Source organism: Streptomyces sp. NPDC002092 (assembly GCF_053593775.1).
In genome coordinates, this window is the sequence record NZ_JBSFDG010000014.1 from 215,913 (window position 1) to 272,462 (window position 56,550).

Below are 56,550 nucleotides of genomic sequence, written 5' to 3' on the forward strand. Positions count from 1 at the left end.
ACGGCGAAATGGCCGGGGATGTCCTCGGCAGCGCACGAGTGCTGCCGAAACGACTCCTGGAGTCCGGCTTCACCTTCACGTTCCCGGACATCGAAGGAGCACTCAAAGCGGCACTCACGGAGCCGTAGGCTGCGGCCGACACCGATCCCCGCACCCGCGCCCGCACTGCGAGCCGCCCTCGGCGAAATGGCCGGGGATGTCCTCGGCAGCGCACGAGTGCTGCCGAAACGACTCCTGGAGTCCGGCTTCACCTTCACGTTCCCGGACATCGAAGGGGCACTCGCGGCCGCGCCTGCGGAGCCGTAGGGCTCAGGCGGTCCGGAGGCGTAAGAAAGAAGGCGTGACCGTATGCGACCGTTGTGCGACCGTGCTCTGTTCATGCGCGACTGCACTTGACCGATCGCGGCCCTAACCTCGACCCGAACTCGGGTATCCCTGGAGCCAGTTGGGGGCATGACGTCTCCACCGGCCGCGCAACCTCGAGGAGGGGCACGTGCTTGAGCCCGCGTACCAGGCGGACGTCGTGATCGTGGGAGCCGGGGTTGCCGGACTCTCCGCCGCGCATCGGCTGACCAGCGCAGGAGTGACGACCGCGGTCCTGGAGGCCGCCCCTTGTGTGGGGGGCCGCATGTCGACGGAGAAGGTCGACGGATTCCGGCTCGACCGGATCGGCCAGCTGCTTTCCACGGCATATCCCGAGCTACGGCTCACCCCCGGGCTGGACGCGCTCGCGCTGCGCCCGTTCGCGCCCGGCGTCCTGCTGCACAGCGACGGACGCCACCATCGCGCGGGCGCCCCGGCGGCCGCGGGGGGCGCAAGGGGCGCACTCCATGCGGTACGCGCCCTGGCGAGCGCCCCCACCAAGAGCGCCCCGCGGACCACCGCCCCGCTCGGCACCGCCGTGGACCAGGCCCGCCTGGGCAGCGCCCTGTCCCGGCTCGCCACGATCCCCATCGAACGCCTGCTGTCCCGCCCGGAGTTGCCCGCCGCCCAGGCCCTCACGGCCCGCGGTCTCCCCGCCCGCACGATCGACGGCTTCCTGCGCCCACTGCTGGCCGCCCTGCTCTGCGACCCGGATCTGACCACCTCCAGCCGGTGCGCCGACCTCGCGCTGCGCGCCTTCGCCTGCGGGCGCCTGTGCCTGCCGGAGGGCGGCGCCGAGATGCTCCCGGAACTGCTCGCCCGAGCCCTGCCGCCGGGCACGGTCCACACGGGCGTCCGCGTGACCTCGGTCTCGACCAGCGCCGTCACGACCGCCGAGCACGGCGAGATCCGCTGCCGGGCCGTACTCCTCGCGACCGACGCCCGCGCCGCCGCCGACCTGCTCCCCGGCCTGCGCATACCGGACTTCCACCCGCTGACGGTCCTTCACCACACCACGGACGAGCCCCCGACCACCGGTGACTCCCTCCTCCTGGACGCCGACCGCAGCGGCCCGGTCGCCCACACCGCGGTCGTCAGCGCGGTGGACCCCAGCCGCGCCCCCGCGGGCCGCGCCCTCATCTCCTCCACGGTCCTCGGCCCACCCCCACCGGAACTGGACACCGCCGTACGCATGCACCTCTCCCGCCTCTACGGCAGCTCGACCGCACGCTGGGAGACGCTGGCCGTCCACCACACCCCAGAGGCCGTCCCCGCCATGCGCCCACCACACGATCTCCGGCGCCCCGTAAGGCTGTTGGCGGGCCTGTACGTCTGCGGCGACCACCGCGACACCAGCACGGTCCAGGGCGCCCTCCACTCCGCCCACAGGGCCTCAGCAGCCATCCTCACGGACCTGGGAGCAGCAGGCTCAATACACAGGGCAGACCCACCCAGCAGCACAGTCAAGCAGGCGGCCTGAGCACGCGCCCCAAAGGGGCGCGGGGCTGTATCGATTTGCGGCTCCGCCGCGTGGGCGCGAGCAACCCCAACGAACGCACGCACGGCATCCAACAGTCGGAGCTACGGCGATACACCGCCTAGCCCAGCGCAGCGACCTTGTCGCGATACCCCCGTACAGGCGCAGCATCCTTATAGGGCTCCAACCGCCGCTCGAACTCCCGCACATACTCAACCGCCCGCACGGACCGCATCTCCGCCGCAGCACTCGCCGCCTCCGCCCCCAACGCACAGGCCTGATCGAGCTCCCCCAGGCCCAGGCGGGCGGAGGCCAGCACCACCCGGCAGAACAGCCGACTCCGCGCATACGCGGGCGCACGCAACTGCAGCGACCGCTCGGCATGCTGCGCAGCCGCACGGAACTGCTGCAGATCCCGATGCGCATGCCCGAACTCGTCCGCAAGCTGCGCCTCGTCGAAGAACCGCGCCCAGTAGGGCACCTCGTCACCGGATCGCGCGGCCTCCAGGGCCCGCTCCGCCCGCACCAGCGAGGCCGTGCAGTTGCGCACCTCGCCGAGCACCCCGTGCCCGCGCGCCTCGGCCGAGTGCAGCAGCGCCTGCACCACCGGCGGGGCGTTGGTCCCGACGCCCTGCTGGGCGACCCGCGCCAGCTGCACGGCCTCCCGCCCGTGGCCGAGATAGACGGCCTGCCGGCTCATGGTGACGAGCACGTACGAGCCGTACGCCCGGTCCCCGGCCGCCTGGGAGAGCCGCAGCGCCTGCACGAAGTACCGCTGTGCGAGGCCGTGCGCCGCGATGTCGTACGACGTCCAGCCCGCGAGCCGGGTCAGGTCGGCGGCCGCGCCGAACAGCCGGCGGCCCGTCTGCTCGCCGTAGGTGCCGCGCAGCATCGGCTCGCACTCGTGCTCCAGGTAGCGCACCAGGGCCTGGCGGGCGTGGCCGCCGCCGTACTTGTCGTCGAGGGTGCGGAACAGTTCGCCGACCGAGCGGAGTGCGGCGATGTCGCCGGCGGAGACCTTCTGGCCGGGGCCGCGTTCGGCCTGGCCGCGCTGGCGGGGCACCACCGGGCGGCCCTGGGCGGGGACCCGGCCCGGCTGTTCGCCCCGGGCGACCTTGTCGTCGGCGCGGCCGATCAGCCAGTCCCGGCTGGGCACGACCAGACCGGCGGGCGTGAACGCGATCTTGCGGAGCTCGGCGTGCGAACCGGAGTCCTTGCGCCACAGGCCGCCGACGATGTCGACGGCCTCCTCCGGAGCCGCGGCGAACTCGAGCCCGGCGTACACCGGCGCGCAGGCGTCGAGGCCGAGGTCCTGGGCGGTGAGGCGGCGGCCGAGGCGGCGGGTGAAGACCTCGGCGATCAGGGCGGGAGTGGTGCCACGGGGCTGCTGCCCGCGCAGCCAGCGGGTGACCGACGTCTTGTCGTATCTGAGATCAAGCCCGTGTTCGAGGCCGAGCTGGTCGACTCGGCGGGCGAGACCCGCGTTGGAGAACCCGGCTTCTGCGATGAGCGCGGCGAGCTGGCGGTTGGGAGTGCGCTGCGCGGGTCGTTCCGTCATCTGCGGTGCGGTCTCCTGCCTTTCGGGCCCACGGGACCTCTGGCGGCCCTGTGTGCCCGGATTGCCTGTGAGCAGCCCTTATGGCCTCTGTGAACGGCGCGAATGTAGCGGAGAGTGAGCGGGCGGTCGCACATTTCGACCCTCGTTCATCCGATCGTGTGAGGATTGCCCGCGGGGCTGACGCAAGACCGTCGGTCGTACAGTGGCGTAGGCGCGTTTCGTGCCTTACGACCTTCTAGGCCTTTCTAGGGAGGCGCTTGCCGTGAGTGAGCTGCGGTTCGTCCGCATGGGATTCGGTGCCGAGGCCGTCGAGTACCAGACGGCGTGGGACGAGCAACGCCGGGTGCACGCGGCGCGCTTCGCCGACGAGATCCCCGACACCGTGCTGCTCCTGGAGCACCCGCCGGTGTACACGGCGGGCCGCCGCACGGCGGACAGCGAACGCCCCCTGGACGGCACCCCCGTCATCGACGTGGACCGCGGCGGCAAGATCACCTGGCACGGTCCGGGCCAGCTGGTGGGCTACCCCATCCAGAAGCTCCCGCGCCCGGTGGACGTGGTGGCCCATGTACGGCGCCTGGAGGAGGCCCTGATCCGCACCTGCGCCGAGTTCGGGGTGGAGACCACACGGGTCGAGGGCCGCAGCGGGGTGTGGGTCCTCGGCGATCCGGTCGAGCAGCGCCCGTCGCTCGGCGGGCTGTCCCTGGACTTCGACCCCCGTCTGCACGACGAGGAGTTCGACCCGCGGATGAACGGTCCGGAGTACGCCCCGTCCAACGCCGGCCAGCGCCGCGAGGACCGCAAGATCGCGGCGATCGGCATCCGCGTGGCCAAGGGCGTCACCATGCACGGCTTCGCGCTGAACGTGAACCCGGACAACCGGTGGTTCGACCGCATCATCCCGTGCGGCATCCGCGACGCGGGCGTCGCCTCCCTGGCCGGCGAGCTGGGCCGCGACGTGACGATCGCGGAAGTGCTGCCGGTCGTGGAGCGGCACCTGAGGGACGTACTGGAGAACGCGGACCTCAGGCCGAGGGTGATCGAGAAGACACCGGCAGCCTGAACACCGCCGAAAGCTTTCAAATCAACGGGCGTACCCTTGAGCACGCCGAAGAATCAATCGCTAGGGAGCCGGTCGTGTCCGCAGTCGCACCCGACGGACGCAAGATGCTGCGCCTGGAGGTCCGCAACAGCCAGACCCCCATCGAGCGCAAGCCCGAGTGGATCAAGACCCGGGCGAAAATGGGCCCCGAGTACACGAAGATGCAGAACCTCGTGAAGAGCGAGGGCCTGCACACGGTCTGCCAGGAAGCCGGCTGCCCGAACATCTACGAGTGCTGGGAGGACCGCGAGGCGACCTTCCTCATCGGCGGCGACCAGTGCACCCGGCGCTGCGACTTCTGCCAGATCGACACCGGCAAGCCCGAGGCCCTCGACCGTGACGAGCCGCGCCGCGTCGGCGAGTCCGTGGTGACGATGGACCTGAACTACGCCACCATCACCGGCGTCGCCCGCGACGACCTGGAGGACGGCGGCGCCTGGCTGTACGCCGAGACGGTCCGCCAGATCCACCAGCAGACCGCGGGCCGCGAGGACGGGCGGACGAAGGTCGAACTGCTCGCCCCGGACTTCAACGCCGTGCCGGAGCAGCTCGAAGAGGTCTTCTCCTCCCGCCCCGAGGTCTTCGCGCACAACGTCGAGACGGTCCCCCGGATCTTCAAGCGCATCCGCCCCGGCTTCCGCTACGACCGCTCACTGAAGGTCATCACGGCCGCCCGCGACTACGGCCTCGTCACCAAGTCGAACCTGATCCTCGGCATGGGCGAGACCCGCGAGGAGGTCAGCGACGCGCTGCGGCAGCTGCACGAGGCCGGGTGCGAGCTGGTCACCATCACGCAGTACCTGCGCCCGTCCGTGCGCCACCACCCCGTCGAGCGCTGGGTCAAGCCGCACGAGTTCGTGGAACTGAAGGAGGAGGCCGAGCAGATCGGCTTCTCCGGGGTGATGTCCGGCCCGCTGGTCCGGTCGTCCTACCGGGCCGGGCGGCTGTACCAGATGGCCATCGAGAAGCGAGGCGCGTACGTCGCTTCGCAGGCCGTCTGACGCTCGGACGAACCGCCGCCCGATGGCACGGAGTGCCACCACTCTGTGTGAATCTGGGCACAAGAAACTACCCACCGGTAACGGCCGATTCGACGCGGCCCTGACAGTCCTCGCAGATGAGGGCCCATGTCAGGGCCGCGTCGGTGTTTGCGCTCGTCGCATCAAGGCTTCATGGGTGTTTGACCGGTCGGTCACGCCCTGGTAACACCAATCAGTGACGCTGGACTCACGCCACGTACACCAACTCCCAGTGCCCGTATCCCGAGGGGGGACCTCCACCATGCAGGCCGCGCCGGTTCGCGCCACCGCCATCCCGTCGTTCACCACTGCACTGCGTGCAGTCGAGTCGCTGCTCATGAGCAGCGGTCAGCGCACCGCCCGCCGCAACGCCTGGACCTCCGTCCTGGAGGACCGCCGCCGCGCCAAGGACCGGGTCGAGGCCCAGCGCGTCATGGAACAGACCACTCTCGTCCGCCCCTGAATCCCACCCTCCGGACAGTGCCGTCGTACGGCGCTCCCGGGGCCACGTAGACTTCGTGGCATGGCGAGGAAGGAACCTGCAGCGGACGCTGCGAACCCCGGGCGACTGAAGCAGATCGCTCTGACCTACAAGATGACCCGCAAGGCCGACAAGAAGATCGGTCTTGTACTCGCGGCTGTCGGCATCGGCATCTTCGGTGTTTTCCTCGCGATCGGTTTCTTGATCGGTCACCCCATCTATCTCGGCATCCTGGGCCTGCTGCTCGCCTTCCTCGGAACGGCGATCGTGTTCGGGCGCCGGGCCGAGCGGGCGGCCTTCGGGCAGATGGAGGGCCAGCCGGGCGCGGCCGCGGCGGTCCTGGACAACATCGGCCGGGGCTGGACGACGACGCCCGCGGTGGCGATGAACCGCAGCCAGGACGTGGTGCACCGGGCCGTCGGCAAGGCCGGCATCGTCCTGGTCGCCGAGGGCAACCCGAACCGGGTGAAGAGCCTGCTGGCCGCCGAGAAGAAGAAGATGAACCGCATCGTCGCGGACGTGCCGGTGCACGACGTCATCGTCGGCACGGGCGACGGGCAGGTCGCGCTGAAGAAGCTGCGGACCACGATGCTGAAGCTGCCGCGCGTGCTTACCGGGCCGCAGGTGACGGCCACCAATGACCGGCTGCGCGCGATGGGTGACCTGATGAGCAACATGCCGTTGCCGAAGGGGCCTATGCCGAAGGGCATGAAGCTGCCGAAGGGTGGGCCGAAGGCCCGCTGATTTCGGTGCTACGAGGAAGGGGGCGCCCGATTGCTTCGGGCGCCCCCTTCGTCGTAGCAGAACCCGATTTCGCCTGCGGCTTCGTCGTGGCTGGTCGCGCAGTTCCCCGCACCCCTACGGGGCGCGCGCCCCTAGCCGCGGACTTCGACCGTGCGGGCCAGGCGGTCGTGGAGGCCCCTGCCGTCTCGGTCCCAGATCAGGGCCGGGATCGCGAGGCACAGCAGGGCCGTGCGGAAGGTGGCGCGGAGGGGGCTGGGGCGGCCGGTGTCCAGGGCGACCACGCGGAGGCCGAAGAGGCGCTTACCGGGAGTGAAGCCGATCGTGCCGACGGTCAGGACGCCGAGCAGGAAGAAGATGAGCAGGGCCCAGTTGCCGGTCGCCTGGTCGTAGCCGTGCGTGATCAGACCGTATGCGATCAAGAGGCACAGACCCCAGTCGACGACGAGGGCGCCGAACCGGCGGCCCGGGCGGGCGATGGAGCCCGGCCCCTCCTCCGGCAGACCGAGCTGTTCGCCGCGGTATCCGAAGTCGACACCGGCTTCCTCTGCGGCCGCGCGGGGGCCCGAGAGCCATGAGCCGATTGCATCCCTGTTGTCCACGCGTCCACGGTACTGCGCCCGTTTCGCGATACGGACAGGTGGGGGTAGAGCGGACCGGCTCCGGTTAACTTGTGCGAAACAAATGGGTCACGCCCGAGAAATCACCCGTCCCTAGTGTCGGGGACAGCGTGTGCCACCGCACTGGCCGCACGAACGAACTACCACCCCGGCGAGGCGGTCGGGAGTAGGAGGAGCTGGATGTTCCAGAACGCCGACGAGGCCAAGAAGTTCATCGCGGACGAGGACGTCAAGTTCATCGACGTCCGCTTCTGCGACCTGCCCGGTGTGATGCAGCACTTCACGGTGCCGGCAGAGGCCTTCGACCCGGCCGAGGAGCTGGCCTTCGACGGCTCCTCGATCCGCGGCTTCCAGGCCATCCACGAGTCCGACATGGCGCTCCGCGCCGACCTGTCCACCGCGCGTGTCGACCCCTTCCGCCGCGACAAGACGGTCAACATCAACTTCTTCATCCACGACCCGATCACGGGCGAGCAGTACTCCCGTGACCCGCGCAACGTGGCGAAGAAGGCGGAGGCCTACCTGGCGTCCACCGGTATCGCCGACACCGCGTACTTCGGCCCCGAGGCCGAGTTCTACGTCTTCGACAGCGTGCGCTTCCAGACCTCCGCGAACGAGGCCTTCTACCACATCGACTCCGAGGCCGGCGCCTGGAACACCGGTGCCCTCGAGGACAACCGTGGTTACAAGGTCCGTTACAAGGGCGGCTACTTCCCGACCCCGCCGGTCGACCACTTCGCCGACCTGCGTGCCGAGATCTCCCTGGAGCTGGCCAACTCCGGCCTCCAGGTCGAGCGCCAGCACCACGAGGTGGGCACCGCCGGCCAGGCCGAGATCAACTACAAGTTCAACACGCTGCTCGCCGCTGCCGACGACCTGCAGCTCTTCAAGTACATCGTGAAGAACGTGGCCTGGCGCAACGGCAAGACCGCGACCTTCATGCCGAAGCCGATCTTCGGTGACAACGGCTCGGGCATGCACGTCCACCAGTCGCTGTGGGCCAACGGCGACCCGCTGTTCTACGACGAGGCCGGTTACGCGGGCCTGTCGGACACAGCCCGCTACTACATCGGCGGCATCCTCAAGCACGCCCCGTCGCTGCTGGCCTTCACCAACCCGACGGTGAACTCCTACCACCGTCTGGTGCCGGGCTTCGAGGCGCCGGTCAACCTGGTGTACTCGCAGCGCAACCGCTCCGCGGCCATGCGTATCCCGATCACGGGCTCCAACCCGAAGGCCAAGCGCGTCGAGTTCCGTGCGCCCGACTCCTCCGGCAACCCGTACCTGGCCTTCTCGGCCCTGCTGCTGGCGGGTCTGGACGGCATCAAGAACAAGATCGAGCCGGCCGAGCCGATCGACAAGGACCTCTACGAGCTGGCCCCCGAGGAGCACGCGGGCGTCGCTCAGGTCCCGACCTCGCTCCCCGCCGTCCTCGACCGCCTCGAGGCCGACCACGAGTTCCTGCTCGCCGGCGACGTCTTCACGTCCGACCTGATCGAGACGTGGATCGACTACAAGCGCGCGAACGAGATCGCTCCGCTGCAGCTGCGTCCGCACCCGCACGAGTTCGAGCTCTACTTCGACGTGTGATCGACGCCTGTCCCAGGCACTGCGCCCGCGCCCCCGCTGTCGTACCGACAGCGGGGGCGCGGGCGTATGTTCTATTCTGCCGGTGACACGACACGGGGGTGGACAGGATGCCGGAGCGCGAACACGAGGACCAGGAGCGCGAGTTCGACCTGAGGTGGGCGGATTCGGCCGAGCACAAGGAGCCCTCCGCGCGGGCCCGGATGCTGGCCGCGCGGTGGAAGGAGAACCCGCCGGAGCCGCAGCCGTTCCGAGCGGATCCGGAGCCGGTGGCGCCGCGCCGGTCCTCGTGGGTGTCGACGGCGATCGTGCTGGGCAGTGTGGCGGCGATCATCGTGCTGCTCGGGTGGGCGCGGTTCCGGGCGCCGTACTAGAGGCCTCTCACAGGGACCTTTTGCGGCTCCTAGAGCCGTTCGGGACCACCTCATGGCAGTGGCTGGGTGCACACTGGCAGTGGGACGAGTGCCTGACTGCGGGGTGATGGCAGATGCAGAGCCGCTTCCGGAGCGACCGGCGGTTGACCGTGCGGATGACGGTCACGATGTTCCTGCTCGGGTTGCTGTACGTGGCGTTCGTCGCCGCGTTGATCGTGTTGCTGAAATCGTGGCTGCTGGTCGTGGTGCTGGTGGCGGCGATGTTCGTCGCGCAGTTCTGGTTCTCCGACCGGATCGCGATGTTCGCCATGCACGGGCGGGTCGTGGAGCGCGAGGAGTATCCCGAGCTGCACGCCGTGATCGACCGGCTGTGTGCGATCGCCGACATGCCCAAGCCGGTGGTGGCGGTGTCCGAGATGGACATGCCGAACGCCTTCGCGACCGGGCGCAACGCCGACCATGCGGTGGTGTGTGTGACGACCGGGCTGCTGCGGCGGCTGGAGCCCGCGGAGCTGGAGGGCGTGCTCGCGCACGAGCTGTCACACGTGGCGCACAAGGACGTCGCCGTGATCACGATCGCGTCGTTCCTCGGCGTGATCGCGGGCCTGATCGTCCGGTTCGCCTTCTACTCGCAGCTGTTCGGCGGTGGGCGCCGGGACCAGAACACCGCGGCCGTCTTCGCCGCGGTGATGGGTGTGTCGGCGGCCGTGTACGCGATCAGTTTCCTGCTGATCAGGGCGCTGTCGAGGTACCGGGAGCTGGCCGCGGACCGGGCGGCGGCGCTGCTCACCGGGCGGCCCTCGGCACTGGCCTCCGCGCTGACCAAGGTCTCCGGCGACATCGCGCGGATCCCGACCAAGGACCTGCGGACGGCGCAGGCCTTCAACGCCTTCTACTTCACCCCGGCGACCGGCAAGGAGCCCGGCATCGAGCGGTTCTTCTCCACGCACCCGAGCCTGGAGCAGCGGCTCGACCAACTGGGGCGGATCTCCGCCGAGTTGGGTGAGGCGGCAACACCCGGAAAGGGGTGACATGGGGCTCCTGGACATTCTGCTCGGCCGTACGAAACCGGTCCTGCCCGATCTCGACCAGCTCTTCGCGCTGCCGTCGGCGGCCGTGACCCTCGAGGCCGCGGCCGGTTTCACACCGACCGGCACGGGCGCGGTGTGCTTCGCGACGGTCGAGGGCGGGGCCTTCGAGCAGACTCACCGGGAGGTCCAGGCCCTCCTTGACGCGGACGCCGACCGGGAAGGACCCCCGGTGGAGCTCAGCCAGGACGGGTACGGCTACTCCTGGCTGGTCTCGCGCCGCTCCCCCGGCCAACTGTCCGAGCTGGTCAACGATCTGCACGCGGTGAACAGCTCGATGGAGGTCAACGGCTTCGGGCCGCAACTGCTGTGCTCCCTGGCCGGTTTCCAGGGCGAGGGGGGCCGACGGCTCGCGCTGGTCTATCTCTACAAGCGCGGCACGTTCTACCCGTTCGCACCGCTGCCCGACGGTGGGCAGCGGCGCGACAACGCGCTGGAACTGCAGGTGAAGGCGGCGCTCGCCGACGACCTGCGGATGGAGCAGGACCTGAGCCGCTGGTTCCCGGTGTGGGGCGCGCCGGGACTGTGACCGGCGCCCATCAGCGGTTCGGTTCGTCTCACTTGCTCTTCTCGCGCTGCTGGCGGCGCGACTCCAGGGGGCGCTCGCGAGCGTAGCGGCGCTCCCACTTGGCCTGCATGTCACGGCGCTTGCGGTAGGCCTGGTACGTGGCCGGCATCGACCCCGACGAGGATCCCCCCGACAACGGCGAGGACTGCGAGGCGGAGCCGCCCTTGGTGCCGCTGCGCCCGTACTGCGTGTACAGGAAGAGCACGGCGACCGCGGCCAGCCACCAGACGTGGTTTCCGAATCCCAGGAGCACCAGGACGGCGGTCCCGGCTATGACGATGGTGCCCATGACGGGCCTCCGTGTGGGCGTGGATGAGTTGAGCGGTGATGGTTTTCTCGTCCGAGGGGGCGCTGGGGGACGGGCGCCCGTCCGTCGGTGCGTAGAGAGTAGCCCCGAGTCCGCAGGGTGATGCCTGTCCTGCGGCAAGCGGTGGTGGGCAGCTCCGCGACGCATGTCCAGCGTAGGGAGACGGTCACCGGGCGTGCATCCTGTTTTCCGGCTGCCCCGGCGCTCAGTCCGTCTGCAGGTCCAGCTTCCGTTCCACCACCTCGCGGGCCACCTCCGTCAGGCGGCGGCGGTGCGAGCGGGCGTGGGAGCGCAGGACGCGGAAGGCCTCGTCGACCGTGATGGAGTGCCGGGCGGCGAGCGTGCCCTTGGCCTGTTCGATGACGATACGGCTGGTCAGCGCCTGGCCCAGCTGGTCGGCCAGCGCCCGGCTCTCGCGCAGCCGGCGCTCCCGTTGCAGGGTCCAGCCGGCGGCATCGGCGAGGGCCTGGCCCAGCGCCAGGAGGTCGGGGTGCAGCGGCGTGCTGCCGCGGCCCAGCAGCACCAGGGCGCCCAGGGTGTCCTCGCCGGCACGCAGGGGCAGCGCGGCGACCCTGCCGTAGCCCAGCGCCCGGGCCCGGTCCACATAGCGCGGCCAGTCCCGGCGGGCCCGGTCGCCGTCGAGGGCGGTGTCCGGCACCGGACGGCCGGTGCGGCAGGCTTCCGGCCCCGGTCCCTCGCCCCAGGTGACGGCGTCACGGACCAGGCGCAGCCGCTCCTCGCCGGTGCCGGCCACCTCGGCGTGGACGGGGTCGTCCGGGGCGTACAGCACGACCGCGGCGCAGCCGCCGAGCAGTTCGGTTCCATGTGCCGCCAGGGCCGCGAGGAGCCCGCTCGGATCGGAGGCCTCCGTGACCGGGCTGGCGGCCAGGTCGACGAACGCCTGTGCCAACCGCTGCTGCGACGGGGACATCGTGCTCATCAGCTCGCTTTCCCTTCGGCCTCTCATCGATTCGCTTCCCGGATCATCGGTCGCGAACCGTGTCCGCAGTCTTCCCTGTCCGCGCCCCGGCGTCTCCCCCTAGCCGAGGCGCAGCTCGCCCCGCAGGATGCGCTCCGCCACAAGGTGCGCGGAGACGCCCTCGGCAAAGGCATGTGCCTTGATCAGTTCCAGTGCGTCGGTCACCGGGCAGTCGAGGTGCACGGAGACCATCCCGGCGGCCTGGTGCACCTTGGCGCGCAGGTCGGTGGCGCCGTACATACCGGGATCGCCGTCCGCGCCGAGGAACATCGAGCGGGTCAGTGCCTCGGCGACCTCGGCGAAGGTGTCCGGGTCGGTGACGCCCTGTACGGGGTCGAAGACCGTGAGGGCGCCGACGCAGGCGCCGGACAGGCTGAGCGGTACGGCGGCCACCGCGCCGATGCCCAGTTCGGCAACGGCTGGCCCGTATCCGGCCCAGCGGTCGAGCAGCGCCGAGCCGTCCGCGGTCACGGGGCGGACCTCGCTGGTGGCGTCCCGGGCCGGCCCCTCGCCGAGCAGGAACTCCAGCTCCTGGGCGGCGCGGGACAGTTCGTCGGAGGCGGCCAGGCCGAGTTGGTCGGGGGTGGCTCCGACCAGGGTGACGGCGGCGCTGCCGGTGCCGCAGGCCGCCGCCACCCCCGACATGAACAGGGGCTGCGGGGCACTGCGCTCATGCGACCAGCTGGTGAGCCGGGACACGTAGTCGTCCTGCAGCCGTGCCGCGGTCAGATGGCGGTCCGCTGTCGACCGGTGGATCGCAGCGATCCGCAGACGGGCCTCTCTCACCACCTCGGTGGGAGCCTGCCCGGCACGCAGCTCGTGCAGCTCGGCATGGCTGCTCTCGCGCTCCGAACCCACCCGCGCCGCAGAGGCCTTCCGCTCGGCGGAAGCAATGAGGTCCGAGACCTCACCTCCGGTGGCCATACCGGAATCGTACGCTTCGCTTCTCACTCGGAGTCGTTCGTCCGGCCTTCCTCCATGAGCAGGACGACCCCGCCGTTGTGTCCGTCGAAGGGGCTGCACCGCACCACGCAGGTGATCGCCCGGCTCAGACGGTTGACGGCGGCCCGGGCAACGGCTCGCCCCGCCTGCCGGTCTCGACGCAGCGCTCGACCGTCTCGCGCGGCTTCACGGTGGGCAGTCCGAAGTCGAGACCGTAGAAGGGCTGGTCGAGGACCTCGTCGGGGCAATGGACCTCGGCGAGCTTCACATCCAGTTCCGTACGGCGGTTCAGGACCTCCGCGATCACGGTGCGGTGGCGGGGTCGAGGTGCTGCACGACCGGGATCGGCGAGGCAGGTTACGGGTGTGATCACGCCTCGGGGGCCGCCGCGACCACGCCTGCGGCGACGGCCGCGCCCAGAGCCGCGTGGTCCGCGGCGGTCTGGTCGGCGTAGGCGAGGGCGAAGTCGGCGACGGCCTGCTCGAAGGTGTCGGCGCCGCCGAGATACGCGGCTATGGCGATGCGGTCGCCGGAGCGGGCGTGGGCGCGGGCCAGGGCGGTGCCGCACAGGCTGGCGTATCCGAGCAGATCGGCCGGGCTCATGCCGGCCACGTCCGCGGAGCCCTTCATGTCGCGCAGCTGCCGCCAGTAGAAGGCGCGCCCCTGCGGCCCGCTCATCCACCCCAGGAAGATGTCACTCCCCGCCTGCAGCAGCCGCTGACCTGCGACGACGCGATGCCCGGGATGGACGTACGGCCCATGCGGCAGATGTGTCTCCCATACGGACTTCCGGGCCTCCTTGATCTGCAGGAAGAGGGGGTCGCTGTGATCGCGTCCCGTGAGGAGGACGACGAAGCAGCGCAGGCCGACGCTGCCGACGCCGACGACCTTGCGGGCGGCGTCCACGAAGCGGTAGCGGTCCAGGAGCAGGCGGCGCTCCTCGGAGAGGGTGGAACGGTAGTCGCTGAAGATCTTGCGCAGGGAGGCCATGTCGGAGGCGCCGGCGGGTTCGAGGAGCGGTGGGTCGTGGATGATCCGGCGGCGCCCGTCGACCACCTCCGTCAGCTTCCCGAGGGCCTGCAGGCTGGTGCGGCGGCGGGCCCAGGTGAGGCTGGAGGCGACCTGTCTGCGGCGGCCGGCGGAGCGGACGAGGGGCAGCAGGCTGTCGGCGTCGATGCGCTCGTACCAGACGGCGAGCTCGCCCCGGCCGGCCAGCCGCCGGATGGCGGTCCGATAGGCGGCCACCGCCTCCAGGGTCGCGCGCCGCACCTTGGCCTCGGCGTGTCCGTTCGCCCGCGCGGCCACGGCGACGGAGGCGGCCAGCCGCTCGACGTCCCACTCGAAGGGGCCGGGAAACGTCTCGTCGAAGTCGTTGAGATCGAAGACAAGCGCCCGCTCCGCAGAAGCGTACAGACCGAAGTTCAGCAGGTGGGCGTCGCCGCACAGCTGCACGGTCAGGCCGGTGTGCGGCCGGGACGCGAGGTCGGCGGCCATCACGGCGGCCGAACCGCGCAGAAACGCGAACGGCGAGGCGGCCATCCGGCCGTACCGGATCGGCAGCAGCTCCGGCAGCCGGTCACGTCCCTGCCGCTCCAGTACGGCAACGGGGTCGGCCCGGTCGACGGGCGGAACCCACCCGGCGTGCGCCGACCGTGCCACCCGCCGACGGGCGGCCTTTCCCCGTTCGGCACGAACGGCGAAGGTGCTCACGCCACCCACCGCGATACACCGCGCCTGCCCATCACGCCTCCGGTGCGGTCGCCCGCCGTCGCCTCCTGATCGCAGTGAAGGCGGGGGCGGGGGCGTGCGCATGCGGAGGGCGGCGATCGGGTGACGGGGGTTCGCGGCTTTCTCGCCGCCGCCCCTACCCGTCCCGTCCCTGGGGGCTGCGCCCCCGGCCCCCCGCTTTTTCGGCCTGAACGGCCTCGTCCTCAAACGCCGGACGGGCTGAGAGAGCGAACGCCCTGCAGGGCGGGGCCCGGTTGTCAGTGGCGTGTTGCAGGATGAGGGCACGGATGGTGTGGCGGGGAGGCTGGGATGGGTGGCGGTGGGCGGTACGTCGGGGTGGCGGAGCGGCGGGCGCGGCTTGCGTTGCGGCAGCGGCTGGCTCCGGGGGCGCGGGCGGGCAGTCCGGAGGAGGTCGCCCACACGCTGGTGGCGCTGCACGGGTCGGACCCGGCCACGGTGCATCTGGCCGTGGGCGCGCGGCTGGCGGACGCGGCGCGGACCGTGGCGGAGACCGAGCGGGCGCTGTACACGGACCGCTCACTGGTGCGGATGCACGGCATGCGGCACACCGTGTTCGTGTTCCCGACCGACCTCACCGCCGTCGTGCACGCCTCGACCGGACTCACGGTCGCCGCGCGGGAGCGGGCCTCGCTGCTCAAGGACATGGCGAAGGCCGGGGCTCCGGACGCGGCCTGGCTGAAGGACGTCGAGGAGTCGGCGCTGGCGGCCCTGGCGCGGCGCGGGCAGGCGACCGCGGCCGAACTCGCCGAGGACGAGCCGCGGTTGAGAGAGCAGTTCGTGTATTCGGCCGGCAAGAGCTACGAGGGCGTGCACACCGTTTCGACCCGGCTGCTGAGAGTGCTGGGCGTGGAGGGCAAGGTCGTCCGGGGGCGCCCGCTCGGCTCGTGGACGTCCAGCCAGTTCCGCTGGGCCGTGGCCCCGCCGCACCCCGAACTCGACGTGGCCGAGGCGCAGTCGGTGCTGCTCGGCCGCTGGCTCGTGGCATGCGGGCCCGCCACGGAGGCCGACCTGAAGTGGTGGACGGGCTGGAAGGTCACGGACGTCCGGCGTGCCCTGGCGGCGATCGGCGCGCAGGAGGTGTCTGTGGACGAGGGTGTGGGATACGTCGTCGACGGTGACGTCGAGCCGGTGGCCGGCCCGGACCTGCCGTGGGCGGCACTGCTGCCCGCGCTGGATCCGACGGCGATGGGGTGGCGGGAGCGGGACTGGTATCTGGCGCCTGAGCTGCGGCCGTCGTTGTTCGACTACAGCGGCAATGTGGGGCCGACGGTGTGGTGGAACGGCCGAGTGGTGGGCGGATGGGCTCAGCGTCCCGACGGTGAGATCGTCTGGCGGCTGCTGGACAAGGACGGCGTGGGACGCGAGGCCGAGGCGGCTGTCGCGGCAGAGGCGGAGCGGTTGCAGGGATGGCTGGGGACCACCAAGGTGACGCCTCGGTTCCGGACCCCGGTGGAGAAGGAACTGGCGGGGCAGCTCTGAGCGCCGGTCGCGCATTTTCAGCCCGTCCGGCGTTCGAGGACGAGGCCTCTCAAGGGCCGAACGGGGGTCTGGGGGGGGCGGAGCCCCCGGCGCTACGGCCACGCATGTGCCGGGCACCCCACAAGCACGGGGCACCCGGCACCACGCCTACCGCGAGTACCGCATCAGCGCCCGCACCATGTGGCACGTCGTGTCCGACGGCGGGTGGACGCCGATCAGTTCGGCCGTGCTCCGAATCGTCTCGTTGCGGGCCTGGTTCGGTACGTAGACCCCCTTGTCGAGCAGGGCGATGGCGAGCCTCATCGCCTTGAGGCGTCGGTTGTGCGTGACGTACCACTCGCGCGGACGGCCCGGCGGCAGCGGGCGCTTCTCCACGGGGGCGTAGGGCAGGTCGAGCAGGACGGGGTGCTTGGCGGTGGACTGGGTCGGCTTCGGCTTCAGTGCGGCAGCGGGCACAGGCATCCTCCTGTCGCGGTGAGGGTGCGGGAATGAACGGGGGTTTCGGCACCCCCCACACCCTCGAACACTTCTTCTAGTGTACCGCCCGGCACTGACAAAAGGCCCTGGCCACAGCGGCTTTGAGGGGACCTCAGGGGTACCTTTGACCCCATGGAGATCTGGATCAACCCGGCCTGTTCCAAGTGCCGCAGCGCCATCAGCCTGCTCGACGCCGAGGGCGCCGACTACACCGTCCGCCGCTACCTGGAGGACGTACCGAGCGAGGACGAGATCAGGGACGTACTCGACCGTCTCGGCCTCGAACCGTGGGACATCACCCGCACCCAGGAAGCCGAAGCCAAGGAGCTCGGACTGAAGGAGTGGCCGCGGGACGACTCGTCGCGCGCGCGGTGGATCACGGCGCTCGCCGAGCACCCCAAGCTGATCCAGCGCCCGATCATCACCGCCGACGACGGCAGCGCGGTGGTGGGCCGCACCGACGAGGCCGTACGGGACGCCCTGTCCCGATAGGACCGAGGACAGAGAGCGGGGCCGGCTCTGTGAGCCGGCTTCAACTTTCCTGTGACGTACGTTACTTCAGTGACTCCTGTAACCACTGAGTAACTTCGTTCGGTATCTCGTACATAGCGGCGTACGCTCCCCTACCTCGCAGGAGGCGCGCATGTCGCGTAGGAGAAGTCTCGGTACGAAGAAGAAGATCGCGCTGCTGGTGAGCGCGGCGGCGGTGGCGGGAGGCGGCGCCTTCGTCATGGCGAGCACCTCGAACGCCGCACAGAGCCCCCAGGCCAAGACCCTGTCGGCCGCGGACTCGAACGTCTGCCAGGGGCTCGCCACTGCCCTCGGCAACAACCAGAAGTTCATCGACGGGCAGAAGGCCAGTCCCGACGCCCAGTCCGCGGCCCGGATCGCGAACCGCGAGGCGGTCATCGCGCAGATCAAGGTCCAGCAGAAGGCGTCCGGTTGCACCGTTGGGGAGTCGGCTCAGGGCTCCCAGGCGACGCAGCCGGCGCAGAGCGGTGCGGGACAGCAGGCGGGCGGTGCACAGCAGTCCGCGCAGCCCTCGCAGACGGCCTCGGCGCCCGCGGGAAACGCGAACGGGAACGCGGGTGGTGGCGCTGCCGCCTCGGGTCAGCAGGTGTGCAACGGCTCCACCGTCACCCTCTCCGGCGAGGGCGGCGCACCTGCGGCCTCCAGCAACCAGTTCCCGGCGGGGACGACGCTGAAGGTCACCAACCTGGACAACAACAAGTCCACGACGGTGAAGGTCACCTCCGTCTCCGGCAGTTGTGCCCTGCTCAACAACGCGGCCTTCGAACAGGTCCGGGAGCCCGGCAAGTTCCTGATCCGCCATGCACTGATCGAGAAGGTGGGGTGAGGCTCAAGGACACAGGAACTCCGTGAGGCGGCGGCCGAGTCCGGCGGGTGCGGACTGCGGCAGCGCGATGGGGGTCCCCCCGCTCGAGCGAAGTCGAGAGTGGGGGAGGGAGACGTCCGGGACCACGACCGTCTCCTCGCGCGGCAGCAGCGCAACCGCCTTCGCCGCCACCCCGTACGTGTCATGTGTCCTGCTGTTCCCGGCCAGGAGCAGCAGGACCGGCATGTCCAGCCCGCCCAGCGCGTCCGGCGCCGGGCGGGGACCGGTCACCGGCTTCGCGACGGAGGGGAAGCCGGCGGCCGCCTCCTGGAGACGGAGCCCGTCGGGGTCGAGGGCCACTCCCCCGGTCTCCCACTCCAGCAGGGCGCGGACCCGGCGGGGCGAGGGACGCAGCACCAGCGGCAGGGCGTGCAGGAGATACGCGGGCCGGTATCCGGTGAAGCACTGGGTGGGGTCCAGGAGGAAGAGGCGGCGCACGCGTGCGCGTGCGTGCAGCGCGTGGTGCAGGGCGATCCAGCCGCCGTACGAGGGCCCGCCCAGGTCCGTCTCCTCCAGGCCGAGGCCGTCCACGACCGCGTCCAGCCAGGCCACCAGGTCGGCGACCGTACGGGGGTGACGGTCGCCGGCCTCGGTACCGCGGCCCGCGCAGCCGGGGAGGTCGACGGCGAACACGCGGTGGGTACGGGCCAGGTCGGCGGCCTGGGCGTACCAAGCCGCTGCGCTTGGCTTGAGCACGGAGTGGCTGCGGCAGCCTGTGCGGGTGTGTGAGCGGGCATTGCGCCGGCGGTTCTGCTGGATCGGGGGCACAACTGGGGGTGTCTGTCCTCGGTCTGCTGTTACGGATCTGCCTCTTGCCGCAGTGTCGCTGTCGACCTGTCTGCCGCCGCGGGTGGACACGACCCGGCATCTCCCCTTCCCGCCGCGGGCGGTAGCGGCGCCGCCTCACACTCCGCACATGCCGCGCAGCGCCTCCCGCCCGTTTCGCGTCCCGCAACGGCATGCACCCCCCGGACGTACGCGCCCTGATCGCCCTGATGGACGCCTCCCGCGCGGGCGAGGAGATGACGGCGGGGCGGCTCGGCACCGCGCTCGGACTGAACTCGGCGGGGACCACCGCCCTGGTCGACCGGCTGGAGCGGGCCGGGCATGTGCGGCGACTCCGTGACCCGCGGGACCGGCGCAAGGTCGTGATCGAGGTGGACGAACGGGCGGTGGAGCTCGGGTGGTCCTTCTTCGGGCCGCTGATCGAGCAGACGGTGGAACTGCTGCGGGGATACGACGACCGGGAGGTGGCCGCGATCAAGGGGTTCCTGGCCGGAGTGCGGGACGCGGCCGCGGCAGAAGGCTGACCGTCCGGCCTCATGCGCAGAACCCCATCGCATACGAGCCGCCGTACGACAGCCCGTCCGCGCCCGCCGACCGCATCGACCTGTCGACTTGCTGTGCCCCACCCGCCCTCACACCGTGAATCGCGCCACACCACCGCCAGGTAACACGGGGTTCACACTCGAGCAATGGCCGGGAAATCGCCTGTTGACAGGCTCGCGGACATCCACCGCGGCGCCTCAGTGCCGCAGCGCCGCAGCACCCGCAAGTGCGTAGACACATCCCCGAAGGAAGTGGCCCGTGACCTTCAAGGCTGAGTACATCTGGATCGACGGCACCCAGCCGACCGCCAAGCTCCGTTCCAAGACGAAGATCATCGCGGGTGAGCCCGCCGGTCTGGACGCGCTGCCGATCTGGGGCTTCGACGGGTCCTCCACGAACCAGGCCGAGGGCCACTCCTCGGACCGTGTCCTCAAGCCGGTCTTCACCTGCCCGGACCCGATCCGCGGCGGCGACGACGTCCTCGTCCTGTGCGAGGTCCTCAACATCGACTTCACGCCGCACGAGTCGAACACCCGCGCCGCGCTGGCCGAGGTCGCCGAGAAGTTCGCCGCGCAGGAGCCGATCTTCGGCATCGAGCAGGAGTACACCTTCTTCCAGGACGGCTACCCGCTGGGCTTCCCCAAGGGCGGCTTCCCGGCCCCGCAGGGCGGCTACTACTGCGGTGTCGGCGCCGACGAGATCTTCGGCCGTGACATCGTCGAGGCCCACCTGGAGAACTGCCTCGCGGCCGGCCTCGCCATCTCCGGCATCAACGCCGAGGTCATGCCCGGCCAGTGGGAGTTCCAGGTCGGCCCGGTCTCCCCGCTGGAGGTCTCCGACCACCTGTGGGTGGCCCGCTGGCTGCTCTACCGCACCGCCGAGGACTTCGGCGTCGCCGCGACGCTGGACCCGAAGCCGGTGAAGGGCGACTGGAACGGCGCCGGCGCGCACACCAACTTCTCCACCAAGGCGATGCGCGAGAGCTACGACGCGATCATCACCGCCGCCGAGTCGCTGGGCGAGGGCTCCAAGCCGCTCGACCACGTCAAGAACTACGGCGCCGGCATCGACGACCGCCTGACCGGTCTGCACGAGACCGCCCCGTGGAACGAGTACTCCTACGGCGTCTCCAACCGCGGCGCCTCGGTCCGTATCCCGTGGCAGGTCGAGAAGGACGGCAAGGGCTACATCGAGGACCGCCGTCCCAACGCCAACGTCGACCCGTACGTGGTGACGCGGCTGCTCGTCGACACGTGCTGCTCCGCGCTGGAGAAGGCCGGCCAGGTCTGATCCCCGGTTTTCGGCAAAAGGGGCGTCCACCGTTCGCGGTGGGCGCCCCTTTTGCCGTCCAAGTAGTGAGAGAAGGGTCCTCGTCGGGGCCGGTGTCTGCTTCAATGAGGTCATGGCCAGCTTCAAGAACCACACCGCGACGGGTCGCCATGACCTCGAGCCGTTCTGGCCTTCCCGTCAGCACCACGACTTCGACCGGGTGTGTTGCCGCGCGATGAACGCGCCGGCCCTCTAAAGCCGTACACCCCGGCCTTCGGCCAGCGCGACACGTCGTACGTCCCCGACGAACCTCTCGCGCGAAAGAGCTGACCTCTCATGGCAACCATTCGTTCTCTGCCCGCCGCCACGCTCGACACCCCCGCCGCCTCCGCGAACGGCTCACGTCATCGGCTGCGCGCCGTGGGCCGGGACGAGGTACTCGACGTCTCGGAGTTCCTGCCGCCGGGCGCCACTTGGCTGCCCGCGCCCCAGCACACCCTGCCCACACTGCCGGGACAGCCGCCGATGGTCGGATACCTCGTCCTCATCCCGGCCGACCGCCCGCACCTCGCCGAGGCCGACGTCCCCGAAGCAGCTGGCAACCCCCTCGTCCGCATCGACTCCGCGCAGCGCACCGCCGAGGTGAACGGGCGCGAACTCGACCTCACCTACCTGGAGTTCGAGCTGCTCGCGCATCTCGTGGCGCATCCGCACCGGGTGCATACCCGCGACCAGCTGGTCACCACGGTGTGGGGGTACGGCCATGTGGGCGACGGCCGCACCGTCGACGTCCACATCGCGCGTCTGCGCCGCAAGCTGGGCGCCGAGCACCGCGGGACGATCCAGACGGTGCGGCGGGTCGGGTACAAGTACACGCCCCCGACCGGCCGTTGACCGTCCACCGCGCGTTCGTTCTCTGCTGACGGCAGATTGCCGTTCCGTCCCGCGGGCCGACCGGGCAGGCTCACCGGCATGAGACTTCTGGTGCTGGGTGGAACGGAGTTCGCGGGACGGGCCGTCGTGGAGGCGGCCCTGGGGCGCGGCTGGGAGGTGACCGTCCTCAACCGGGGACGGCACCAGGTCCCGGCCGGGGTACGAGCGTTGGTCGGCGACCGCACCGCGGCGGACGGGCTCGCCGCCCTTGCGGAGGGCGAGTGGGACGCCGTCGTCGACACCTGGTCGGCGGCGCCCCGGGCGGTACACAGCGCGGCACGGCTGCTGCGGGGTCGTGCCGGGCGGTATGTGTATGTGTCGAGTTGCTCGGTGTACGCATGGCCCGCACCGGCCGGGCACGACGAGAGTGCCCCGCTGGTCGAGGGGGCCGAGCCCGACGCGGACATGACGGACTACGCACGGGACAAGCGGGGTGCGGAAATCGCCGCCGTCGAGGCGTTCGGGGCGGAGCGCTCCGTTCTCGTACGGGCCGGGTTGATCCTCGGCCCGTACGAGAACATCGGGCGGCTGCCGTGGTGGCTGGGGCGGATCGCGCGGGGCGGCCCGGTACTCGCCCCGGGGCCGCGGGAGCTGCCGCTCCAATACGTCGACGTGCGGGACATGGCCGAGTGGATCCTCGGCTCGGTCGAGCGGGAGTTGAGCGGGCCGTACAACATGGTCAGCGAGCAGGGTCATGCCACCATGGGCAGCCTGCTGGACGCGTGCGTGGCCGTCACCGGGTCGGATGCGGAGCTGCGGTGGGTCGACCCCGGGGTCATCCTCGAAGCGGGGATCGAGCCGTGGACCCAGCTGCCGGTGTGGGTGCCGCCGGGCACCGACATGCATGACTCGATGCACAGCGGGGACGTTTCGCGTGCGCTTGCCACGGGACTGCGGTGCCGGCCCGTGGAGGAGACGGTCGCCGATACCTGGCGTTGGCTCCAGGGGATCGGCGGCACCGCGCCCGCACGGCCGGGGCGGCCGCCGGTGGGGCTGGATCCGGTGGTGGAGGCGAAGGTACTGGGGGAGTGATCAAAGTGCGGGTCGCTGGGGGCTTGTCGCGCCCACGCGGCGGAGCCGCATGTCGACACGGCCCCGCGCCCCTGAAGGCAGGGCGGTGTCCTCCCGGGGGTGTAGCTGGTACCACCCTCCAGCCGGGGGCCCGGCCCCGTGACCCCCGGTCCCCGCTCGGCCAGACTTCTGCCATGAACACCAACACGAAAAGCGGCACCCTCTCCGCGAGGGTGCGGGCCGTTGCTGTGGCGGCCGGGCGGGGGTTCGTGCTGGCCCTGGTGAGCCTGCCCGGAGCGGTTCTGTGGTTCACGCTGGCCCTTGTGTCGATCTCGCTCGTCCCGATCGGCCTCGGGCTCGTCACGACGCCGTGGGTGCTGGCGAGGGTGCGGGCGTTCGCCGACCGGCGGCGGGTGCTCGCGGCGCGGTGGTGCGGAATGCGGATCCCGTCGGCGTACCGGCCGATACCCGAGGGCGCCAACCCCTGGACGCGGACGTACGCCCTCCTCCGTGACCCGGCGGTCTGGCGCGATCTGCGGTGGCTGCAGGTCGACATGACGGCGGGGTACATCACCGCACTGCTGCCGGCCGTCCTTGTCCTGTACCCCCTGGAGGGCTTCGCGGTCGCCGCCGGGCTGTGGCGGCCGCTCTCCGCGTACGGCGGGTACTGGTACGGCTTCGTGCACGTCACCGACCAGGCCTCCGCGTTCGGCGCCGGTGCCCTGGCCCTGGTGATTCTGGCCTTCGCCTTCCCGCTCGCCCCGCGGCTGCTGACCGCCCACTTCCGGCTCACCCGGGCGGTGCTCGGCGCGAGCCAGGCCGAACTGGCCGAGCGGGTGCAGGTGTTGACCGAGACCCGGAAGGACGCCGTCGACACCTCCGCCGCCGAACTGCGCCGTATCGAGCGGGATCTGCACGACGGGGCGCAGGCGCGGCTGGTGGCCATGGGCATGGATCTGGGCACCATCGAGATGCTCCTCGACAAGGACCCGGCGAAGGCCAGGCAGCTCCTCGCGCAGACCCGGCAGTCCTCCGTGGACGCGCTCGCCGAGCTGCGCGACCTGGTGCGCGGCATCCACCCGCCGGTGCTGGCCGAACGCGGACTCGGCGATGCCGTAAGGGCGTTGGCGCTGCGGCTGCCGCTGCCCACCGAGGTGAACGTCGAGCTGCCGGGCCGCGCGGACGCGCCGGTGGAGTCGGCTGCGTACTTCGCGGTCAGCGAGGTGCTCACCAACGCGGTCAAGCACTCCGGTGCCGACCGCCTCTGGATCGACCTGCATCACGGCGAGGACAAGCTGCGCATCAGCGTCACCGACAACGGCAAGGGCGGCGCGGTGATCGGAGCCGGTTCGGGCCTCGCCGGAGTCGAGCGGCGCCTGGGTACATTCGACGGCGTCCTGGCCGTCAGCTCTCCCGCGGGCGGTCCCACCATGGTCACCATGGAGATCCCTTGCGCGTTGTCCTAGCCGAAGACCTCTTCCTGCTGCGCGACGGTCTGGTACGGCTTCTGGAGGCCTACGACTTCGAGATCGCCGCGGCCGTCGAGTCCGGCCCCGAGCTCGCCCGGGCGCTGGCCGAGCTGGAACCGGACGTCGCCGTGGTCGACGTACGCCTGCCGCCCACGCACACCGACGAGGGGCTGCAGTGCGCACTGCAGGCCCGCCGGGACAGACCCGGGCTTCCGGTGCTGGTGCTGTCCCAGCACGTGGAGCAGCTGTACGCGCGCGAGCTGCTCGCCGACGGCAGCGGTGGGGTCGGGTATCTGCTGAAGGACCGGGTGTTCGACGCGGACCAGTTCGTGGACGCCGTACGGCGGGTCGCGGCCGGTGGTACGGCCATGGACCCGCAGGTGATCCAGCAGCTGCTCTCGCGGCGGGCCGCCGACGACCGGCCGCTCGCGCGGCTGACGCCCCGTGAGCGGGAGGTGCTGGAACTGATGGCGCAGGGCCGCTCCAACGCGGCGATCGCCGGGCAGCTGGTGGTGACAGAACGGGCCATTGCCAAACACACCTCCAACATCTTCACCAAACTGGACCTGGAGGTCTCGGACGACGACAACCGTCGCGTCCTTGCGGTTCTCGCCTATCTGGACCGGGGCCAGTAAGCGGTTGCTGATTTTCCGTAACTTCCGCTGCTCAGGCGGCGGTTGGGTCGCAAAGGCCCGGTAAACCTCTGATTTGTTTGTGAGGCTGCTGAACACCCCTGGGACCACACGCGTATGAGTGGGAGCCGCTTCACTCCTGTCGGGCGCCTCGATGCCCCGCCAAGCCCGCAAGGAAGTCAGAGGAGTTCCATGGGACGCAACACACGCAAACGCCGTACGCCGCTGGCCACCAAGGCCATAGCCGCATCGGCGGCCCTAGCGCTCGGTGGGGGCGGGCTGATCTGGGCGAACTTCTACGCCTCGGCGCACGAGTCGAACAACTCGGGGATGAACCAGACCAAGGCCGCCGCCGGTCAGGTCGCCACGATCGCCTGCCCCGACGTCCAGCAGAAGCTGACGAACGTGCCGGCCAGGGCCCAGCAGGGTGTGGCCACGGAGCTGGCGAACCTCGACAAGCAGGTCACCGAGGCCTACACCCGGCTCGCCTCCACCCGGCAGGCGCAGGCGGGCGACGCGAGCTTCGTGCAGAACGCGATCGTCGGCCCTCTCAAGGAGAAGCGCGCCGCGACGCTCGACCGCATCCGCATCGACATCCAGCGGGTGGGCGGCCAGGTCGACGCGGCCGGGCTGAGCGCGCTCGCCGCCTGCACCACGCAGACCGCCAACCAGACCACGGCCGGCGGTCAGAACAACCAGAACGGCGGCCAGCAGCAGAACGGCGGTCAGCAGCAGAACGGCGGTCAGCAGCAGAACGGTGGCCAGCAGCAAAATGGCGGCCAGCAGCAGGGCAACGGGCAGGCCGGGGCCGGTCAGAACATCGGCGGTCAGGCCGGCAACGGCCCGGTCGCGGCCGACTTCGTGGACATCACCAAGGTCCAGCCGAACGTCGCCCAGAAGCCGCAGGCCAACGGCAACGCCTCGAAGGGCGTCTTCGTCACCAAGTGCGGTGTGAACGCCAACAAGAACCACAACACGGACAACGTGATCGTGGCTCCCGGCGTGACCAACGGCGCGCACCACCTGCACGACTACGTCGGCAACCAGAAGGTCAACGCGTTCGCGAACAACAACACGCTGATCGCGGACCAGACCAGCTGCCAGAACCAGGGCGACCTGTCGGCCTACTACTGGCCGGTGGTGCGTATCCAGAACGGCACGCAGGACTTCGACCAGAACGCCGACGGCGGTGGCAAGGAAGGCAACGTCGGCAAGATCCTGACGCCGATCCAGGCACAGATCAAGTACGTCGGCAGCCCGACCAGCAAGGTCACGGCGATGCCGCAGTTCCTGCGCATCATCACCGGTGACGCCAAGACCACGACCAACGGTCTGGCGAACGCCAACGCGCACTGGAGCTGCACCGGCTTCGAGAACAAGGTCCAGCTGACGACGCAGTACCCGATCTGCCCGCAGGGCAGCAACGTGGTGCGCACCTTCGCCTTCCAGTCCTGCTGGGACGGCAAGAACATCGACAGCGCCAACCACCGCACGCACGTCGCCTTCGCCGACGCCAACGGCAACTGCCAGAACGGCTTCAAGGCGATCCCGCAGCTGACGATGCGTCTGGTGTACAAGATCAACCCGCCGGTCCTGCAGAACGGCCAGGTGAAGAACGCCTACGCGGTGGACGGCTTCCCCGAGCAGCTGCACAAGGCGGCAACCGACCACGACGACTTCATCGCGGTCTTCAAGAACAACCTGGCGAACAAGATCGCCAACTGCATCAACAGCGGGCAGCGTTGCCAGTGACGAGGCCCTAGGGAAGCGGGCGGTGGGAATCTCCCACCGCCCGCTTTTCGTATGTGGCGCGAAGCTCAGCCGTTGTGGCCGGTGTGCGCGCTGTGGTTGGTGCCGATCTCCTCGTCGCCGCCGAGCGTGTGCTGCAGCGCCTTGACCACCTTGTCCTCGCCGACGGCGACCCACTTGCGGCCGACGAGGTAGAAACCGCCGTAGTCCTTCGCGTCGTTGATCCACTCGCGCTGGCCGCGGTCGGTGGCGAAGGTGGCGAAGACGTACTTGCCGTCGGAGGTCGTGCAGATCGCCTGGCGGACCTCGTCGGAGTCGATCTGCATGTCCGGCTTGCACTTCACCTTGGCGGCCAGGCTCTCCAGAGAGCCGGTGGCGGCGGTCGGCACCTTGGCCGCCGCGTCGCTGTTTCCGGTTCCACAGCCCGCCAGCGCCAGGACGCCCACGGCTCCGGCCACGGCGAGCATCGGTCGGGTCAACCTCATCTGTTCCTCCGGGTCGCTCTGCTGGCCCTGAGGGCCCGTCCCCTTCGATACGGGCGTGACAGCCGTCGCGCTCAAAAATACGACTGTCTGCTGTGCACGTGTGTGCGAAGCTGCTCCGGTGAATCAAGACTGGGAAGACCGCGTGACCGCCGCCTGGGCCACTTTCGACGACTATCCGGAGGAGCGGGCTGCCGACTTCCGGGCCGTTGTCGACGCCCTCGCCGCCGAGGTGCCCGACGGCAGCCCGCTCGGTCTCTTCGAGCAGGCCTGCGCCTGGGACTCCACCGGGCACTCGGACAAGGCCGTACTCCTGTACCGGGAGGCGCTGGCGCGCGGGCTGGGCGAGGTCAGCCAGTACAAGGGCCGCAGGGCCAAGATCCAGTTGTCCAGTTCGCTCAGGAACACCGGGCAGGCGGAGGAAGGTGTCAAGCTGCTGACACCGGAACTGGACGCGCCCTCCGACGAGTTGGACGACGCGGTACGGGCGTGTCTGGCACTGTGCCTGTCCAGTCTCGACCGGGACCGCGAAGGGCTCTCCCTGGTGCTCGGCGCCCTGGCGCCGCATCTCCCCCGCTACCAGCGCTCGATGGCGAACTACGCACGGGCGCTCGTCGAGCCCGAGGGCTGAGTCACCCGCGCGGCGGTGACTATCCCACGATTCGCTCGTTTTGCTGAACGTGCAGTCACAGGATGTCGCCCCGCGCCCCGCACCGTCCCCTTCCGACTCGGCCGTCGACGTCGAACAGGCCGAGGCCGCGCTCGTCGAGCACTACCCGCGGCTGGTCCGGCTCGCCTACCTGGTGCTGCCGCCGAGTCTCGGCCGCAACCGGCGCGTGGTGACCGCGCACGCCCTCACCCAGCGCGCCCTGCCCCGCGGCCGGGCGCAGGCGCCCGCCGTCCCGGACCGCTCGACCGGGCGCAACGGCGACCCCGGGTACGCCTTCGTCCGCCTCCAGGTGCTGCGCACGGCACTGGAGGCGGGCCTGCCGCTGAAGCGCACGGCGCTCCCCAAGCGGTCCCAGCTGCCGCCGCTGCTCCCCCAGGTGTGGGGCCTGCGCCTCTTCCCGCGTTCGGGCGGCGCCGACGAACTCGCCCTGGACCAGCGGCTGTCCGCCCTGTCCGGACCGGCCCGCGCCGCCTACGTCCTGCGCGGCCTGGAGCAACTCCCCGACGGCGACGTGGTCAGGGTGCTGACCGCCGCCGGCTGCGAGACCCCGCAGGACGCGCTCCAAGAGGCCGACGAGGTCCCGGAGCAGTACGCCCTGCTCGACTCCCCCGAGTTCGACCCCTGCTCACTGCATGCCCGGCCCACCGATCTGATGCGCCGCAGACAGCACACCAGGGCCGCGCTCGCCGCCGCGGCGGCCGTCGCCGTGTGCGGGGTGCTGTTCGGTCTGCCCGGGGACGGCTGGGCCCCCGACGGCGCCGCCGCCCCCGTGTACGCACAGAACCCGGCGGCCGAGGCCGCCCTGGACCCGGCCAGGCTGCTGCGGGTCGCCCCCACCGCCTGGACGACCTCCGCGCGCACCGACTTCTCCGTCTGGCCCGCCCGCGGCGACCTCACCGGCGACAAGGCCCTGCTGCGCCGCGCCCTCACCGTCTGGGCCCGCCCCGGCGAGAGCGTCCAGGTCTCCGCGACCCCCGGCACCCCGTCCGGCGGCCCCTCCGGCCCGCCCCAGCTGCTGTACGCCGGAACCGTCGACAGCGCACGGGTGGTGATGCTCTACGACGGTCTGCGCATCGCCCGGTACGCCGAGCCGAAGAGCGACGCGAAGGGCGCCGCTCTCGACTTCGCACGGGTGGACGGCGCCGACCGCTCCGAGGCGAACGCCCTGGTCCTGGACCGGGCGGACGGCAACGTCCGCTATCTGACGGCCCCCTGGGTGAAGGAGGCCGCCGAGCGGGACCTCCTCAAGCCGGCCACCGGCACGACGGCCCTCGCCCTGACCGGCGGCGTCACGGCACCGCTGGCAAGCCCCGCCGCCGGGAGCGGCGACTGCACGTCGTGGAAGGTGCTCCAGCTCACCGACGCCACCGGCACCCGCCTCAGCACCGACCTCGGCGAGCTCGTGCCCGCCCATCTCACCACCGGACGGCCCGGCGCCACCCACGAGGTCACCGGCGCCCTGGCCCTGCACTCCTGGGCGCCGTACGCATGCTCGCTGGCCTCGATGCGCTCGGCGGGGGTGCGTACGGTCAACGCCTGGGCGTACGGCCGTCAGCCGCTGCCCGACGCGAGCGGCGTGGCGGACTGGGTGTGCACCCGGGCCGAGACCTGGCGGGGCGGCGGGACGCGCGTGCTGGCGCAGTTCCACACGCCGGGCGGCGCGTACGGGGCGGTCGCCGCGAAGGCGGAGAACGTACCGGCGTGCGGGGCGAAGGACCCGCAGGTGCTCGCCGGGGTGCTGTGGAAGTCGGAGGCGAAGAACTGGTACCTCCTCGCGGCCGGCAGCCCGGGAACGTCGTCGATCAGTACGACGGGAGGGGTCAGCGCCTCCGCCCCGGGCAGCCTGCTGGCCGTACGGGCCAAGCAGGGCGTGCGGGCCGAGCTGGCGGGGACCCTGGCGGACGGGCGGCAGATCAGCGGACTGCACTGAGCGCTCCGCGGGATGTGCGGCGCTGGGCCGTCGACCGTCCGCGGCATAGTCGTGGCTGGTCGCGCCCCGCGGCGGAGCCGCAAATGGATACAGCCCCGCGCCCCTTTGGGGCGCTGCCGAACCGCAGCGGACTTTACCGAGGCCGCTCAGCGCCACTCGCCCCCCCCTTGCTGACACCGGCGTCAACAAGTCCCCGCCGAAGGGTTCCACTCGGACTTACCCATCAGTACATTGACGCCATGTCTAACACGCAGGCCTCGGAGCGGGTCGTCCTCAAGGCGCGGAAGGTGTCCTTCTCCTGGGAGGAGACCCCGCTGCACTGGGTGCCTGGGGATCCCTTCACCACGCACACCATCAATGTGCTGCATCTGCTGCTGCCCGCCGGTGAGCGGTGGTTCGTGCACGTCTACAAGCAGGTGCTTCCGTACATCCGGGACGAGCGGCTGCGCGAGGACGTCATCGGGTTCATCGGGCAGGAGGCGATGCACTCGCAGGCCCACGACGAGGTCCTGCCGCATCTGAAGGAGCTCGGGCTCGATCCGACGCCGTACACCGCGCAGGTCGACTGGTTCTTCGAGAAGCTGCTCGGCGACCGGACGCTGCCGCCGGGCAGGGCCCGCAAGTGGTGGCTGATGGAGCGGGTCGCGATCATCGCGGCGATCGAGCACTACACCGCGTTCCTCGGCAACTGGGTCCTCAACGCCGAGGAGCTGGACCGGCGGGGCGCCGACCCCACGATGCTGGATCTGCTGCGCTGGCACGGCGCGGAGGAGGTCGAGCACCGGTCCGTCGCGTTCGACCTGTTCCTGCACGTCGACGGCGGCTACCGGCGCCGTGTGCGCACCTGGGCCACCGCGTTCGCGGCGATCGTGTTCCTGTGGCAGCGCGGGGCGCGCTTCTTCATGGAGAACGACCCGACGCTGATCGACGGCCGCGCGAGCTTCAAGGAGTTCTACGTGCGCGGCAGGCGAGGCACCCTGCCCGCGACCGGCGACATGCTCAGGTCCATCCCGCGATACCTCAGCCGCGCCTACCACCCCTCCCAGGAGGGCTCCACCGAGCAGGCCGTCGCCTATCTCGCGTCCTCCCCCGCGGCGGTCGCGGCCCTCGCGGCGGAGAAGGGAGCCCTGTGATGCCGAAGCTGCGCACGGTCGTGGTCGCCGCGGGCACGGCCGTGCTGGTCAGACGGGCGATGCGGCGCCGCATCCGGACCTCGCCGCTGTGGCCGATGCCCGCCCTGGAGAACCCGACCTCCGGGCGGCCGCGATCGCGGGCGCTGAAGCTGCTGGTCGCCTCGCGCGAGACCGTCGCCGACGGCGTCGTACAACTGCGCCTGGAAGGAAGGGACCTGCCGCGCTGGGAGCCCGGCGCGCATCTCGACCTCGTACTGCCTTCGGGTCTTGTGCGGCAGTACTCGCTGTGCGGCGACCCCGAGGACACCTCCTCGTACACCGTCGCCACCCGGCTCATCGAGGACGGGCGGGGCGGCTCGCGCGAGGTGCACGAGCAGGTCACCGAGGGGATGGAGCTGGAGGTGCGCGGGCCGCGGAACCGCTTCCCGCTCGTCGAGGCCCCGTCGTACGTCTTCGTCGTCGGCGGCATCGGGATCACGCCCGTGCTGCCGATGCTGCGGGCGCTCGGGGACGGCGCGCGGTGGCGGCTGGTGTACGGCGGGCGGACGCGGGCGTCGATGCCCTTTCTGGAGGAGCTCGGGAAGCTGGGCGGTGACCGGGTGACCGTCGTCGCCGAGGACGAGGACGGACTGCCCGATCTCGACGGCCTGTTGGCGGGTACGGCCGAGGACGCCGCCGTGTACTGCTGCGGCCCGGAGGGGCTCATCGCCGCGGTCGAGGAGCGGTTCCCGCAGGTCCGCCTCGAACGCTTCACACCCCGTACGCCGGCCGACGGCAACGGCGCCTTCGAGGTCGAACTCCGGCGCAGCGGACGGACGTTGACCGTGCCGGCCGACTCGACCGTACTGGGCGCCGTGCGCGCCGCGCTGCCGAACACCGCCTACTCCTGCGAGCAGGGCTTCTGCGGAACCTGCCAACAGCGGGTGCTGGAGGGCGAGGTGGAGCACCGGGACGAACTGCTGACGGACGCCGAGCGTGCCGACTCGATGCTGATCTGCGTTTCGCGGGCACGAAGTGAGCGTCTCGTGCTGGATATGTGAACACCGATGGCCGGACCGGAGCGTTCCGGGCCGGATCCGATCGGTAAGGTGTTCGCATGACTACCGGGGTACGCCGCAGAATGGGAGTCGAGGAGCGGCGGCAGCAGTTGATCGGCGTCGCCCTCGAACTGTTCAGCCAACGCTCTCCCGACGACGTCTCCATCGACGAGATAGCCGCCGCCGCGGGCATCTCCCGCCCGCTGGTGTACCACTACTTCCCGGGCAAACTCAGCCTGTACGAGGCCGCGTTGAAGCGTGCGGCGGAGGATCTGGCGGGCCGGTTCAAGGAGCCGCAGGAGGGCCCGCTGGGCGCGCGGCTGCTGCGTGCGATGCGCCGCTTCTTCGACTTCGTGGACGACCACGGCCCCGGTTTCTCGGCACTGATGCGCGGAGGCCCCGCGGTCGGCTCCTCGGCCACCAACGCCCTCATCGACTCCGTACGCCAGGCCGCATACGAACAGATCCTGTCGCACCTGGACGTCCAGAACCCACCCGCCCGCCTGCAACTGGTCGTACGCTCCTGGATCTCCCTGGCCGAGTCCACCGCCCTGATCTGGCTGGACGGCCGCCGCATCCCCCGCGCCGAACTGGAATCCCAACTGGTCCACGACTTCGCCGCGCTGGCGGCGGTGAGCGCGGCCTACGACGACGAGATGGGCGCGCTGCTGCGCCGCATGGTCAAGGACGAGCCCCCAGACGGTCCCTTCGCGGATTTGGTCGCACGCCTACTCGCCCTGGCTTCTTAAACCGCCGGTCCGGGTTTTTGCTTTTAGGGGCGCGGGGCTGTATCAATTTGCGGCTCCGCCGCGTGAGCGCGACAAGCCACGATGGCGCTCCAGGCGACCGGCGAACGGAACCCTCACCGCTCGAACTTCCGGTACGACGCATCAAGGTCCCGCACCTCGGCGGAGGCATGCAGCACCGCATGACCGTCGTCCTCGACGTGCTTCTTCAGCAGCTCAAGGACGGTCTCGGTGAGCTTCGCCTTCGTCTCCTCGGTGCGGCCGGCGAGCAGTCCGATCATGACGTGCACCACGGCGTGACCCTCGTCCGAGGGGTCCTCGTAGCCGAACGCGGTGACCTCGGACGCGCGGAACTGCGTCTTGCAGGCCTCCGGCTTGGCGGCCGCGATCTCGACGAGCGCGGTGTGCAGGTCGTGGGCGAAGCCCTCCCGGTCGAAGTCGATCGACTTCGAGTGGTCGACGGTGATCTGCGGCATGGGCACTCCTGTTCCAGAACGGCTGCGACCGGCTCAGCCTAATTGCTCAGCTGAAGCGCGAGCATCGCGATGTCGTCCTCGCGGTCGTGCCCGAAGCAGGCCAGAAGGGTGTCGCACAGGGCGTGCAGGCCGGGCAGCGCGCCGACGGCCGCCGAGCGGAGCTGCTCCATGGAGAGGCTCAGGTCCGTGCCGCGGGTCTCGATCAGGCCGTCGGTGACCATGAGGAGCCGGTCGCCGGGCTCCAGGAACAGCTCGGTGGGCGGCGGGTGCGGCAGGCCGAGGCCGAGCAGCGGGCCGTCGGCCTTGGCGTACTCGGCGTCCCCGTTGGTGCTCAGGATCAGGGGCGGGATGTGGCCCGCGTTGGCGATCCGGGTGCGTCCGGTCTCGGGGTCGATCAGCGCCAGGCAGACGGTGGCGGTGACCTCCGGGTGGTAGTGCTGCAGCATCCGGTCGAGCCGCTCGACGAGCACGGCCGGGTCGCTCTCCTCCACGCAGTAGGCGCGCAGTGCATGCCGGATCTCGACCATGACGGTGGCCGCCTCCAGCGAGTGGCCGACGACGTCGCCGACCCCGGTGAGCGCGCCCTCGTCGGTGCGCAGGGCCGCGTAGAAGTCGCCGCCGATCTCGGTCTCCCGGGACGCCGGTACGTAGCGGACCTCGACATCGATGCCGGGCAGCTCGGGCAGCCGGTGCGGCTGGGGCAGGAAGCTGTGCTGGAGGGTGAGGGCGACATGCCGCTCGACCTGGTACATCAGCAGCGGCTCCGCGGCGAGCGCGGCGGCCTGCGCCAGCTGGGCCACCAGTGCCTCCTCCTCGGGGTTCACCCGGCGCACCCCGCGGGTGGGCGTGGCCAGGCACACGGGGGCCTGGCCGTCCTGGGTGAGGACCAGTGCCAGCCGGGCGTCGTGCTGCATGCCGGGCCGGAAGAACCCGGCGGGCCACAGCGGCGCGGGCACGGTGGTGATCTGCACCCCGGCCTGTCCGCGGGTGAGCCGCCGCAGCAGTCCGGCCACGGTCCGGTGGGCGCCCGCGTCCGGCAGGGCGAGGGAGGTGCGGTCCCGGGAGAGGCCGCTGTACAGCTCGTCGTCCGGGCCGAGGACGAAGACGGCGGCGGGGCCGCCGATGAGCCGTGCGGTGCCGTCGGCGGCGGCGTCGGCGAGTTCCTGCAGGGAGCGCGCGGCCTGGATGGTGACGATCGCCTGGGAGAGCATGGTCAGCCGCCGTACCAGCGCCTGGTCGTCGGCCCGCAGCCGGGCGGTGCGCACCGCGGACCGTACGACCGCCTCGATCTCCTCGGGCTCGGCGGGCACCGTCAGATAGATCTCGGCGCCCGCGTCCAGCCCCTGGCAGCGGTCGACCGGTGCCACGGCGGCGGCCGAGAAGTGCACCACGGGCAGGCCCGCCATGTGCGGCCGTTCCTTGAGCCGCCGGCACAGGTCGAAGCCGCTCATGTCCGGCAGGTCGATGTCGACGAGGGCCACGTCGGGCAGGGCGCCCTTGCGCAGCCGTACGTCGAGTTCGACGAGCGCCTGCTGACCGGTGGCGACCGGTACGACCTGGTGTCCGGCCCGGCGCAGCACAGTCCCCATCGCGTACCGGCTGGCCGCGACGTCGTCCACGACCAGCACGGTCGTGTCTGTGAGCTTGCCGTTGAGGTCCATCTTCCAGCCCTGGGACAACGCCGATGGGGCAGACCGGGATTCGGCCTGCCCCACCAAAGTAATGCCCCTGTCAGGAGATCCGGGAGAATATCGCGACACTGCGCCCCGGAACGGCGAACGTGCCCGATTTCCGCTCATAGGAAGAGGTCTTGACGATAGGGTCGGCGCCCGCCGCCTGCACCGGGTGCAGCCGGTAGCCGGTTCCGGCCAGGGAGTCGACGCGCTGCTCTCGCCTGCTCGGCGTCGCGTTGAAGACGACGACCAGGTCACCGAGGACCATGGTGATCACGCCGGGCGTCTCGTCCTTCCCGGACAGCGGGAAGGACAGCTTCGACTGCACCTGCGCGGCCGTGTCGAGCGAGAAGACGCCGTCCGTCGAACGGATCTTCAAAAGGTCCTGGTAGGCGGCCGAGGCGCCCTCGATCTGCGGGCAGCCGACCCGCACCGAGCTCAGCAGCGGCTTCGCATACGGCCACTTGGACTGGTTGTCGGCCGCCATCGGCAGCCCCCGCCCGAAGCCGTTGCCGTCCGTGCAGTTCCAGTGGACGGCGTTGAACCAGTCGCCGCTGTCGAACGAGTTGCGGTCCAGGGACTTGGAACGCAGCAGGTCGGAGCCCGCCTGGGAGAGGGACGGTCCCTGCGAGAGGGTGGCCGTCGCCATCGCGAGGACCTGCATCCTGGCCCGGTCGGCGGCGCTCGTCGAGGCGGGCAGCTTGTAGGTGAGGGCGTCGAAGAGGGACTCGTTGTCGTGCGCGTCGGCGTAGGCGACGGCGTCTCCTGGCGCGTCCGCGTAACCGGCCGGCTGGCCGTTGTAGTCGACCTCGGCGCCGGTGACCTCCTTGCCGTCGGTGTCGGTGAAGCGGTACTTGGCGAGGTTTCCGGACAGACCGATCTTGATCAGGTCCTGGTAGTGCAGCAGGCGGGCCTTCTGCTCGGCCGAAGTGCCGTTCGCGGTGGACGAGTTGGGGTCGGTGTACAGGCCGGAGGCGAAGCCCTGGACGCGGGGGTCGGAGTCGAAGGGGCTGCCGCCGCGCACGGCGTCACGGGCGCGGTCGGAGAAGGTCGCGATGCCCGTCCCCGCCATGTTCTTCTGCGTGGCCTGCACGAAGCGGGCGTCGTCGGCGACCTCGCCGAAGTTCCAGCCCTCGCCGTACATGATGATCTTCTTGCCGTCGACGCCGTCCTTCGCGGGGGTCAGCGCGTCGAGCGCCTTGCGCACCGCGAGAATGTTGGCCTTCGGCTGGTGCCCCATGAGGTCGAAGCGGAAGCCGTCGACCTTGTACTCCTTGGCCCAGGTGACGACCGAGTCGACGACCAGCTTGCCCATCATGGAGTTCTCGGTGGCCGTGTTCGCACAGCAGGTGCTGTTGGCGACCGAGCCGTCCGCGAGGAGCCGCTGGTAGTAGCCGGGCACCACCTTGTCGAGGACGCTGGTGTCGGCCTGACCGGCGGCCGCCGTGTGGTTGTAGACGACGTCCATGACGACCCGCAGCCCGTCCTGGTTGAGCCCCTTCACCATCTTGCGGAACTCGACGGTACGGCCGGTCCCGTCCGGGTCGGTCGCGTACGAGCCCTCGGGGACCGTGTAGTGGAAGGGGTCGTAGCCCCAGTTGTAGGCGTCCTTCGCCGCGCTCTTCGCGACGCACTCCTGCTGCTTGTCGGAGTCGGCGGCGTAGGAGGCGAGGTCGCAGTCCGGCGTCGCCTGGTCCGCCTTCTTCTCCGGTACGGTCGCGAAGTCGAAGGCGGGCAGCAGGTGGACGTACGAGGTGCCCGACTTCGCCAGCTCGCGCAGGTGCTTCGAGCCGTCGCTGTTCCGGTCGGTGAAGGCCAGGTAGGTGCCCTGCTCCTCGGCCGGCACGGTCTTGTCCGCGACGGAGAAGTCCCGGATGTGCAGCTCCTGGATCTGGGCGTCCTTCAGCGGTACGGCCTTGGGCTTTGCGAGGCTCGACCAGCCGCTCGGCGCGAGGGACTTGTCGTCCAGGTCGACGACCAGGCTGCGCCCGGAGTTCGCGGTGAGGGCGACCGAGTACGGGTCGGTGACCTTGTTGGTGACGACCTTGCGGACGCTGGGAGCCCACACCTTGACGACGTACCGGTAGGGCTTGTTCTTCCAGGACGCCGGGCCGGTGACGGACCAGACACCGGTGGAGTCGTCGCGCTTCATCTTCTTGAGCGAGCCGTCGAGCTCCAGCGCCACGCTCTGCGCGGTCGGCGCCCACACGGCGAGCGTGGGACGACCCTTGTGGAACGTCGGCCCCAGCTCCGCCTTGGTCGCGCTCGCATACACGTCGTCGAGTACGCCGGCGATCTGGACGCCCGTCGCCGCCAGCACCGCGCCGTTCGCGGCCCGCTGGGAGGCGACGATCTGGCCGTCGAGGGCCTCGCGCACCCGGTCGCGGTCGCGCGGGTCGACGGACCAGGCCGTGTAGTCCTTCAGATACGGGAACCTGGCCTTCTGGGCGTCGGTGAGGGTGGTCTTCGCAAGGCGCAGCCAGCGTTCGTCGTCGCTGGTCAGCGCGCCGTCCTTGACGGCGATCGAGCCGTCGTGGGAGTAGAGCAGCTGGGTGGAGGCGGCGGCGTCGGAGCCGTTCCAGGCGACCGTGTTCCGGTCGATCCAGATCGCCTTGGAGGTGGTCAGATCGAGCGAGGCGGCCGACCCGGCGGGCTGCGGCAGCAGGTACTTCTCCTGGCCGTTCAACAGCCACACCTCGTGGCCGTTGGCCTTGAGGTCGAGCGACTGGTCGGCCGGGAGGTCCTTCTCGTCGCCCTTGTGGAGGATGTAACTGAGGCTGGTGGCGCCGTCGCTGAGCGGCACCTCGAAGACCGCTCCATAGGCGTCGGTCCTCACCGGCTTCATCGGGCTCGACCAGTCCGTGGGGCTCGCGGCACCGGTCCACACGTGCAGACCCCAGCCGTCGTAGTTCCCGTCGGCGCGGTGGTAGTGGATGACCGCCTTGCTCTTGTCCTGCGCCGGGTAGTCGGGGCGTGTCGTCTGTACGGCCTCCTTGCCCTGCTCGATCCAGACCTCGCCGGTCCTGGTGACGTCGATGGTGCGGTCGGTGGAGACGTCCTTGTTGCCGTCCTTGTCGACGACCAGGAACCCGACGCCGGCGGCGCCCGGCTTCAGCTTGACGTAGGCGAAGGCGCCGTACGCATCACGCCCGACGAAGGGGTGTCCGGCCGGCCAGGTGGTCGACTCGCCGTCGGCGAGGTCGCCCCAGGCGTACAGACCCCACTTGTCGTAGTCGCCGTCGGTGCGCTTGTAGTGGACGACCGCGTAGTCGCGGGAGGAGGCGGTGGGGGTCTCCGCGGCGGGCGGGGTGCCGGTGGTGGAGGCGGCGGTGGCGCTCGCCGTGTGCCCGGCGGTGTCGACGACGACCGCCTTGTAGCGCAGGGCGGTTCCGGCCGGGACGGCCTTGCCGATGACCTGCGTGACCTTGTACGGAGCGTGGTCGGCGGAGCCGAGTGTCTGCCACTTGCCGTTGCCGACCTGGGCGGCGAAGACGACGCGGTTGAGCTGTCCGCCGGCGACGTCCGCGGAGAGCTCCACGGTGCCGGTGGCGCCTGCGTCGGGGGCCTTCAGGGTGAGGGTGGGTGCGGTGGTGGGCTTGGCGAGCCTGCCCGCCGCCTTGAGGACGATCGCCGAGCCGGCCGGGACGGTGACGGTGATCTTGTTGTCGCCGTCAGAGGTCACGTCGTCCGAAGTCCCGTAGATTCCAAGGAACTTCATGTGCGCCGAGCCGGTCGCGAAGGTCGCCGTCGTCGCCTCGCCGGCGTTGTTGAGGGCGACGACGTACTCCTGGCCGGTCCTGGCGTCCGTACGGGAGAACGCGTAGACACCGGAGCCGTCGGCCGCGTACCGCTGCGTCTGGACGCCGTCCGCGAGGGCGGGATTGTCCTTGCGCAGCTTGCTCAGCGCGGCGATCTGCCGGTAGAGCGGCGCGCTCGGGTCGTACGAGTCGCTAGCGTGGGTGCGGTCGGTGCCGATCTCGTCGTCGTCGAGGTAGTCGGCGACCTTCGAGGCGAACATCGTCTGGCGGGCGTCCTTGTCGCCGCCGGAGCCGGTGAAGCCCTGCTCGTCGCCGTAGTAGACGACGGGGTTGCCGCGGCTGAGGAACATCACCTCGTTGGCGAGCTCGTCCTTCTTGAGGATCTCGGCGTCGCCGGCCTTCGGGTTGTCCTGCTTCAGGAAGTACCCGATGCGGCCCATGTCGTGGTTGCCGAGGAAGGTGACCTGCTCGTACGCGTTGGCCTTGTCGGTCGTGTACTTGTAGTCGTCGCCGAAGAGCGAGGCGAGCTTCTGCGCGCTGCCGCCCTGGGAGGCGTAGCTGCGGGCCGCGTCCTGGAAGGGGAAGTCGAGGGTGGCGTCGAGGCGGCCCTGGGTGACGTACGGCGAGGTGATCGAGGTGTCGGCGGAGTAGACCTCGCCGAACATGAAGAAGTCCTTGCGCCCCTGCCTGGCCGCGTAGGCGTCGAGGGCGGTCGCCCACTGGGTCCAGAAGTCCATGTCGACGTGCTTGACCGTGTCGATCCGGAAGCCGTCGATGTCGAAGTCGCGCACCCACCGCTCGTAGATCTTCTCCATGCCCCGCACGACCTCGGGACGCTCGGTCCACAGGTCGTCGAGGCCGCCGAAGTCCCCGTACGTGGCGCTCTCACCGGCGAAGGTGGAGTCGCCGCGGTTGTGGTACATCGTCGGGTCGTTGAGCCAGGCCGGGACCTTGGCGTTCTTGTCCGCGGCGGCGACGGTCGGCGTGCGCGGGAAGGAGCCGGCGTCGACCGCGGGGAACTTCTTGCCGCCGTCCGCGTAGTCGGCGTCGTCGAAGGGGCGGCCGTCCTTGGTCAGGTAGGGGAAGGCGCCCTTGGAGAGGTAGTCGTAGGACTTCTCCTTGTAGTCGACGACGTCCGCGGTGTGGTTGGTGATGACGTCGAAGAAGACCTTCATGCCCTTGGCGTGCGCCTTGGCGATGAGGGTTTCCAGGTCCTTGTTGGTCCCGAAGTGCGGGTCGACCTGCGTGAAGTCGGTGATCCAGTAGCCGTGGTAGCCGGCCGAGGCGTTGCTGCCCGTCCCCTGCACGGGACGGTTCTTGAAGATCGGGGCCATCCAGATGGCGGTGGTGCCCAGGCCCTTGATGTAGTCGAGCTTCTCGGTCAGGCCCTTGAGGTCGCCGCCCTGGTAGAAGCCCTTGTCGGTGGGGTCGTAGCCGGTGCTGAGCCGCGAACCCGTCAGCCCTCCCCTGTCATTGCTGGTATCCCCGTTGGCGAAACGGTCCGGCATGACGAAGTAGAACTGCTCGCGGGTGTCGTCGTGCCGGGCGGGCGCGGCGGCGAGCTTCGCGTCGGAGGGCGGCGGGGGCGGGGTTGCCGCGTGCGCCGCGAGTGGCTGGATCAGGGCTGCGGCGAGCGCGGCGACGGTGACGGCCGCGACCCGTCTGACTTGTATCACCGGTGTGAACTCCTAGCGACAGCGGCTCTCTTGGGTCCGACCCCGCGTGACCGTACCGCTGGCGCAAGTGTTACAGCAAGAGTCTTGAAAGACATGGCAAGAACTTTCAACGCCAATCTTGACGTGCCCTTCTCAACGCCCCCACTCTCACGACTGGTTGAACCTCAAACACCCTCCATCGGAGCCGCACATGACCAGACACCGACCCCCAGGTGTCTTCCGGCGCACGGCCAGTGCCGCGGCCGCCGGCGCGCTGGCACTCGCCGGCGCGCCGGCCCTGCCCGCTGCCACCGCCCACGCGGACACGTCCGCCAAGGGCGACGTCATCGCCAACCTCTGGGATTGGCATCCTCCGCCTCTAAAAGAGGGGGATTCCAACCCGGGTGGGTTGAGGTTCACGGACGCTCGAACGGTTTGTGGCCGCTGTCGTCCCTCCGGCACCGGCTGAGCGCCGGGGGGGTTCCGCCCTGTCCTGCCGCGACGTTGGTTGCTGCGTTGGTGTCCGCGTTGCAGGTGGACCCGCAGGACACGCAGACGAACTCGGCTTGGCTCTTGCGCGAGTTCTTCTCGATCCTCCCCCACTGCCTAAAGGGCGTGGGAGATGCCCTCAGCAGGCACTGCACCGCAGAGACGTAAAGGGGGCGGGGACGTCCTCGACCCGGCCCGGGGCTTTGTCCTGCGTACGCTGGCGGAGCAGGCCCCAGCCCTGGGCGAGGATCGCCCGGTTCAGTCCGGCCTTCTGCCTGACGTTTTTGCCTGACTGTTCGACCGTCCCCTTCGCGGAGGCGGTCATGTTCTTGATGTTCAGCTTCTCGAACCGGACCAAGTCACACGTGCGGGCGAGCATGGGGACCTGGGAGTCCGGGACGAACCGCTCGTACACGACGGGCAGTTCGTCCGGATACTCCACGAGTGACACCTGGAAGTGAGCGGGCTCTATCGCCTGATGGTGTAGGTGACCAGCGCCCGGGCCGGAACCGTGGCGGCCAGTGAACCTCCGCTGACCGCCACGGTCTGCTGTTGTGCCGTGCTGTGCGTGGCGTCGGTCAGGTACGGGGTCGCCGTTCCCTTGGCGATTTTCGTGTTCTTGAGGTCGAAGGTCACCGGAGTGGCGCTGGTGGCGGTGTTCAGCGCCACGACGGTCACCGTCCCGTCGGTGTTGCGGAACGCCGACAGCTTGAGGTCGGAGTCGGAGGTCGTGGCGCCGATGCGGGTGGCCCCCGGGCGGATGAAGCGGCTGTAGTTGGCCAGCGCCCACAGGCGCTTGGAGACGTGGTAGTTGTCGCCGTCCATCTGGATCAGGCCTCTGGTGGCGCCGAGGGAAGCGCCGTACCAGTAGACGTATCCGCTGGTGTTGCCCTTGGTGAGGGCGTCATGGATGGCGGACGCGACGGTGAAGCCGTCGTAGCCGCTGCCGTCGTCCCAGTTCTCGTTCCAGGTGGTGCCGTCCGGGGACCACTCCGACATCCAGCTGCGCTTCTGCGTCGGCAGCGGGCCGTCGACCTTGCTGGCGTAGGTGTGGCCGGTGTGGGTGGTGACGTAACCGCGTGCCGTCGCGTCCGCCTCGATCGCGCTGCTGTAGGCCTTCTCCTCGTCCCAGCCGAAGGAGTCGCAGCAGGCGACCTTGTACCCGGCCTTGCGCGCGATCGGGCCGAAGGTCTTGATGAACTCGACGGCCTGGGCGGGGGTCAGGCGCATGGAGTCGTACGTCGCCGTCCAGTCGGGCTCGTTGGTGAACCCGAGGTCGGTGATGCCGATGCCCTCCTGGCGGTAGGACCTGGCGTACTGGACCAGGAAGTTCGCGTACGCCTTCCTCCAGTCGCCGCTCGCGCACGTCGCGCCGGTCAGGCCGCACAGGGTGCCGCCGTTGGCGTCCGTGCCGTTGGTCTTCATATAGCCGGGGGCCGTCCAGGCGTCGGCGTAGAAGCGTTTCACGCCGTAGGCCTTGGCCTGCTCGGCCAGCCAGACCTGCCCCTTGTCGACGCCGTCCCAGGTGTACTTGGGGGTCGCGTTCGGGCCGCCCGGGTCGGTGGGCTGGAGGCCGGAGTCGATGCCCAGGCGCAGGATGCTCAACCCCGCGCCGGTGCTGCGGTCGAGCAGCAGGTCGAGGATCTCCTTCTGGTGCTGGGCGGATAAGCCCTGCGAGCCGTTCATGATGGCGGCCCGGCCGAAGTGCTCGGAGAATCCGAAGCCGTCGATCGGCTGGTACGTGGTCGACCCGTTGATGGTCGCCGTGGTGGCGGCCGTCGGCTGCGGCAGGGCGGCCGCGGTGGTGGCGGTGGCCGTCAGCAGGGCCGCAAAGGACGTCAACGCCCAGTTTCTGAGCCTGCGCTGCATGATGCTCCCTTCACGGGAACGCCACCTGGGAGCGCTCCCACAGACATCAGGGAACGTAGGACGACACTCGATGAGCGTCAATCCCACGTTCCCCATTGATGGCTGTGGATCCGCTGCTTTCCCGTCGCTCAGCAGCTCGTCTTGCCCGCGTAGATCGCGAGGGCGGTGTTGGAGCCGAGAGTGGCGCTGAACCGGCCGGCGGAGTCGACCGTCACGCTGGTGTTGTTCTGCACATTGCAGTACGTCCCCGCAGGCAGCGACGTCTGGTAGGTGCGGGTCAGGCTGCTCGACTCGTGGTTGATGGCGACGTAGCCCTTGCTGCCGCGGCCGAAGGCGATGGCGTTGTTGCCGTCGTCCCACCAGTTGGTCACCGACTGGCCGCGGGTGGCGTTGCGGAAGGCGACCATACGGATGATCTCGGGCCAGGCGTGCTGGCACTTCCAGCCGTCCTGCCAGCAGGCGTTGACCTGGCCGTTGTTGGGCGGTCCTGCGTCCTTGTCGGACCATTCGTAGCCGGAGTTGATGTCCGGGGCGCCGTACGGGTAGGCGAGCATGAACACGTTGGCGAGGGTGTAGTTCGCCCCGTCCTTGTAGTTCAGGGTCGAGCCGTTGCGCTCGGTGTCGTGGTTGTCCACGAAGACACCCGCCACCGCGCTGTTCATATAGCCCCAGCCCTCGCCGTAGTTGGTGAGGTAGGCCAGCTTCTCGTTGTTGAAGACCCGCTTGAGGTCGTAGGCGTAGCGGAACTCCTGGACGTCGCCGTTGCCCGTGTACTCGGTGGGCTGGACGGCCTCTCCGGCGCCGTAGATGACCTCCTGCTTCCAGTAGACCGACGGGTTGGTCAGCCGGGACTTGATGTTCGCGAGGTCGGCCGCCGGGATGTGTTTGGCCGCGTCGATGCGGAAGCCGTCGGCGCCGTAGCCGAGGAGGCTGTTCATATAGCCGACGATGGTGGCGCGGACGTACTCCTCGCCGGTGTCCAGGTCGGCGAGGCCGACGAGTTCGCAGTTCTGGACGTTGGCGCGGTTGGTGTAGTCGCTGATCGTGGCGGTGCAGTCGTCCATGTCGGCGGAGGAGTACAGGCCGGGGTAGTTGTACTTCGTGTACGAGGAGCCGCCGGTGCCGGTGCCGCTGCCCGACGTCATGTGGTTGATGACCGTGTCGACGACGACCTTCACCCCTGCCGCGTGACAGGTGTCGATCATGTTCTTGAAGGCGGTCGCGTCTCCGAGCCGACCCGCGATCTTGTAGCTCACCGGCTGGTACGAGGTCCACCACTGCGAGCCCTGTATGTGCTCGGCGGGCGGGCTGACCTGGACGTAGCCGTAGCCGGCGGGGCCGAGGGTGTTGGTGCACTCCTTGGCGACGGAGGCGAAGTTCCACTCGAAGAGGACGGCGGTGACGTCCTTGGTGCCGGGCGGGGAGGCGGATGCGATGCTGCCGGGGGCCCACAGGGCTGCGGCTGCTGCGGCGGAGAGCGCGGTCAGGGCGGCCGCAAGAGCGGTCCGGCGTCGCTTCCTGTGGCGCTTCGGGGGCGCCGAACTGGTCGATGTCACAGGCGAACTCCTTGCGAGAGCGGCTCAGTCGGGTCTCCCCTGCGCCGCGGCGCGGCTCCGTTGCCGAGCGCCGGCGTGAACGTACCGCCAACGAAAGGTTTACAGCAAGAGAGTTGAAAGCCGGAGCAAGAACTTTCACATCGACCCTGACACGCCCTTCACAACCACCCCCTTGTCGCGGCCGGTGGACGCCCCGGAGGCCGACCGTCCGCGCCGACGGAGGGGCCCGGGATGCCATAGGAACTCCCTATACCGTGTGCTGACATTTCGTCTTTGCCTCTCGCTGTTTGCCGTACGTAGTTTCTGTCGAGCGGACAATTACGCAATCGAGAGGACCGGCGGAATGACCACGATCGAGAACGGATCGGAAAAGCGAGAGCTCGCGGGAAAGCGAGCCCTCGTCACGGGTGGCTCACGCGGAATCGGGGCGGCCGTCGTGCGCCAGCTCCTGGACGCGGGCGCCGAAGTGCTCACCACCGCCAGGTCGGCGTCGAGCACGGTGCCGGAGGGCGCCGCCTTCGTGAAGGCCGACGTGCGGACACGCGCCGGCGCGAAGGCGCTCGCCGCGGCCGCGCAGGAGGTGCTCGGCGGGGTGGACGTCCTGGTCCACAACGCGGGCGGGGCACAACCGTACAAGGGGGCCTCGGCCATTCCCGACGAGGAGTGGCAGGACGCGCTGGACCTGAACTACCTGGCGTCGGTGCGGCTGGACTCGCTGCTGGTACCGGGGATGCGGGACCGGGGTTCGGGGGTGATCGTGCATGTCTCCTCGGCCGCGGTCCTCACGCCCGCAGGGCCTTTCCTGCACTACACGGCGGCGAAGGCGGCGCTGGAGAACTACAGCCGGGGACTGTCCTTGGAGCTGGCCCCGCACGGGATCCGGGTCAACACCGTGACTCCCGGCAGGACCGCCACCCCCGGCGGCGAGGCAGCGCGGGAGCAGTGGGCTCGCCTGGACCTGGCGCCTGGTCAGACCAACGCCGACGACACCACCCCGCTGGGCCGCGACGGTCAGCCCGACGACATCGCCCACGCGGTGCTGTTCCTCGTGTCAGACCGGGCGAGCTGGCTGACCGGGAGCAATCTCGTCGTGGACGGCGGCGAATTCCCGCGGGGTTGACGCCGACGGCATCCCGGAACGCTGTTTCCGGCTGAAGGAATTCACCAAGAGAATTCCACGGCGCCCGCTCACCTTCAGGCCGTCAGGCAACAGGCGACAGGAATACGGACTCGGACCAGGTCTCCTGGCGCAGGAATTCGAGCAGGGCCGTCTCCGCCGGGCCCGCGCCGGGCCGGAGCACGGCGATGACGGGCTGGGGCACGATCGGGAACACCGGACGTACGAGGTGCTCGTAACCGTGGGGCACCGCGGAGGCCGGGACGAGCGTCACCCCCAGCCCGTGGGCGGCCCAGCGCACGGCCGTCGCCGTCTGGGACACACGGGCGGCCGTCATCGGGGTCAGCTCGTTCTCCCGCAGCACGTTCAACAGCACGCCGTCCAGCGCGCTGTCGCGGTCGAACCTCACCCACGGCTCCCCCTCCAGATCCCGCAGCTCGACCCGGTCGGCGGCGAGCTGCGGGTGCCCGGCGCCCAGCACCACGACGAACTCCTCGTCGCCGAGGTGGTGGGCGTCGGAGGGGCTGCGCTCGCACGCCGCCATCAGGGCGAGGTTCAGCACACCCCGGCGGCACAGCCGCTCCAGTTCGGCGGAGCTGGGCTCCTCGAAGACGGTGACCTCAAGGCGCGGGTAGCGCTGTCGCAGGGCGCTCAGCGCGCCCGGCAGCTGCCGCGTGCCGAAGCCCATCTGCACCGCGACCACCAGCTCGCCCACCAGGTCGTCGGCGCGGGCTCGCGCGGTCGCCCGCGCCCGCCGCGCCGCGCTCACCGCGACCTCCGCCTCCCGCAGAAACGCGCGGCCGACGACGGTGGGCACCAGCCCGGCCGGCGTACGGGCGAACAGTTCCACGCCGAGCTCCCGCTCCAGGCCGCGGATCTGCTGGGACACCGAGGGTTGAGCGACGTGCAGCAGCTCCGCCGCCGCCGTCACCGACCCCTCCTCGGCAACGGCCAGCGCGTACTCGAACTGGCGAAGGCTCATCGGCTCCCGTCCCTTCCCTGCAGTGGACCACGGCCCCCGTTGTCATGGTTGTGACCGCAAGTAACTCAGTTCCGCCGGAGGAGATTCCCGTAGTGATCGTGGTGTCCGTCCTCCGGCCCCTTTGCCGGGTCGGTTCCGGTTCCGAGGACATGCGCTCGCAACGGGGCTGCGGTTCACGGGAGCCTCACGCATGCCACCACCGAGATCGATACGGCCGGCTTTGCGCTCCCGTTCCCGGCCCGCTGACCTCCCCCCAAGAAAAGACAAGCGGGCCGGGTGCGGTTGACGGAAGCGGTCAGGCGGTGGTGAACCACACCGTGGTGTCCGCCGGAACCTTCGTCTCGCCGTCCGCCTCGGTGATCTCGCCGCTGGCGAGCAGGACGCGGCCGTACGCCGGCGTCGTCACCGACTCGCCGCTGGTGTTCGCGACGCACACGAACTCCCCGCGCCGGAAGGCGAGGACGCCCTCAGGAGCGCGCAGCCACTCCACCGTGTCGCCCGCACCCAGGTCGGGCTGTTCGCGGCGGACGGCGAGGGCGGCGCGGTACAGCTCGAGGGTCGAGCCGGGGACGCCGGTCTGCGCCTCGACGCTCAGCTCGCCCCAGCCCTCGGGCTGCGGGAGCCAGCTGCCGCCGTCACCGAAGCCGTACGAGGATCCGGTGCGCGTCCAGGGGATCGGCACCCGGCAGCCGTCGCGGAAGCCGTCCTGGCCGGCGCCTCGGAAGTACGCCGGGTCCTGGCGCACCTCGTCCGGGAGGTCGACGACGTCCGGGAGGCCGAGTTCCTCGCCCTGGTAGACGTACGCCGATCCGGGCAGCGCCAGCATCAGCAGGGTGGCGGCCCTGGCGCGCCTGAGCCCCAGTGCGCGGTCGCCGGCCAGGCGGATCTGGGTGCCGAGGCCGGGCGGATTGGCGAAGCGGGTGGCGTGGCGGGTGACGTCGTGGTTGGAGAGGACCCAGGTGGCGGGGGCGCCCACCGGGCGCATCGCTTCCAGGGTGCGGTCGACGACCTTGCGGAGTTCGTCGGCGTCCCAATCGGTCGACAGGTACTGGAAGTTGAAGGCCTGGTGGAGTTCGTCGGGGCGGACGTAGTTCGCCGTGCGCTCGACGGTCGGCGTCCAGGCTTCCGCCACGAAGATGCGCTCACCGGAGTACTCGTCGAGGATGGTGCGCCACTGGCGGTAGATCTCGTGCACGCCGTCCTGGTCGAAGAACGGCATGACATCGTTGCCCAGCAGCTTGAGTTGGTCGTGGGCACCGAGGTCGGGCAGGCCCTCCGCCTTGACCAGGCCGTGGGCCACGTCGATGCGGAAGCCGTCGACGCCCATGTCGAGCCAGAAGCGCAGGATCGAGCGGAACTCGTCGCCGACCGCGGGGTGCTCCCAGTTGAAGTCGGGCTGCTCGGGGGCGAAGAGGTGCAGGTACCACTCTCCCGGTGTGCCGTCCGGCTCGGTGACGCGGGTCCAGGCCGGGCCGCCGAAGATGGACTCCCAGTCGTTGGGCGGGAGTTCGCCGTTCTCGCCCTTGCCGGGGCGGAAGTGGTAGCGGTCCCGGAGCGGCGATCCGGGGCCCTCGCGCAAGGCCCGCTTGAACCACTCGTGCTGGTCGGAGGAGTGGTTGGGGACGAGGTCGACGATGACCCTCAGGCTCAGCTCGTGGGCGTCGCGGATCAGCGCGTCGGCGTCGAGGAGGTTGCCGAACATGGCGTCCACGGCACGGTAGTCGGCGACGTCGTAGCCGGCGTCGGCCTGCGGCGACGCGTAGAAGGGGCTGAGCCACACGGCGTCCACGCCGAGGTCGCGCAGATACGGGAGTCGGGAGCGTACGCCTTCCAGATCGCCCATGCCGTCACCGTTGCTGTCGGCGAAGCTGCGCGGATAGACCTGGTAGATCACCGCGTCCCGCCACCAGTCGCCGCGCTGGGCTTTGGCGTGGTCCGGTGCCGGGGCGATGGTGGAGTGCTGCTGGCTCATGGCGTCCTTGGTGCGGTGGGGGCCCCTCCCGCTCGAGCGAGGTCGAGAGTGGGGGAGGAGTCATTGGGTCAGTGGTCTGCATACGGCGACTGTCGGCGAGGCGGCCGCAGTGACAGCGGGGTCGGATGGACACCGCGGCCGCCTCGGGTCTCAGGGGGGTGGGGGGGGCAGCGCCCCCGAAGGGGCGCGGGGCTGTGAGGCGGTCAGCCCTTCGTGCCGCCGGCGGTGAGCCCCGTGACCAGGTTCTTCTGCACGAGATAGAAGAACGCGGACACGGGTATGGCGATCAGCACCGCGGTGGCGGCCATCAGGTTCCGCTGGGCGTCGTGCTCACTGACAAAGGTCTGCAGACCGACCGCGAAGGTGTACTTCGTGTCGGACAGCATGAACGTCGACGCGAACGCGACCTCGCCGAAGGCGGTGAGGAAGCTGTAGAAGGCGGCGACCGCCAGGCCCGGCTTGGCGAGCGGCAGGATCAGTCGCGCGAACGTGCCGAAGGGGGTCAGCCCGTCGACGCGCCCGGCCTCGTCGATCTCGAACGGGATCGTGTCGAAGTAGCCCTTCAGGAGCCATGCGCAGTAAGGCACCGCTGTAGAACAGTAGACGAGGATGAGACCGAGATAGCTGTCGATGAGCTGCAGGTCCGACAGGATCTGATACATCGGCACCATCAGGACGGCCACCGGGAACATCTGGGTGACCAGGAGCACCCACATGAACTTCTTGTAGCCCGGGAAGCGCATGCGGGAGACGGCGTAGCCGGTGGTGGCGGCGATCAGCACGCCGATGACCGTCGTACCCAGCGAGACGATCAGCGAGCTCTTCAGCCAGTCGAAGAACTCCGTGTGCTGCAGCACGAAGGAGTAGTTGGCGAAGGACATCTTCGCCCAGATGCCGCCGGGGTGCAGGTAGTCGTCCTTGTCCGGGCCCAGGGAGAGGTAGATCAGCCAAGCGACCGGGAAGAAGGCGATCAGGCTCGCGACGGTCAGGATGCCGTGCGAGGCGAGGGACGCCGTACGGCTGCGCTCGCCGCGGCGGCGGACCGGGCTGAGCCGCGAGGCGGCGAGGACCTGCGGGGTCACCGGGCGGTCCGCCTTGATCTCGGGGGGTGTTTCGGTGCTCATGGTGACTCCTGCCTCAGATCGCGAGCTGCTGCTCATTGCGGTTCAGCCAGCGGCGGTAGAAGGAGGTGAAGACGATCAGGATGGCCAGCAGCAGGATGCCGTAGGCGGCGGACTGTGCGAAGTCACGCGGTTGCTGTCCGAAGCCGAGGTAGTAGGCCCAGGTGACGAGGATCTGGGCGTCCGGGGCGGTGTTGCCGAACAGCAGGAAGATCACGGCGAACTGGTTGAAGGTCCAGATGATGCCGAGCAGGACGACGGTGGAGCTGACGGACCTCAGGCCCGGCAGGGTGACGTAGCGGAACTGCTGCCAGGCGGTGGCGCCGTCCATCTCGGCGGCCTCGTACAGGGAGGCGTCGATGGACTGCAGTCCGCCGAGCAGGGAGACCATCATGAACGGCACACCGCACCAGGTGTTGACCATGATCGCGGCGAACCGCTGCCAGAAGGTGTCCTCGAGCCAGTCCGGTGACGGCAGGTGCAGCGCGTCGAGCGCCAGGTTGACGATGCCGCCGTCGGCAAGCATGAACCGCCAGCCGAAGACGGTGACGAAGGTCGGCACGGCCCACGGCAGGATGAGGATCAGCCGGTAGAAAGTGCGGCCGCGCAGCTTCTGGTTGAGCAGCAGCGCGAGGCCGAGGCCGATCGTGTAGTGCAGGGCGACACACAGGGCCGTCCAGACGATCGTCCAGATGAAGTGCGACCAGAAGCGGTCGTAGCTCGTCGGGCCGAACAGGATGTCCTTGTAGTTGTCGAGCCCGATGAACTTGTAGGTGGCGTCGATGTGGTTGACGCCGATCGTGCGCGCGGTGTTGAGGCTGTTGGCGTCCGTCAGGGTCAGATACAGGCCGTACACCAACGGGTACAGCACGAGGGCACCGAGCACGACGATCACCGGGGCGATCATCGCGTAGGCGTACCAGTACTTCTGGTAGCTGCGCTTGAGGCGCCCGCCCAACCCGGGCCGCGGCGCGCGGTCACCGTGGCGTTTGCCGGTGGCGCGGTCGATGGCGACTGTCATGTTCGACACCTTCTGGGGAGTTCTACGGCCTGAGAAGTTCTACGGCGGTCGAAGTGGCGGGCGGGCTGGGCGCAGGCCGGTGACCGCCGGGTCCGTCCCCCCATGAAATGGCGGACCCGACGGCCACTCGGGGCTTACTTGCTGAAGTCCGGCACCAGCTTGGCCATGGCGAGCTCGGCGTTGCTCAGGCCCTTGTCGAGGGACTCCTTGCCGCCGGCGATGGCGGTCAGCTCGGTGTCCAGCGGGGTCCACAGGGAGCTGTACTCGGGCAGCGCCGGGCGCGGCTGGGCGGCGGGCAGCACGGTCTGGAAGCCGGCGATCCCCGGGTCGGCCTTGACCTCGGCGGTGTAGGCGTCGTCGCGGGTCGGCAGCGTGGAGTTCTTCAGGGCGATCTCCGTCTGGGACTTCGCGGAGGTCATGAAGTTGACGAACTTCAGGGCCGCCTTCTGGTGGGCGGAGTCCGAGCCGGCGTAGACGGACAGGTTGTGGCCGCCGGTGGGGGCGCCCGCCTTGCCGGTGGAGCCGGCCGGGACGGTGGCGATGCCGAGGTTGGACTTGTCCTTGAAGGCCGAGCCCTTGTAGAAGTTCGTGATCTCCCAGGGGCCCTGGATGATGGAGGCGACCTTGCCGTTGACGAACGCGTCCTGGATGTGGGCGTAGGCGTCGGCGGTGGTGTCGGCCTTGTGCAGGCCCTGTCCCTTGAAGAGGCTCAGCCAGGTGCCGTAGGCCTTCTTCGCGGGGGCCGAGTTCACGGTGATCTTCTTGGCGCCGGCGTCGACGGTGTCGGTGCCCTCGCCGTAGAGGAAGGTCTGCGCGTAGTAGGACTGGGTGGAGCCCCAGTAGCCGTAGACCTTGGCCTTGGAGTCGATCTTGGCGGCGTCGGCCTTCAGCTCGTCCCAGGTCTTGGGGGGCGTGGCGATGCCGGCCTTCTTGAAGAGGGCCTTGTTGTAGACGAGGGCGAGGGTGTCGGTGACCAGCGGGACACCGTAGGTCTTGCCGTCGTACTTGGCCTGCTCGATCAGGTTCGAGCGGAACTTGCTCTGGTCCGCCAGGGCCTCGGTGCCGTCCAGCGGCAGGAAGTAGCCCTTCTTGGCGAAGGCGGGGGTCCAGCCGACCTCGGAACGCAGCACGTCCGGGGCGCCCTTGGAACCGGCGGCGGTGTCGAACTTGTTCTGCGCCTGGTCGAAGGGGACGTTGACGTAGTTGACCTTGATGTCCTTGTTGGCGGCCTCGAACTGGCTGACCAGGGCCTTGTACGTCGGCGCCTCATTGGTGGCGTTGGAGGTGTCCCACCAGGTGATGGTGACCGGACCGCTGGCCTTGTCGCCGCTGCCGCTTCCGCCGCACGCCGTCGCCGCCAGGGCGAAGGACGCCACCAGCGCGGTGGCCGCTATGCCACGCCGCATGAGTTCTCCTTGAGGGTGAAAGCCCGTGTGGTGCAGGATGCGGCCCCGTCTGCCACTCCTGCTGTCGTGCCGACTGCGCCGTTGCCGCCGCCGGGCGACGTGAACGTAACAGCGTTGAAAGCTGCGCGAAAGGTCTTGCAGCAAAAAATTGCAAGGCGACGCGAGAGTTACGGGCCCGTGACCTCTTCTCGACCCCCGCGCAACCGAGTATTGAAGCCGCTGAGCGGGCTATGGGAGTCTTGTGCAAGACTCTGCAAGCTCTTGCCGAACCTGGCGCCCACCAGAACAGAGGGACCGCGATGACGCAGCAACCCGCTCGGGGCCGTGCAACAGCTCGCGCCCGGCGCCCGATTGGTGTGCAAAGTGACGGTCGGCCGGTACAGTCCACCCCTGTGACCACACGGCTTGCCGACATCGCTGCTCAGGCGGGGGTGAGCGAAGCGACCGTCAGCCGCGTCCTCAACGGCAAGCCGGGCGTTGCCGCCACCACCCGCCAGTCCGTGCTCGCCGCCCTCGACGTGCTGGGCTACGAGCGCCCGGTGCGGCTGCGGCAGCGCAGCGAGGGCCTGGTGGGCCTGATAACCCCGGAGCTGGAGAACCCGATCTTCCCGGCGCTGGCCCAGGTCATCGGCCAGGCCCTGACCCGGCAGGGCTACACCCCGGTGCTCGCCACCCAGACCCCCGGCGGATCCACCGAGGACGAGCTGACGGAGATGCTCGTCGACCGCGGGGTCGCCGGCATCATCTACGTCTCCGGACTGCACGCCGACACCACCGCCGACATGGAGCGCTACGAGCGACTGCGCGCGCAGGGTGTGCCGTACGTCCTGGTGGACGGCTTCTCGCCGAAGGTGCAGGCGCCGTTCATCTCCCCCGACGACCGCGCGGCGATGACGCTGGCGGTCACCCACCTGGTGTCGCTGGGACATGTGCGGATCGGTCTCGCCCTCGGCCCCAAGCGCTTCGTACCGGTGCAGCGCAAGATCGAGGGCTTTGTGCGTTCGATGCAGGACCAGACGGGTCTGAGCGCGCAGTCGATCGAGACGGAACTCGTCCAGCACTCGTTGTACACCCTGGAGGGCGGCCAGGCCGCCGCCGCCGCGCTGATCGGCCGTGACTGCACGGCGATCGTGTGCGCGAGCGACATGATGGCGCTCGGCGCGATACGGGCGGCGCGGCAGCTCGGGCTGGAAGTCCCGCGGGACGTCTCGGTGGTGGGCTTCGACGACTCCCCTTTGATCGCCTTCACGGACCCGCCGCTGACGACGATCCGCAAGCCGGTCCCGGCGATGGGGCAGGCGGCGGTGCGGACGTTGCTGGAGGAGATCGGCGGGACGCCAGCGCCCCACAGTGAATTCGTGTTCATGCCGGAGCTGGTGGTGCGTGGTTCGACTGCTTCGGCACCCGGGGACCGGACTCGTCCCTAGGGCGGAGAAACTTCCAGTTCGTGCAGTGCGTCGGGAGTAGGCGCACACATCCGTCTGTTGTAGAACATGCGGCCTGAACCCGACCGCGGGATGATCGGTCGCAGAAGGCGTTTCTGGCAGACTTTGTGCCCATGGGTGACTCGACCGTGACCAGTCTGGACGACCGTGAACAGACGGCCGCTCCCGACTCCCTCACGGCCGCGAGCGGCCCGGGATTCCTGCGCCGGCTGCGCACTCCGCGCCGACCCCGCCTCTGGTTCGAGATCATTCTGATCGCGGTGAGTTACTGGACGTACTCACTGATCCGCAACGCGGTTCCGGAACAGCGCGACCAGGCGCTGCGCAATGCCGACTGGCTGTGGCGGATGGAGCACCATCTCGGCATCGCCGTCGAGGAGTCGGTCAACCACACGGTGAACTCGTCGACTTGGCTGATTGTCGGCATGAACTACTACTATGCGACGCTGCATTTCGTGGTGACGCTGGGTGTGCTGGTGTGGCTCTACCGTAGTCACCCGGGCCGGTATGCGGCGACGCGTCTGGTGCTGTTCGCGACGACGGGCGTGGCGCTGGTCGGCTACTACCTGTATCCGCTGGCGCCGCCGCGGCTCATGAACGGCAGCACCTTCATCGACACGGTCATGATCCATCAGACCTGGGGGTCGATGGCCTCCGGGGACCTGAAGCACATGTCGAACCAGTACGCCGCGATGCCGTCCATGCACATCGGGTGGTCGGTGTGGTGCGGGTTGACGATCTTTGCGCTGGCCAGGGTGCCGTGGGTGCGGGTTCTTGGTCTTTTGTACCCGGTGGTGACCCTGACGGTGATTGTCGCTACGGCAAATCACTTCTGGCTGGATGCGGTGGGCGGTCTGCTGTGCCTGGCGTTCGGGTTCGCGGTGGCCCGGGTCTGGTACGGGGTGCTGCCGTATGCGTTGCCGAGAGCGCCCTGAAGGGGCGCGGGGCTGTGTGAATCAGCGGCTCCGCCGCGGGGCGCGAGCAACCACAACGCGCCCGCAGCCGAAAAAACGTCCCTACGCCCCGTAGAACAGCACCTCAACCACGGCCCGGGCCCGCCGCGCCGTACGCCGGTACGCGTCCAGCATGTCCCCGACATGCCCGTCCCCGTACCCCAAGTACCGCCCCACGGCGGCCAGTTCACGCCCTCCTGAAGGGAAGGTGTCCCCCGCACGGCCGCGCACCAGCATCACGGCGTTGCGGACCCGGGTGGCCAGGACCCACGCCTCGTCCAGTATCGACGCGTCCTCCGCCGAGATCAGCTCGGCCGCGGCCGCCGCCGCGAGCGCCTCACGGGTGCGGGTGGTGCGCAGGCCCGGCTCGGCCCAGCCGTGCTGCAGCTGCAGCAGCTGTACGGTCCATTCGACGTCGGACAGGCCGCCGGGCCCCAGCTTGGTGTGCAGCTTGGGGTCGGCGCCGCGGGGCAGTCGCTCGGACTCCATGCGGGCCTTCAGGCGGCGGATCTCCCGTATGGCGTCGTCCCCGAGCCCCTCCGCCGGATACCGCAGCGGATCGATCAGCTCGATGAAGGACTGCCCCAGCTCCTCGTCCCCGGCGACCGGCTCGGCCCGCAGCAGCGCCTGTGACTCCCAGACCAGGGACCAGCGGCGGTAGTAGGCCTCGTACGACTTCAGTGTCCGTACCAGCGGGCCGGACTTGCCCTCGGGCCGCAGGTCCGCGTCGATCAGCAGCGGCGGGTCCGCGCTCGGGATCTGCAGCAGTCGCCGCATCTCCGAGACGACCCGGTTGGCTGCCTGCGAGGCCTCCTGCTCGGGCACGCCCTCGCAGGGCTCGTGCACGAAGATCACGTCCGCGTCGGAGCCGTAGCCCAGCTCATGGCCGCCGAAGCGGCCCATGCCGATCACGGCGAACCGGGTCGGCAGCGTGTCGCCCCAGCCGTCGCGCACCACCGCGCGCAGGGTCCCGGCGAGTGTCGCCGCCGTCAGGTCGGACACCGCGCCGCCGACCAGGTCCACCAGCGTGCCCTCGTCGGCCGCGGCCGGCTGGGTCTCGGTGCCGTAGGAGCCGACGATGTCGACCGCGGCCGTACGGAACAGCTCGCGGCGGCGGACGCCACGGGCCGCGGTGACCGCCTGCTGCGCGTTCTCCGCGCGGCCGACGGCGGCGAGGATCTCCTGCTCCAGCTGGGCCCGCTCGCGCGGCTCCAGGCCCCCGCCGTCGCCGTCGCCGAGCAGGGCCACCGCCTCGGGGGCGCGCATCAGCAGGTCGGGAGCGAGGCGGCCGGCGGACAGCACGCGCGCGAGGTTCTCGGCCGCCGCGCCCTCGTCCCGCAGCAGCCGCAGGTACCAGGGCGTCTTCCCCAGCGCGTCGGAGACCTTGCGGAAGTTGAGCAGGCCCGCGTCCGGGTCCGCGGAGTCCGCGAACCAGCCGAGCAGCACGGGCAGCAGGGTCCGCTGGATGGCGGCCTTTCTGGTCACCCCGGAGGCCAGCGCCTCCAGGTGGCGCAGAGCGGCGGCCGGGTCGCCGTACCCGAGCGCGACCAGCCGCTCCCGGGCCGCCTCCGGGCTCAACCGGGCTTCACCAGGGGCTAGTTGGGCGACCGCGTCGAGCAGCGGGCGGTAGAAGAGCTTCTCGTGCAGCCGGCGTACGACAGCCGCGTGCCGCCGCCATTCACGGTTCAGCTCCGCGACCGGGTCGACGCGCAGGCCGAGCGAGCGTCCGATGCGCCGCTGGTCGGCCTCGTCCTCGGGGACGAGGTGGGTGCGCCGCAGCCGGTACAGCTGGATCCGATGCTCCATGGACCGCAGGAAGCGGTACGCCTCGTCGAGCTGCACGGCGTCGGCGCGCCCCACATACCCGCCCGCCGCCAGCGCCTGCAGGGCGTCCAGGGTGGTACCGCTGCGCAGCGCCGCGTCCGCCCGCCCGTGCACCAACTGCAGCAGCTGTACGGCGAACTCGACGTCCCGCAGGCCTCCGGGGCCGAGCTTCAGCTCGCGGTCGATCTCGGCGGCGGGGATGTTCTCGACCACCCGGCGGCGCATCTTCTGGACGTCGACGACGAAGTTCTCCCGCTCGGCGGCCTTCCAGACGAGGGGTTCGAGGGCGGCGACGTACTCCTCGCCGAGCTCGATGTCGCCGGCCACCGGGCGGGCCTTGAGCAGCGCCTGGAACTCCCAGGTCTTGGCCCAGCGCTGGTAGTAGGCGAGGTGGCTGGAGAGGGTGCGCACCAGCGGGCCGTTTCTGCCCTCGGGGCGCAGATTGGCGTCGACGGGCCAGATCGACCCTTCCACGGTCGTCTCCGAGCAGATCCGCATCATGTGCGAGGCGAGCTTGGTGGCGGAGCGCAGGGCCT

Annotated in this window: 50 protein-coding genes and 2 pseudogenes (1 of these 52 cut by a window edge); 30 read left to right on the forward strand and 22 right to left on the reverse strand. The window is 70.0% G+C overall.

Features of this window, described 5'->3' with window-relative positions:
* From ACWCRD_RS30570 to ACWCRD_RS30580, 3 genes and pseudogenes are all read left to right on the forward strand, one after another.
* Positions 1-128: DUF1731 domain-containing protein (locus ACWCRD_RS30570; RefSeq protein WP_450969062.1), on the forward strand; the 128-nt coding region annotated here is incomplete at its 5' end.
* A 4-nt stretch (positions 129-132) separates the two neighbouring features.
* Positions 133-306: pseudogene (locus ACWCRD_RS30575) on the forward strand (DUF1731 domain-containing protein); the annotation flags it as partial.
* Between the two features lie 187 nt (positions 307-493).
* Complete coding sequence (locus tag ACWCRD_RS30580; RefSeq protein ID WP_450968982.1) at positions 494-1,843, forward strand: NAD(P)/FAD-dependent oxidoreductase; 1,350 nt, start codon at positions 494-496, stop codon at positions 1,841-1,843.
* A gap of 118 nt (positions 1,844-1,961) precedes the next feature.
* Here the strand turns inward: ACWCRD_RS30580 and ACWCRD_RS30585 are convergent, their stop codons facing one another.
* Positions 1,962-3,398: a regulator gene (locus ACWCRD_RS30585; RefSeq protein WP_450968983.1), complete on the reverse strand. Its 1,437-nt coding sequence runs from the start codon at positions 3,396-3,398 to the stop codon at positions 1,962-1,964.
* 262 nt (positions 3,399-3,660) lie between these two features.
* On the opposite strand from ACWCRD_RS30585, the gene lipB reads away from it, so the two are divergent.
* The 4 genes from lipB (at position 3,661) to ACWCRD_RS30605 (ending at position 6,744) form a co-directional block, all read left to right on the forward strand.
* Entirely contained in the window at positions 3,661-4,461 is an 801-nt protein-coding gene (gene lipB / locus ACWCRD_RS30590) for a lipoyl(octanoyl) transferase LipB (RefSeq protein ID WP_389069661.1), read from the forward strand.
* A 74-nt stretch (positions 4,462-4,535) separates the two neighbouring features.
* Entirely contained in the window at positions 4,536-5,501 is a 966-nt protein-coding gene (gene lipA, locus ACWCRD_RS30595) for a lipoyl synthase (RefSeq protein ID WP_450968984.1), read from the forward strand.
* A 280-nt stretch (positions 5,502-5,781) separates the two neighbouring features.
* Positions 5,782-5,982, forward strand: coding sequence for an SCO2195 family GlnR-regulated protein (locus tag ACWCRD_RS30600; RefSeq protein ID WP_450968985.1), 201 nt, complete (start codon positions 5,782-5,784; stop codon positions 5,980-5,982).
* 60 nt (positions 5,983-6,042) lie between these two features.
* Positions 6,043-6,744 (forward strand): DUF4191 domain-containing protein, encoded by a 702-nt coding sequence (locus tag ACWCRD_RS30605; protein WP_450968986.1) that lies wholly within the window; start codon positions 6,043-6,045, stop codon positions 6,742-6,744.
* Positions 6,745-6,875: 131 nt separating this feature from the next.
* Here ACWCRD_RS30605 and ACWCRD_RS30610 read toward each other — a convergent pair whose 3' ends face one another.
* Positions 6,876-7,343 (reverse strand): RDD family protein, encoded by a 468-nt coding sequence (locus ACWCRD_RS30610; protein WP_450968987.1) that lies wholly within the window; start codon positions 7,341-7,343, stop codon positions 6,876-6,878.
* A 198-nt stretch (positions 7,344-7,541) separates the two neighbouring features.
* Between ACWCRD_RS30610 and glnA the strand changes: the two genes are divergently transcribed.
* From glnA to pspAB, 4 genes are all read left to right on the forward strand, one after another.
* The gene (glnA, locus tag ACWCRD_RS30615) at positions 7,542-8,951 is read left to right on the forward strand and encodes a type I glutamate--ammonia ligase (protein WP_115908570.1); all 1,410 of its coding nucleotides are present in this window, start codon (positions 7,542-7,544) and stop codon (positions 8,949-8,951) included.
* Positions 8,952-9,058: 107 nt separating this feature from the next.
* A complete protein-coding gene (locus tag ACWCRD_RS30620) occupies positions 9,059-9,322 on the forward strand; it encodes an SCO2583/SCO2584 N-terminal domain-containing protein (protein ID WP_450968988.1) in 264 nt (87 codons plus the stop codon).
* A 113-nt stretch (positions 9,323-9,435) separates the two neighbouring features.
* Positions 9,436-10,353, forward strand: coding sequence for a zinc metalloprotease HtpX (gene htpX / locus ACWCRD_RS30625; RefSeq protein ID WP_450968989.1), 918 nt, complete (start codon positions 9,436-9,438; stop codon positions 10,351-10,353).
* 1 nt (position 10,354) lies between these two features.
* Complete coding sequence (gene pspAB / locus ACWCRD_RS30630; protein ID WP_450968990.1) at positions 10,355-10,939, forward strand: PspA-associated protein PspAB; 585 nt, start codon at positions 10,355-10,357, stop codon at positions 10,937-10,939.
* Positions 10,940-10,967: 28 nt separating this feature from the next.
* Here pspAB and ACWCRD_RS30635 read toward each other — a convergent pair whose 3' ends face one another.
* The 5 genes from ACWCRD_RS30635 to ACWCRD_RS30655 form a co-directional block, all read right to left on the reverse strand.
* A complete protein-coding gene (locus ACWCRD_RS30635; RefSeq protein WP_450968991.1) occupies positions 10,968-11,267 on the reverse strand; it encodes a hypothetical protein in 300 nt (99 codons plus the stop codon).
* 223 nt (positions 11,268-11,490) lie between these two features.
* Positions 11,491-12,225, reverse strand: a complete 735-nt coding sequence (locus ACWCRD_RS30640; protein ID WP_450968992.1) for an ANTAR domain-containing protein — start codon at positions 12,223-12,225, stop codon at positions 11,491-11,493.
* A gap of 99 nt (positions 12,226-12,324) precedes the next feature.
* A complete protein-coding gene (locus tag ACWCRD_RS30645; RefSeq protein WP_450968993.1) occupies positions 12,325-13,188 on the reverse strand; it encodes an ANTAR domain-containing protein in 864 nt (287 codons plus the stop codon).
* A 124-nt stretch (positions 13,189-13,312) separates the two neighbouring features.
* Positions 13,313-13,513 carry a hypothetical protein gene (locus tag ACWCRD_RS30650; protein WP_450968994.1) on the reverse strand — a complete coding sequence of 67 codons (201 nt, stop codon included), beginning with the start codon at positions 13,511-13,513 and terminating at the stop codon, positions 13,313-13,315.
* Between the two features lie 62 nt (positions 13,514-13,575).
* Complete coding sequence (locus tag ACWCRD_RS30655) at positions 13,576-14,916, reverse strand: DUF2252 domain-containing protein (protein ID WP_450968995.1); 1,341 nt, start codon at positions 14,914-14,916, stop codon at positions 13,576-13,578.
* A gap of 327 nt (positions 14,917-15,243) precedes the next feature.
* Between ACWCRD_RS30655 and ACWCRD_RS30660 the strand changes: the two genes are divergently transcribed.
* Positions 15,244-16,434: a winged helix DNA-binding domain-containing protein gene (locus ACWCRD_RS30660; protein ID WP_450968996.1), complete on the forward strand. Its 1,191-nt coding sequence runs from the start codon at positions 15,244-15,246 to the stop codon at positions 16,432-16,434.
* A 147-nt stretch (positions 16,435-16,581) separates the two neighbouring features.
* On the opposite strand, the gene ACWCRD_RS30665 is transcribed toward ACWCRD_RS30660, so the two are convergent.
* A complete protein-coding gene (locus ACWCRD_RS30665) occupies positions 16,582-16,890 on the reverse strand; it encodes a hypothetical protein (RefSeq protein ID WP_450968997.1) in 309 nt (102 codons plus the stop codon).
* Positions 16,891-17,043: 153 nt separating this feature from the next.
* Here ACWCRD_RS30665 and ACWCRD_RS30670 point away from each other — a divergent pair, with 153 nt between their 5' ends.
* Complete coding sequence (locus ACWCRD_RS30670) at positions 17,044-17,403, forward strand: arsenate reductase family protein (RefSeq protein ID WP_450968998.1); 360 nt, start codon at positions 17,044-17,046, stop codon at positions 17,401-17,403.
* A gap of 151 nt (positions 17,404-17,554) precedes the next feature.
* A complete protein-coding gene (locus tag ACWCRD_RS30675; protein WP_450968999.1) occupies positions 17,555-18,268 on the forward strand; it encodes a hypothetical protein in 714 nt (237 codons plus the stop codon).
* Positions 18,269-18,271: 3 nt separating this feature from the next.
* On the opposite strand, the gene ACWCRD_RS30680 is transcribed toward ACWCRD_RS30675, so the two are convergent.
* Positions 18,272-19,003: an alpha/beta fold hydrolase gene (locus ACWCRD_RS30680; protein WP_450969000.1), complete on the reverse strand. Its 732-nt coding sequence runs from the start codon at positions 19,001-19,003 to the stop codon at positions 18,272-18,274.
* Between the two features lie 239 nt (positions 19,004-19,242).
* On the opposite strand from ACWCRD_RS30680, the pseudogene ACWCRD_RS30685 reads away from it, so the two are divergent.
* The 8 genes and pseudogenes from ACWCRD_RS30685 to ACWCRD_RS30720 all read left to right on the forward strand — a co-directional run.
* Positions 19,243-19,617, forward strand: a pseudogene (locus ACWCRD_RS30685) (MarR family transcriptional regulator); the annotation flags it as partial.
* 277 nt (positions 19,618-19,894) lie between these two features.
* Positions 19,895-20,926, forward strand: a complete 1,032-nt coding sequence (gene glnII, locus ACWCRD_RS30690) for a glutamine synthetase (RefSeq protein ID WP_450969001.1) — start codon at positions 19,895-19,897, stop codon at positions 20,924-20,926.
* Positions 20,927-21,038: 112 nt separating this feature from the next.
* Positions 21,039-21,161, forward strand: coding sequence for a hypothetical protein (locus ACWCRD_RS30695; RefSeq protein WP_365845753.1), 123 nt, complete (start codon positions 21,039-21,041; stop codon positions 21,159-21,161).
* Between the two features lie 80 nt (positions 21,162-21,241).
* Positions 21,242-21,799 carry a winged helix-turn-helix domain-containing protein gene (locus ACWCRD_RS30700; protein ID WP_450969002.1) on the forward strand — a complete coding sequence of 186 codons (558 nt, stop codon included), beginning with the start codon at positions 21,242-21,244 and terminating at the stop codon, positions 21,797-21,799.
* 78 nt (positions 21,800-21,877) lie between these two features.
* Positions 21,878-22,870: an SDR family oxidoreductase gene (locus ACWCRD_RS30705; RefSeq protein WP_450969003.1), complete on the forward strand. Its 993-nt coding sequence runs from the start codon at positions 21,878-21,880 to the stop codon at positions 22,868-22,870.
* A 173-nt stretch (positions 22,871-23,043) separates the two neighbouring features.
* Positions 23,044-24,315 carry a sensor histidine kinase gene (locus tag ACWCRD_RS30710; RefSeq protein WP_450969004.1) on the forward strand — a complete coding sequence of 424 codons (1,272 nt, stop codon included), beginning with the start codon at positions 23,044-23,046 and terminating at the stop codon, positions 24,313-24,315.
* Positions 24,300-24,953 (forward strand): LuxR C-terminal-related transcriptional regulator, encoded by a 654-nt coding sequence (locus ACWCRD_RS30715; protein WP_450969005.1) that lies wholly within the window; start codon positions 24,300-24,302, stop codon positions 24,951-24,953. Before ACWCRD_RS30710 ends, ACWCRD_RS30715 begins: the two co-directional genes overlap by 16 nt.
* Before the next feature lie 189 nt (positions 24,954-25,142).
* The gene (locus ACWCRD_RS30720) at positions 25,143-26,702 is read left to right on the forward strand and encodes a DUF1996 domain-containing protein (RefSeq protein ID WP_450969006.1); all 1,560 of its coding nucleotides are present in this window, start codon (positions 25,143-25,145) and stop codon (positions 26,700-26,702) included.
* A 65-nt stretch (positions 26,703-26,767) separates the two neighbouring features.
* Here ACWCRD_RS30720 and ACWCRD_RS30725 read toward each other — a convergent pair whose 3' ends face one another.
* The gene (locus ACWCRD_RS30725; protein WP_450969007.1) at positions 26,768-27,184 is read right to left on the reverse strand and encodes a hypothetical protein; all 417 of its coding nucleotides are present in this window, start codon (positions 27,182-27,184) and stop codon (positions 26,768-26,770) included.
* A 100-nt stretch (positions 27,185-27,284) separates the two neighbouring features.
* Here ACWCRD_RS30725 and ACWCRD_RS30730 point away from each other — a divergent pair, with 100 nt between their 5' ends.
* The 5 genes from ACWCRD_RS30730 (at position 27,285) to ACWCRD_RS30750 (ending at position 32,700) form a co-directional block, all read left to right on the forward strand.
* A complete protein-coding gene (locus ACWCRD_RS30730; protein WP_450969008.1) occupies positions 27,285-27,812 on the forward strand; it encodes a tetratricopeptide repeat protein in 528 nt (175 codons plus the stop codon).
* Positions 27,813-27,861: 49 nt separating this feature from the next.
* Positions 27,862-29,781 carry a hypothetical protein gene (locus ACWCRD_RS30735; RefSeq protein WP_450969009.1) on the forward strand — a complete coding sequence of 640 codons (1,920 nt, stop codon included), beginning with the start codon at positions 27,862-27,864 and terminating at the stop codon, positions 29,779-29,781.
* Positions 29,782-30,020: 239 nt separating this feature from the next.
* Entirely contained in the window at positions 30,021-30,914 is an 894-nt protein-coding gene (locus ACWCRD_RS30740) for a metal-dependent hydrolase (RefSeq protein WP_450969010.1), read from the forward strand.
* The gene (locus ACWCRD_RS30745; protein WP_450969011.1) at positions 30,914-31,954 is read left to right on the forward strand and encodes a PDR/VanB family oxidoreductase; all 1,041 of its coding nucleotides are present in this window, start codon (positions 30,914-30,916) and stop codon (positions 31,952-31,954) included. Before ACWCRD_RS30740 ends, ACWCRD_RS30745 begins: the two co-directional genes overlap by 1 nt.
* 56 nt (positions 31,955-32,010) lie before the next feature.
* The gene (locus tag ACWCRD_RS30750) at positions 32,011-32,700 is read left to right on the forward strand and encodes a TetR/AcrR family transcriptional regulator (RefSeq protein WP_450969012.1); all 690 of its coding nucleotides are present in this window, start codon (positions 32,011-32,013) and stop codon (positions 32,698-32,700) included.
* A 113-nt stretch (positions 32,701-32,813) separates the two neighbouring features.
* Here ACWCRD_RS30750 and ACWCRD_RS30755 read toward each other — a convergent pair whose 3' ends face one another.
* The 6 genes from ACWCRD_RS30755 to ACWCRD_RS30780 all read right to left on the reverse strand — a co-directional run bounded on the left by ACWCRD_RS30755 (position 32,814) and on the right by ACWCRD_RS30780 (position 44,104).
* The gene (locus ACWCRD_RS30755; protein ID WP_450969013.1) at positions 32,814-33,173 is read right to left on the reverse strand and encodes a 5-carboxymethyl-2-hydroxymuconate Delta-isomerase; all 360 of its coding nucleotides are present in this window, start codon (positions 33,171-33,173) and stop codon (positions 32,814-32,816) included.
* A gap of 38 nt (positions 33,174-33,211) precedes the next feature.
* The gene (locus tag ACWCRD_RS30760) at positions 33,212-34,834 is read right to left on the reverse strand and encodes a SpoIIE family protein phosphatase (RefSeq protein ID WP_450969014.1); all 1,623 of its coding nucleotides are present in this window, start codon (positions 34,832-34,834) and stop codon (positions 33,212-33,214) included.
* Between the two features lie 70 nt (positions 34,835-34,904).
* Positions 34,905-40,280, reverse strand: a complete 5,376-nt coding sequence (gene pulA, locus ACWCRD_RS30765) for a pullulanase-type alpha-1,6-glucosidase (protein ID WP_450969015.1) — start codon at positions 40,278-40,280, stop codon at positions 34,905-34,907.
* 607 nt (positions 40,281-40,887) lie between these two features.
* A complete protein-coding gene (locus ACWCRD_RS30770) occupies positions 40,888-41,190 on the reverse strand; it encodes a hypothetical protein (RefSeq protein WP_450969016.1) in 303 nt (100 codons plus the stop codon).
* A 26-nt stretch (positions 41,191-41,216) separates the two neighbouring features.
* On the reverse strand, positions 41,217-42,617 hold the full coding sequence (locus ACWCRD_RS30775) for a glycoside hydrolase family 30 protein (protein WP_450969017.1): 1,401 nt from the start codon (positions 42,615-42,617) through the stop codon (positions 41,217-41,219).
* A 128-nt stretch (positions 42,618-42,745) separates the two neighbouring features.
* Positions 42,746-44,104, reverse strand: coding sequence for an alpha-amylase (locus ACWCRD_RS30780; protein WP_450969063.1), 1,359 nt, complete (start codon positions 44,102-44,104; stop codon positions 42,746-42,748).
* Positions 44,105-44,516: 412 nt separating this feature from the next.
* On the opposite strand from ACWCRD_RS30780, the gene ACWCRD_RS30785 reads away from it, so the two are divergent.
* Complete coding sequence (locus ACWCRD_RS30785) at positions 44,517-45,293, forward strand: SDR family oxidoreductase (RefSeq protein WP_450969018.1); 777 nt, start codon at positions 44,517-44,519, stop codon at positions 45,291-45,293.
* Between the two features lie 82 nt (positions 45,294-45,375).
* On the opposite strand, the gene ACWCRD_RS30790 is transcribed toward ACWCRD_RS30785, so the two are convergent.
* From ACWCRD_RS30790 to ACWCRD_RS30810, 5 genes are all read right to left on the reverse strand, one after another.
* Positions 45,376-46,272 carry a LysR family transcriptional regulator gene (locus ACWCRD_RS30790; protein ID WP_450969019.1) on the reverse strand — a complete coding sequence of 299 codons (897 nt, stop codon included), beginning with the start codon at positions 46,270-46,272 and terminating at the stop codon, positions 45,376-45,378.
* 295 nt (positions 46,273-46,567) lie between these two features.
* Entirely contained in the window at positions 46,568-48,244 is a 1,677-nt protein-coding gene (locus ACWCRD_RS30795) for a glycoside hydrolase family 13 protein (protein WP_450969020.1), read from the reverse strand.
* A gap of 203 nt (positions 48,245-48,447) precedes the next feature.
* Positions 48,448-49,368: a sugar ABC transporter permease gene (locus ACWCRD_RS30800; protein ID WP_450969021.1), complete on the reverse strand. Its 921-nt coding sequence runs from the start codon at positions 49,366-49,368 to the stop codon at positions 48,448-48,450.
* A gap of 13 nt (positions 49,369-49,381) precedes the next feature.
* Positions 49,382-50,386 carry a carbohydrate ABC transporter permease gene (locus tag ACWCRD_RS30805; protein ID WP_450969022.1) on the reverse strand — a complete coding sequence of 335 codons (1,005 nt, stop codon included), beginning with the start codon at positions 50,384-50,386 and terminating at the stop codon, positions 49,382-49,384.
* A gap of 134 nt (positions 50,387-50,520) precedes the next feature.
* Complete coding sequence (locus ACWCRD_RS30810; protein WP_450969023.1) at positions 50,521-51,792, reverse strand: extracellular solute-binding protein; 1,272 nt, start codon at positions 51,790-51,792, stop codon at positions 50,521-50,523.
* A gap of 392 nt (positions 51,793-52,184) precedes the next feature.
* Between ACWCRD_RS30810 and ACWCRD_RS30815 the strand changes: the two genes are divergently transcribed.
* Together ACWCRD_RS30815 and ACWCRD_RS30820 are read left to right on the forward strand one after the other, a co-directional pair.
* Positions 52,185-53,219, forward strand: a complete 1,035-nt coding sequence (locus tag ACWCRD_RS30815) for a LacI family DNA-binding transcriptional regulator (RefSeq protein WP_450969024.1) — start codon at positions 52,185-52,187, stop codon at positions 53,217-53,219.
* A 131-nt stretch (positions 53,220-53,350) separates the two neighbouring features.
* A complete protein-coding gene (locus ACWCRD_RS30820) occupies positions 53,351-54,172 on the forward strand; it encodes a phosphatase PAP2 family protein (protein WP_450969025.1) in 822 nt (273 codons plus the stop codon).
* A gap of 81 nt (positions 54,173-54,253) precedes the next feature.
* On the opposite strand, the gene ACWCRD_RS30825 is transcribed toward ACWCRD_RS30820, so the two are convergent.
* A protein-coding gene (locus ACWCRD_RS30825; protein WP_450969026.1) for a bifunctional [glutamine synthetase] adenylyltransferase/[glutamine synthetase]-adenylyl-L-tyrosine phosphorylase crosses the window boundary here: on the reverse strand, positions 54,254-56,550 show its 3' portion. 700 nt of this gene lie beyond the right edge of the window; only the last 2,297 of its 2,997 coding nucleotides appear in the window; its start codon lies beyond the right edge, outside the window; it ends in the stop codon at positions 54,254-54,256.

Excerpts from the sequence above, each read along its gene's own strand:
- ACWCRD_RS30745 (WP_450969011.1), top strand. The coding sequence starts at position 30,914 with ATGCCGAAGCTGCGCACGGTCGTGGTCGCCGCGGGCACGGCCGTGCTG.
- htpX (WP_450968989.1), top strand. The coding sequence starts at position 9,436 with ATGCAGAGCCGCTTCCGGAGCGACCGGCGGTTGACCGTGCGGATGACG.
- ACWCRD_RS30775 (WP_450969017.1), bottom strand. The coding sequence starts at position 42,617 with ATGCAGCGCAGGCTCAGAAACTGGGCGTTGACGTCCTTTGCGGCCCTG.
- ACWCRD_RS30660 (WP_450968996.1), top strand. The coding sequence starts at position 15,244 with ATGGGTGGCGGTGGGCGGTACGTCGGGGTGGCGGAGCGGCGGGCGCGG.
- glnA (WP_115908570.1), top strand. The coding sequence starts at position 7,542 with ATGTTCCAGAACGCCGACGAGGCCAAGAAGTTCATCGCGGACGAGGAC.
- ACWCRD_RS30710 (WP_450969004.1), top strand. The coding sequence starts at position 23,044 with ATGAACACCAACACGAAAAGCGGCACCCTCTCCGCGAGGGTGCGGGCC.
- ACWCRD_RS30600 (WP_450968985.1), top strand. The coding sequence starts at position 5,782 with ATGCAGGCCGCGCCGGTTCGCGCCACCGCCATCCCGTCGTTCACCACT.
- ACWCRD_RS30635 (WP_450968991.1), bottom strand. The coding sequence starts at position 11,267 with ATGGGCACCATCGTCATAGCCGGGACCGCCGTCCTGGTGCTCCTGGGA.
- ACWCRD_RS30620 (WP_450968988.1), top strand. The coding sequence starts at position 9,059 with ATGCCGGAGCGCGAACACGAGGACCAGGAGCGCGAGTTCGACCTGAGG.
- ACWCRD_RS30585 (WP_450968983.1), bottom strand. The coding sequence starts at position 3,398 with ATGACGGAACGACCCGCGCAGCGCACTCCCAACCGCCAGCTCGCCGCG.
- ACWCRD_RS30605 (WP_450968986.1), top strand. The coding sequence starts at position 6,043 with ATGGCGAGGAAGGAACCTGCAGCGGACGCTGCGAACCCCGGGCGACTG.
- ACWCRD_RS30805 (WP_450969022.1), bottom strand. The coding sequence starts at position 50,386 with ATGACAGTCGCCATCGACCGCGCCACCGGCAAACGCCACGGTGACCGC.
- ACWCRD_RS30810 (WP_450969023.1), bottom strand. The coding sequence starts at position 51,792 with ATGCGGCGTGGCATAGCGGCCACCGCGCTGGTGGCGTCCTTCGCCCTG.
- ACWCRD_RS30800 (WP_450969021.1), bottom strand. The coding sequence starts at position 49,368 with ATGAGCACCGAAACACCCCCCGAGATCAAGGCGGACCGCCCGGTGACC.
- ACWCRD_RS30670 (WP_450968998.1), top strand. The coding sequence starts at position 17,044 with ATGGAGATCTGGATCAACCCGGCCTGTTCCAAGTGCCGCAGCGCCATC.
- ACWCRD_RS30755 (WP_450969013.1), bottom strand. The coding sequence starts at position 33,173 with ATGCCGCAGATCACCGTCGACCACTCGAAGTCGATCGACTTCGACCGG.
- ACWCRD_RS30645 (WP_450968993.1), bottom strand. The coding sequence starts at position 13,188 with ATGGCCACCGGAGGTGAGGTCTCGGACCTCATTGCTTCCGCCGAGCGG.
- ACWCRD_RS30795 (WP_450969020.1), bottom strand. The coding sequence starts at position 48,244 with ATGAGCCAGCAGCACTCCACCATCGCCCCGGCACCGGACCACGCCAAA.
- ACWCRD_RS30640 (WP_450968992.1), bottom strand. The coding sequence starts at position 12,225 with ATGAGCACGATGTCCCCGTCGCAGCAGCGGTTGGCACAGGCGTTCGTC.
- ACWCRD_RS30820 (WP_450969025.1), top strand. The coding sequence starts at position 53,351 with ATGGGTGACTCGACCGTGACCAGTCTGGACGACCGTGAACAGACGGCC.
- ACWCRD_RS30760 (WP_450969014.1), bottom strand. The coding sequence starts at position 34,834 with ATGGACCTCAACGGCAAGCTCACAGACACGACCGTGCTGGTCGTGGAC.
- ACWCRD_RS30700 (WP_450969002.1), top strand. The coding sequence starts at position 21,242 with ATGGCAACCATTCGTTCTCTGCCCGCCGCCACGCTCGACACCCCCGCC.
- ACWCRD_RS30705 (WP_450969003.1), top strand. The coding sequence starts at position 21,878 with ATGAGACTTCTGGTGCTGGGTGGAACGGAGTTCGCGGGACGGGCCGTC.
- ACWCRD_RS30785 (WP_450969018.1), top strand. The coding sequence starts at position 44,517 with ATGACCACGATCGAGAACGGATCGGAAAAGCGAGAGCTCGCGGGAAAG.
- ACWCRD_RS30720 (WP_450969006.1), top strand. The coding sequence starts at position 25,143 with ATGGGACGCAACACACGCAAACGCCGTACGCCGCTGGCCACCAAGGCC.
- ACWCRD_RS30695 (WP_365845753.1), top strand. The coding sequence starts at position 21,039 with ATGGCCAGCTTCAAGAACCACACCGCGACGGGTCGCCATGACCTCGAG.
- ACWCRD_RS30675 (WP_450968999.1), top strand. The coding sequence starts at position 17,555 with ATGTCGCGTAGGAGAAGTCTCGGTACGAAGAAGAAGATCGCGCTGCTG.
- ACWCRD_RS30740 (WP_450969010.1), top strand. The coding sequence starts at position 30,021 with ATGTCTAACACGCAGGCCTCGGAGCGGGTCGTCCTCAAGGCGCGGAAG.
- ACWCRD_RS30790 (WP_450969019.1), bottom strand. The coding sequence starts at position 46,272 with ATGAGCCTTCGCCAGTTCGAGTACGCGCTGGCCGTTGCCGAGGAGGGG.
- ACWCRD_RS30725 (WP_450969007.1), bottom strand. The coding sequence starts at position 27,184 with ATGAGGTTGACCCGACCGATGCTCGCCGTGGCCGGAGCCGTGGGCGTC.
- pspAB (WP_450968990.1), top strand. The coding sequence starts at position 10,355 with ATGGGGCTCCTGGACATTCTGCTCGGCCGTACGAAACCGGTCCTGCCC.
- ACWCRD_RS30750 (WP_450969012.1), top strand. The coding sequence starts at position 32,011 with ATGACTACCGGGGTACGCCGCAGAATGGGAGTCGAGGAGCGGCGGCAG.